Genomic DNA, 56,398 nt, shown 5'->3' with positions numbered 1-56,398 from the left:
GTCCGGGCCGGCCCACCGCTCGACGGCGGAGGCGTAGGCGCCGAGGGTCGCCTCGACGGCGGACGTGATGGTGTTCGTGCCACCCAGCACGACGATCCGGCGCGGCGCGAGGCGGGTGAGCTCGGTCGCGATGGCATCCGGCAGGTTGTCGGTGTCGACGAGGAGCACCGGGCCGGCATTCTTGCCCGCGACGGGCGCCCCGGACAGGGCGTCGGTGAAGACCCGGCCGGAGGCGACATACACCGTGTCCACCCCCGGCTCGTAGGACTCGGCCGAGATCGCCGCAGAAGTGGCGAATCGGTCCGCCCCGGACCAGCGCTCGCTCGGGGCGCCCGCCGCGCTGGCGGCCTGGGCGGCAACCGAATCGGTGATCGTGTTCGGTCCTTCGAGGACAACCACGCGGCCCGGGTTCAGCCGCGACAGCTCGCCTGAGATGTCCGACGGCAGCCCGTCGCGCTTGGTCAGGAGCACCGGGACATCCGTCATCCCTGCGACCGGGGCACCAGACAGGGCGTCGGTGTAGACCTCACCCGAGGCGAGGTATGCCGTGGCCACCCCCGGCGCGAAGGAAGCCTGAGAGATCGAGGCGCTCGCGGCATACCGGTCGGCGCCCGCCCAGCGAGTCGTCTTGGCCAGCCCGGGGTGAGGGCTTCGACTACGGGGGTGCCGTAGAACAGCCAGCCGATGCCGCCGAGTGCGGCGAGGTGGGCGATGATGCGCCCTGCGGTGCGGACGCGCTTCTGCCAGCGCGGGCGCGGCTCCCAGCGGGAGAGGGTGGCGGCGAGGTGGGCTGCCACGAGGATGATGATGGATTCCATGATTGGCTCCGTTTCTCCCGGAAAGGCCCTCCTGCCAGACCGGGCTAGTTGATAGTGCTGTGTCGCTTTGGGTGGCTTCCCGCTACGTCCACACTCTTAGTGTAGCAGGGGTATACCTATAGGGCAAGTAGGGATTCGTTGTGGAATGGTCAACGACGCCAGCCCTCACAGCGCAGTCGACCGTGCGCCCACCCATCCTGTGCGGGGCGCTGCGACACACCCATCCGACGCCAACGCCACCGACCCTCTAAGCCTGACCCAGGCAGCCGCGCGACATGGCAGCGGGCCTAAGCACCACCACCTCGAAGGGTTGTGATCAACCGTGGCACCTCGCCTCGCCGCACTCGCCGCTGGAGCTGCGCTCGCCGTAAGCCTCGGCGGCACCGCACACGCCTCCCCTGCCCCGGCCGCGGACGCCCAGGGCAACCAGGCTGGCCAACTGCTCGTCAGCAAGAAGGGCATCCTGACCGTTCTGCGCGCTGACACAGGCGCCGTGGTCCGCACCTACCCGAAGGCGTACGACGGGCACTGGTCCCCGGACGGGAAGCGGATCGTCTTCTCCGACGCCACCAACTACGACGGCCGGATCGGCGTGATGAACGCTGACGGCTCGGGCGCCACCATGCTCCCCGTGCCGCGGGTCGAGTCGACGCCGGACTGGTCCCCGGACGGGAAGTGGGTCACCTACCGGGCCTGTGTGAACGAGTGGAGCCCGTGGGTGTGCGACATCTACCGGATCAAGGCCACCGCGCCGTTCGGCAAGCCGATCAAGATCACCAACGCCACGGGGGACCCCAGCGGACTCTGCGCGGGCTATGAGGCCGACTACTACGGCGACGCCCAGTGGGCGCCCCGCGGCCCGTTCCTGGCGGTCATGCACGGCTGCTACGACTCGTGGCGGGAGCGGCGCTACCCGGAGGTGATCAACGTCGAGACCGGGAAGGTCGTCGGCCGTGGCCAGTTCGCCGGGCAGGAACCGTCCTGGTCCCCGGACGGGAACTGGATCGCGTGGACCGAGACCTCCCAGCTCGACGGGTTCGGGACGCCGTGCGTGCGGATCTCGACCGCCGACATGAAGGGCAGCTACCGGCTCACCGGGTGCAACACCGGGGACTACCAGACCGGGCGATGGCCGGTGTGGTCCCCGGACGGGTCCCGGGTCGCGTGGCTGCGGGGCTTCCCGACGACCAAGATGGCGATCCTGACCAGCTCGGCCAAGCCGGGATCGCCGCGAACGCTCATCGCTCGCGGCTACATGCCGATCTACGACTGGCGCTGACCCTCCCCCCTTCCCCAGCACCTCCACGCAACACCCCCCTCGAAAGCTTGTGATCAACGGTGGCACCTCGACTCGCTGCCCTCGCGGCTGGCGCGGTTCTCGCGGCAGGCCTCGGTGGCGCGCAGGCTCAGGCCTCCCCCGCGAACCCGGCACCGGCCCGCGCCGACACCGCTCGCCCGCTGCCTTCGCCGCACCGCCGCTGGCCACGGAGCGGCTGGCGGCGCTCGAGGCACCTGCCGTGCCGAGTGCGGGACCGCTGCCGGCGGCGCTGACGGCGGGCGCCGAGGCCGAGGATGGCCCCGCCAAACCGGCGGCGAGCAGGACGGCAAGAGCGGGCATGGTGAGGCGTGAGGGGCGAATCGACCTACGCGGGACGCTAGCGGCCAATCTTGCGGCGAAGGCAAGAGCACCGGCCAATTGGCCGCCTGACTGTTACCAGAGAGGTAACCTACGGTTCCGTAACCTACGCAACCGTAGGTTATAGTCGACCGTATGACAGCCGCCCCCCCGCGCCCGGCTCGCCGCATGACTGCGGGCCTCGCCGAGGGCGTGTGGAAGTTGGCGTCGGCCATTGCCACGCCGGTGCTCCCCGACGACTATCTCGATATGTTCGCCCCGCTGCGCGCGGGAGCGGAGCTGCGCGGACGCATCACGGCGATCCACCGCGAGACCGCGGATGCCGCGACCATCGTCATCACACCGGGCCGCTCGTGGGCCGGGCATGTGCCGGGGCAGTACGTCCGCATCGGCATCGACGTCAATGGCGTGCGCCAGTGGCGGGCCTATTCGCTCACCTCGCTCGCGGGCGCTCCCGATGGCACCATCGCGATCACGCCCAAGGCGATCCCGGATGGCGTCGTCAGCAACCATCTCGTTCACGACGCCCGCCCCGGCACCTTGGTCATGCTGGACCAGGCGATCGGCGACTTCACGCTTCCGACCCCGACGCCGGACAAGATCCTCTTCATCACCGGCGGCTCGGGCATCACCCCGGTCATGGGGATGTTGCGCAATCTGCCGCGCGATGGCGCCGACATCGTGCTCCTGCATTCCGCCCCCCGCGCCGAGGATGTGGTCTTCGCCGCCGAGCTCGCCGAGCGAGCGCGGGGCGGACAGCTCGACTTGCGGGTGCGGCATACGGACACCGACGGGATGCTCGACCTCGCCGACCTGGAGCGGGAGGTCCCGGACTGGCGGGAGCGTCAGGCCTGGGTATGCGGACCGACCGGCCTCCTCGACGCCGCCGAACTCCATTGGGCCGCAAACGATCTCACCGACGCACTGCACGTCGAGCGCTTCCGGCCGACGATCATCGAGCCCGGCGAGGGCGGCGAAATCACGCTCCTGGGTTCGAAGCTGACGATCGATGCCGATGGCGCGACCCCGATTCTCGATGCCGCCGAAGACGCCGGCGTGCTGATGAAGAGCGGCTGCCGGATGGGCATCTGCTTCGGTTGCGTCGTCACGATGCGCCAGGGCGCGGTCCGCGATCTGCGCACCGGCGAGATCACCACCGCCGAACCCGGCGATGAGTTGCCCATTCAAACCTGCATCAACGCCGTCGCAGGCTCCTGCGATCTGGAAGTCTGACCCCGGACGCCACGAGAGGAACTCCCCCATGACTTTGGCACCGGAACGCTCCGCCATTTCCCCGACCGCGCCGCACGTGACGCAGGCGCAACATGTCGCGGCCGAGCAGCACCGGCTCAACACCCGCCTCTCCCTCGAGGGCGGGGCCGAGCGCACGCATCCGCCCAAGAAGTCCGGGCGCCCCAACCCGATGGGGCACCTGACCAATGAGCAGATCGAGGCGATCGGGCGCGAACTCGACGCGATCCGCGCCGAGGTGATGGCGTCCCGGGGGGCGCGCGATGCGGCATACATCCGGCGCGTCATCCGGGTCCAGCGGGGCCTGGAGATCGGCAGCCGCGCGGTCCTGCTTTTCTCCAAGAACAAGTACGCGTGGCTTGCCGGGACGGCTGGGCTGTCGCTGGCGAAGATTCTCGAGAATATGGAGATCGGCCACAACGTTCTGCACGGTCAGTGGGACTGGATGCGCGATCCGAAGATCCACTCCACCTCGTGGGACTGGGATATGGCCTCGCCGGCCAAGCAGTGGCAGCACAGCCACAACCAGTTGCACCACACCTATACCAATGTGCTGGGGCGCGACAACGACCTCGGCTATGGCTTGTTGCGCGTGGACGAGGACCAGCCGTGGGAGTTGTTCCACCTCGGCCAGCCGATCTGGCACCTGATCAATGCGATGTTCTTCGAATATGGCATCGCGGCCTATGACCTGGAATTGCGCGGCAACCTGCAGAACTGGGACGATCTCAGCGAGGAGGAGAAGGCCGTTTTCAAGGCCAACCTCCACGAGATGCTCGGCAAGATCCGCAAGCAGGCGATGAAGGACTATGTCCTGCACCCGCTGGTGTCGGGGCCGAGTTTCCTGCCGACGCTGCTCGCGAATTTCACCGCCAACACGGTGCGCAATATCTGGTCCAATACCGTCATCATCTGCGGGCACTTCCCGGATGGCATCGACACCTTTGAGACCGACTCGATCGAGGGCGAGACCCGCGGCGAGTGGTACCTACGCCAGATGCTCGGCTCGGGCAATATCTCCGGCTCGAAGTTCACGCACATCATGACCGGCAATCTCAGCCACCAGATCGAGCACCACCTTTTCCCGGATATGCCGTCCAACCGCTATTCGGAGATCTCGCCGAGGATCAAGGCGCTGATGGAGCGCAACGATCTGCACTATGTGACCGGCCCGGTCCTGAAGCAGGCCTACCAGGTCTATCGCAAGGTATGCCGGCTGGCCCTGCCCAATGAGGAGCCCGGCCGTTCGCGGTGGTCGGTCGTGCGCGGTGAACTCGGCAAGGTCGTCAAGGGCAAGGGCGGCACCCGGACCAAGCGGCACCTACCCTCAACGGCCGACGCGTAGCTCGGACTATCATCGGCTACCGATCAGTAACCACAAGGGATGCGGGTAGCAGTGGCCGATGACAATGTGAATGCCTCCGTCCTCATCATCGGAGCCGGGCCGGCGGGCTTGGGCACCGCTGGGGCGCTCGCGCAGCGCGGTATTCGCAGCATCATCCTCGAACGCGCGGCGGATGTGGCCGCCTCGTGGCGCGGCCACTACGACCGCTTGCATCTGCATACGACTCGGACCCTGAGCGGCCTGCCCGGCCTGGAGATTCCGGCGGCCTATGGCCGGTGGGTCGCGCGCGATGACCTCGTGCGCTATCTCGAGGGCTATCGTGATCACTTCGGTCTGGATGTGCGGACCGGTGTGGAAGTCGTTGGCGTGGAACGCGCTTCGGCTGCCGTGAGCTCACCCTGGGTAGTGCGGTCGGCTAAGGGCGAGGAGTGGCACGCCCGGCATGTCGTCATCGCGACGGGCTACAACCACACTCCGGTCCTGCCGTCCTGGCCGGGGCAGGAGGACTTCCCGGGCGAAGTGATCCACGCCGCGAGTTATCGCAATCCGAGGCCGTATGCCGGCCGGTCGGTGCTCGTCGTCGGCACGGGCAATACCGGCTGCGAGATCGCCCAGGACCTCGCCGAGGCCGGTGTCGGTCCGGTCTGGCTCGCCGTCCGCACCCCGCCGCACATCCTGCGCCGAGACACCATGGGTATGCCGGCGCAGTGGACCGGCATCGCGGTCCGGCACCTGCCCGCGGCCGTTGTCGACCGGGTCGCCGCTGTCATCGAACGCACCTCGATCCCGGACCTGCGCGCGTATGGCGTGCCTCGGGCCAAGGCGGACCTGCTGACCCGCGTGCGGGTCGGGTCGATCCCGGTTCAGGATGTCGGCATCGTCGCCGCCATCAGGAGCCGCCGCGTCACGCCGGTGCCGGCCGTGCAGCGCATCGAAGGGGCCGTGGTTCATCTGGTCGACGGCAGCGTGGTCGAGCCGGATGCCATCATCATGGCGGCTGGCTATACGCGGGGTCTGGACGGCATCCTTGCCGGGCTGGGCGTCCTCGGCGCGGACGGTCGCCCGATTGTGCATGGAGCCCGAAATCCTTCTGGCGCAACGGGTTTGTGGTTCAACGGCTACACCAACCCGATCTCCGGCATGCTGCGCGAGATCAGCCGAGACGCCACCGCCATCGCGGCCGCCATCGCCCGCGGGTGACCCCCGGGCTTAGGGCAGGATGACCGAGCGGGAGAGCAGGTGCGGGCGGTCGGCGTCGCGGCCGGCCTCGGTGGCGAGCTGCACGGCATACCGGTGCAGGCGCGCCAACTCAGCGAGCGGTTCACCGCCGCCGTGCTCGACGGTGCCGCCGGCGGACTCGACGAGGTCAACGATGTCCGCGGGCACCCGGCGGTTAAGCGTGACGATAGCGAGCAGACCCAGCCAAGGACAAGCAGTTGCGCGCAAAAACTCTCAAAAACTCTCAGGCGGTCGATGGCTAGTTCGCGTGCCCTGCGCGACCCAGACCTCGGCGCGCACCGGGAGTGATGACTCGGCGGCGTTGGCCCCGACGCGGATCCGGGTATGTCGGATGGTCCCCCCGTCGCGCAGCAAGACTTCCCAGCGGGTGCCATCCGGAAGGTGGCTCGGCGCGATGGCGCCGGCTTGGGCCGCGCCGAGGTCGAGGCGGGTGTTGCTGCGCAGATCGTGCACGTGGGCGCTCGTCCCGTCGAGCAACAGGACGGCCGTCCTGCCGGTCGAGCGGGCCAGCCGAGCGGCGTGAATTCCTTCCGCAACAACGGAATTCACGCCATCGCACCAGAGTCTGACGCATCCATCCACATCTGTCGCCAGCAGGTCGAGATGTCGCCCATGCTCCACGAGATCGATGTCCTGCACGGCGTCCCCCACCTGCGCTGGCCCCATGTCGAGAGTGAGTCGGGGGTAGCCCGAACCGGGGTAGGCATGGGCGAGGCGAGCCCGGCCGCCCGTCACGAGCGCCGCGACGAGGGTGCCGTCGACCAGTTCATGCACCGCCGAATGCGCGGTCACGTCCTCGGCGAAGGCGCCCTGATCGACAAAGCCGGTTTCGGGTGCCCAGACCAGCCGCCGCAGGCTGCCACCGTCGGTCAGCGCGAGCACCTCGAGGTAGTCCGGGCCGTGCGAGACCTGGGTGATGGTCGAGGTGACATAGCGGAGCTCGCCACCGAAGCGCAGGGCGCCACTCCATCGGCCAACAGCCGCACCGGAGTGATCATCCTCGTCCTCAGTGTTGAACCACCCGACGAGCAGGCCATAGTCGGCCGCGCAGGCGACGATCTCGAGATTCCCGTTGCGGCCGTAATTGCCTTGGGTCGTCGCGGGGCGGCCGAGGGTGTCGGGCCACGCCTCCGTCAACAGGAGGCGATCCCCCAGGTCTGTCATGTGGCGCTCCTCCTCGGCAGCACACGTCAGGGTCGCTGCGTCCACGGTCGCACACGACCGAGGGTCAAGTGGCTGCCGGGCTCCGCCAAAAGTGCGGACCAGGCCACCTGCGAGATCTCCTCGGGCGTATGCCAGCGCGGGGCCCCCGCCGGCCCGGTCCAGCCAAGAATGCACGTCGTCACCTCGCCGGCGGTCAACCATTCGTCGATGGCGACGCCGGGGGCGGCGTACGCCGAGGTGAGGACGAGGACCCGGCGAGCAGCCTTGCGGCACAAGGCCTCCCACGTGGCGGGGGTGACTGTCGGGGCGTAGGCCACCACGGCATACCCGGGCTCGAGACGGGCGACGAAGGACGCCACCGCACCGCCGTCGTGGCCATCGAAGAGCACGACTTCATCCCACGCGCCCCGGATCGGCGAGCTGCCCCGTGCGATGCCGAGCCGCTTGCGGTCGGCGGGGAGGAGGCTGGAGAGCGGCGCCAGGATTCCGGTCGCGCCGAGGACGACATACGGTGGCTGCACCGGATCGCTCACCCCTGAAGGATCGCCCATGCCGTGGATCGTCGTCACCACACCTGCCTTGGTCGAGCCGGAGCAGGCGGACGCCCTCGCGGTCTCGGTTGCTGCGGCTGCCGCCGACGCGCTGGACCTCTCAACTCGCGACATCATCGTGCTGAAGCAGGCGGCCGTGGCTGCTGCCGGTGCGGGCGCGTATGTGGTCGTGTCCGGCCGCGCTCGGACACCTGATGCCGAAGAGAGCCTGGCCACAGCCGTGAAAACTATTGTGGCGCAGGTGCTTTCGGTGTCACCGGAGCTGGTTGGATTGACCCGCTCCACGACCTGACGCGACGTCAGGCGGTGCCAGTTTCGTCCAACGCCACGGCCGCGCGCCCGGCTTCGAGCCGCGCGATCGGCACGCGGAACGGGCTGCACGAGACATAGTCGAGCCCGACATTGTGGAAGAAGTGGATCGACTCGGGGTCACCGCCGTGCTCACCGCACACGCCGGCGTGGATGGCGGGCTTGGTCCGTCGTCCGCCGTCGACGCCGATCTTGACCAGCTGCCCGACACCGAGCGCGTCGAGGGTCTCGAACGGGCTGATCGTCAGGACGCCATTCTCGAGGTACTCGGCGAAGAAGCCGCTCTCGACGTCATCGCGGGAAAAGCCCCAGGTCGTCTGGGTTAGATCATTGGTGCCGAAGGAGAAGAAGTCGGCTTCCTCGGCGATCCGATAGGACGTCAGGGCCGCCCGAGGCAGCTCGATCATGCAGCCGATCGGAATCGACAGCGCGACCCCGGAGGACTCGGAGACCTCGGCGATGATCTTTTCGGCCATATCGCGGATGATCTGCAGCTCGCGGACCGACCCGATCAGCGGGACCATGATTTCCGGCTTCGGTTTGCGCCCCTGCTCGATCAACGCGACCGTCGCCTCGGCGATCGCCCGGATCTGCAGGGCGAAGAGGCCGGGGATCTTCAGGCCGAGCCGCACGCCCCGCAGGCCGAGCATCGGGTTCGCCTCGTGGGTGCGTTGCACCGCCGCGAGGATCTCCTTGTCATGCTCGTCCGCGCCGCCATCTTGGTCGGCAAGCGCCACCTGGACCGAGAGCTCCGTCAGGTCCGGGAGGAACTCGTGCAGCGGCGGGTCGATCAGTCGAATGGTCGTCGGGAGGCCGTCCATGGCGGAGAGCAACTCCTCGAAGTCGCCCCGCTGGAGGGGGATCAGGGCGTCCAGGGCCGCGTCGCGCTGCTCCGGAGTTTCGGCGAGGATGACGCCCTCGATGAACTTGCGCCGCTCGCCGAGGAACTGGTGTTCGGTGCGGCACAAGCCGATTCCCTGCGCGCCGCGGGCGCGGGCCCGCACGGCATCCTCGGCGGTGTCGGCGTTGGCGCGCACCCGCAGGCGGCGGACGCCATCGGCATACCGCAGCAGCCGGTCGACGGAACGGATCAGGTCGAGGGTCTCGATATCGCCCTCGACCGCTTGCTCGGCGGCGTCGATGCCCTCGCTGATGTAGGTCAGGACGGGGGAGTCGACGACGGGCACTTCGCCGACGAAGACCTCCCCGGTGGCGCCGTCGATGGCGATGACATCGCCCTCCCCGAGCTGAGTGTCGCCCACCTGCACGGTCCGCGCGGAGGTGTCGATCTTCATCGCTTCGGCGCCGACGACGGCGCACATGCCCATGCCGCGCGCGACGACCGCGGCGTGCGAGGTCTTGCCGCCGCGGGCGGTCAGCACGCCGACGGAGGCGATCATGCCGGGCAGGTCCTCAGGGGAGGTTTCTCGCCGGACGAGGATGCACTTCTTGCCGTCCTTCTGACGGGCGATGGCCGAGGCGTTGTCGAAAACGATCTCGCCAACAGCGGCGCCGGGCGAGGCGCCGAGGCCCTTGGTCAGGGCGGTGATCCCGGACTTCGCATCGAAGTGCGGGAAGAGCAGCTGGCTCAGTTGTTGGCCGCTGACGCGTCCGAGGGCCTCGTCCAGGGTGATCAAGCGCTCGTCGACGAGTTGGGTGGCAACGCGGAAAGCCGCTGCGGGAGTGCGCTTTCCGACGCGCGTCTGCAGCATCCAGAGCTTGCCGCGCTCGATCGTGAACTCGATGTCACATAGGTCGCGGTAGTGCGTCTCCAGCCGGCGCATGGCGGCGCGCAGCTCGGCATACGACGTGGGGTCGAGCTCTTCGAGTTTGGTCAGCGGGAAGGTGTTGCGAATCCCCGCGACGACATCCTCGCCTTGCGCGTTGGGGAGGTAATCGCCATAGACCCCGCCATGGCCGGTGCTCGGGTCGCGGGTGAAGCAGACACCGGTGCCGGAGTCCTCGCCGAGGTTGCCGAAGACCATCGCCATGACATTGACCGCGGTGCCGAGGTCGTCGGCGATGCGTTCGCGGCGGCGATAGAGCCGGGCGCGCTCGGTGTTCCAACTGTTGAAGACGGCCTCGATCGCGGCGTCGAGTTGATCGCGGGGGTCCTGGGGGAACTCCTCGCCGGTCTGCTCGAGGATGATCTGCTTGTATGCCGCGACGACCTTCTTGTGGTCATCTGCGGTCAGGTCGGTGTCCTGGGTGGTGCCGGCGTCGGCCTTGATCTCATCGAGCGCCTCGGAGAAGAGGTCGCCCTCGATGCCGAGGACGGTCTTGCCGAACATCTGGATCAGGCGGCGGTAGCTGTCCCACGCGAAGCGCTCATCCTTGGCGAAGGTGGCCAGGCCTTTGACGGACTCGTCGTTCAGGCCGACGTTGAGGACCGTTTCCATCATGCCGGGCATCGAGAACTTGGCCCCAGAGCGGACCGAGAGCAGTAGTGGCTCTTCGTCCGCGCCGAAGTGCCGGCCGATGGTGTCCTCGGTCTTGCGCAGGGCCATCGTGACTTCGACACGCAGGGTCGGCGGCACCTCGCCCGTGCGCAAGTAGGCCTTGCACGCTTCGGTCGAAATCGTGAAGCCGGGAGGCACGGGCAGGCCCATATTCACCATCTCGGCAAGATTCGCCCCCTTGCCGCCCAGCAAGTCCTTCTGGTCCTTGTTGCCCTCACTGAACTGAGTCACATATGTGGCCACGACGCCTCCTCGCGTATCTGCTTCCCATGCTTCCACGCGCGTGAGGGGACTCTTGCCGTAAGGACCGCCCTGCCGGAATGGGCGTGACGAAAGCGACAGCATGGGAACGCTTTCATGTGGTCTGCGTCCACAATGTGGGTGTGCCGACCTCCTGGACTGCCGCGCAAGTGCTGCGCATTGCGAAGGCGAATCCGTCGTGGTTCGACGGGCGGACCGCTGTCGCGGCGCCGACCCGCCTCGGGACGGGGGAGTCGTATGACGCGTGGTTGGTGGAGGCGTCCGACTCGGCCCGGTCTGGCGGCTTGGATGGCTCGCGCGCGGGTGTCCGGGTGGTGCTGCGCGTGGCGCGGCGGCCGCTGGGGGAGTTGCCGGCCGATCCCTTGGAAGAACTCGCGGCTCTGCGGTTGGCCCCGCCCGGCGTCGGTCCGCGGGCGCTCGGTCTGGCGGTGATCTTTGAGGACGGCAGTCCGGCTGAGCAGGACGATGCGTCGCCGCGGTATCCGGTAATGGCTGAGGCCCTTGTTCCGGGGGAGGTGCTGAGCGCCGAGCGTTGGACGGGCGCGATGCGGCGCCGGCTGGCGGGACGGCTGGCCGCACTGCATACGCGCAGCTTCGCGGCACCGGGCTCGGCCCGCGACGCCGAGGCGGGGGCGCTCGCGGCTTCCGGGCGTCTCGACTTCCCCGGCGAGATCGCGGGGATCGTGGACTACTGGAACGGCCGCTTGGTCGGCCCTGCTCGCGATGAGTGGGCGCCACTCATCGACCCGATGATGGCGTATGCCGAGCGGCTCGCGCCCGAATTCATTGCTGTGCAGGAGTTTTCACTCATCCACGGCGACCCGGTGCTGACGAACATCCTTGTGAACGGCGAGGAGCCGCACCTCGTGGACTGGGAGTGGGCGCGCATCGGCGACCCGGCCCGCGATCTGGGCTTCCTCGGCGGGGCCGTCCATGCGCAGCCCTGGTATGCACCATTGGACGATCGGGAGATCACCGACTTCCTGCAGGAGTATGTCGAGGCGGGCGGCCGCGGTGAGGTGGCGCAACTGCGGGTGCGCCGGGATGCCTGGCTCGCTGCCGAGGGCTTCGCCGTGCTGGCATACCTGCTGTGGGTGGAAACCGACCGCGCCGGGGGCCTCAGTCCCGCCAACCGTCGCACCCTCGCCGGCCTGCGCGCCACCCTCCCGGCCTACCTCCGACGCGCCCCGGGGGTCGACTAACCTCTGCTAGCCGAGCTTCCTCGGTTTCGACGCCGTCTCGACCATGGCCGAGGAGGCCAAGGAGCCACGGCGCGATATGCCGCGCGCCATCTTGTTGGTGACCGTCGGCGGCGGCCTGCTCTTCATCTTGCTGTCGTGGGCGGCGCAGGTGCCGCGTCCGTCGACGACCTTCGAGACCGCGGACTCCGGGGCCACCGAGGTGATGACGACGATCGGTGGCAACCGATGGCGCTCTTCTTCACCGCGGCCTATGTCGCCGGCGCCTTCGGGTCGGCCCTGACCTCCAAGGCGTCGGTGACGCGCATCGTGTATGCCATGGGTCCCGATGGCACCTTGCCGCGTCCGCTCGGGGTGCTCGCCGCGCGGTGGCGCACCCCGGTGCTCGCCATCGCCCTGGTCTCACTGATCTCGCTCGCCGGGCTCACGGTGGACCTCGGTCAGCTCTTCTCGGTCGTGAGCTTCGGGGCGCTGACGGCCTTTTCGGTGGTGAATCTGTCTGTCGTCAAGCATTTTTGGCTCGACAAGGCTCCCGACCGGAACGTCCTGATCCATCTCGTGCTGCCGCTCATCGGGTTCGCATTGACCGTATGGCTGTGGACCTCCCTGTCGGGCGATGCGCTCAAGGTCGGCCTCATCTGGCTGGTCGTCGGCATCGCGTGGCTGGGTTTCATCACCCGTGGCTTCCGCAGCCGGCCCCCGCAGGTCACCGTCGACCTGTGAGGACCTGCTCCCATGTATGACGTGACGGAGGCGTCTCTCGCGCGTCTCGCCGGTGCCCTGCGCTCCGGCGAGACGACGAGCGTCGAATTGGTCGAGGCCTATCGCGCGCGGATGGCGGCCTATGACGCCGGCGGTCCCTGCTTGAACGCCGTCGTGCACGACCCGACGGTGCTCGAGCCCTCCACTCCGAGGGCGGGTGCGGCGGCCGCCGACGCGCGAGGGAGACCGGCCAGCGCGGCTGCGCTACCGGCCGTGGTCAGCAGGGTGCGACGCGAGATCGCCATGACCATGTCCTTTCCGTCAGTCGCCGCGAAGGGCGCTGAGAACGACGGGCAGTTCCGGCAGCAGGTCGCGGGCGAGATAGCCGATCCGGCCATAGCGCGCGGCGAGGGTGTCACCGGCCGAGGCATGGACGTGGCTCGCCCAGACGGCCGCGCGGTCCGGCTCGGCGCCCCGGCTGACCAGGCCGACGATGGCGCCCGCGAGGACGTCACCGCTTCCGGAGGTGCCGAGCCCGGTGTCACGGGTCGTGCCACGCCATACCTCCCCCGCGGGGGTGGCGATCCACCCGTGGCAACTCACGACCGCACCGAAGCGCGCGGCGAGCTCGACCGCCGGCGCGCCGACATCTTCGACACCGATCTCGCCGGTCCCGGTGAGCCGGGCAAGCTCCGCCGTATTGCAATTGGTGACCAGCCGGCCGGCGATGCTCCCGCGCACCTCTGGTGCCAGCTCCGGCAGGACGGTGAAGCCGTAGGCGTCCAGGACGATGCGGGCATCGCCGGCGAGCAGCGGGACGACCTCCTCGACGAGGCGCACGGTGCCCTCGGCATCGTCGAGTCCGGGCCCGATGAGCATCGCGTCGGCGCGGTCGAGTTCGCGGCGCAGGGCACCGGCCGCACCGACTCCGGTGATCGAGCCCGTCGCACTCTCCGGCAACGCCTCCACACCCGACTCCGGGACCGCCACCGCGACGGCGGTCGCGACCGACTCCGCGACGGCGAGGGTGAGCCGCCCAGCCCCCATCCGCAGTGCGGCCTGACCGCTCAGCACGGGCGCGCCCGGGGTGCGCCTCGCCCCGCCGACGACCAGCACCTGGCCGCGAGCGGTCTTCGAACCCGTCGGGGTCGGCAGCGGCCACTGCCGCAGCAGGGCCGGCGTGATGGGTCGCGGATTCGCGGCCGTGCCGCCCGAGGTCTCGGGGTGGGCGAGACCGTCGGCGCGTCCGCTCACCGGCCGCCGACCTCGTCAGAGGCTCCCGGTTGATCGGTGACCGCCACGCCAACCTTGGTCAGGTGGGCATCCTCGTTGTATGCCGTGACCGTCCACCCGGTGGCCGAGTCTCGTCGCGCACGATGCGCACGATCGCCGCATTGCGCAGGCCATTGGTGCGCGACCGCTCGAGCACCGCCGCCTCGTCGAGACCCTCGGCGACATAGGTGAAGAGCAGGATGACGACATCATGTGAGGCGACCAGAATACGTTGTGCCTTCTCGGTATTCGCCAGATCCGTCAGCACGGAGCGAACGCGGAAGGCGACATCCGCCCACGACTCGCCGCCCGGTGGGCGGTAATAGAACTTGCCGAGCCAGTCGCGCCGGGCCGCTTCCTCCGGATATTTCGCGCGGATGCCGGCCGCGGTCAGGGCATCGGTGATGCCCATATCCCGATCGCGCAGCCGCTCGTCGACGCGATAGTCGAGGTCTGCGTGGCAGACCTCCATGGCGATCTCGGCGGTCTCGCGGGCCCGGCGGAAGGGGCTGGTCCAGACGATCTGGGGTCGTTCGTCATCGGACAGTTCGCTCAGCCAGCTGCCGAGGGCCGCTGCCTGCTCGCGGCCGGTCGCAGACAGGACGACGTCGGCATCGCGCGCCGGAACCTCGATGCGCTCCAATGAATTTCGCGCGGCCGCCTCGGCCGCGACATTGCCTTCCGACTGGCCGTGACGGACGAGGATCAACTCCTTCGGCGCGGCCGTCTGCGGTGCTGTCGATTGGGTCATCGAAGTCCTTCCTCGTCATCGGCCGGGCCGGGTGCGACCGTCCCGACCGGTCCCACCGTAGCCGTCGGCACCCGCGCGATGAACGGGAGCCGGCACACGCCTGCGGCAGGCTCGGAGAATGCCCGCCCTCTTCCGCCCGCACGGCCCGGCGATCGGGCTACGGTGACGGAGGAAAGGCACCTGGGAGTCCCCGGGCGCCACCGAGGAAAGGAGCCCTCATGGGTTTGGGAGAGAAGTTCGAGGCCGCCAAGGACCAGATCGTCGGTGATGCCAAGGAAAAGTTCGGCGACGCAACCGACGACGGGTCGATGCAGGCCGAAGGCGCCGCGCAGTCCGCGAAGGGCGACCTCCGCGAGGGCTGGGAGAACGCCAAGGACGACATGGGCGACGCCCTCGACGATGCCAAGAACAAGCTGGACTGAGCCCCGAGCGGCTCAGCCCTGAAGCGACGGCGCGGCACGATCCCGGTTGGGACGTGCCGCGCCGTTCGCATGGGGCCCAGCCCTCACCTGTGAGTTCTCACGCCTCGGGTGCCCGGACAGCCGCGACGAGCAGGCGGGCACCCGGGCTCGGGGTCGGCTGGGGTGAGCCCGGTGCCCGCGGGCCGAACCCGGCTCGGCAAACGCTCGGGCGCCGTTCGGCGGGCAGCGCGAGGTGGTGTGAAACGGTGGGGAGATGACGACATACGGACTGCTCATCACTGGCAGCGGACCGGCAGGGGTGAGCGCCGCGGAGGCGTATGCCGACGCCGGCGGACCGGGGCCGGTGGCGTTGCTGACGGCCGACCCGCACGCGCCCTACGAACGGCCGCCGCTGAGCAAGAACGCGCTCACGTCGCCCGGCGACGTCGAGCCGACCCCGATCACCGAGGCGACCTTGCCGGACGGGGTCGACGTGCGGCTCGGGGCGACGGTGACCGCCGTCGATCTGGGGGCACGCACCGTGCAGGTGGGCGGGGAGACGCTCACCTTCGAGCGGCTCGTCGTCGCGACGGGATCCACGCCATTGCCGCTCCCCGGCGCGGAGGAGGACGCCGAGATCCACGCTCTGCGATCGCTCCAGGATGGACGCGACCTCGCCCGCGCAGCCCAGCACGCGCGGACCGCGCTCGTCATCGGGTCGGGCTTCATCGGCTGCGAGGCCGCCGCCTCTCTCGCTCGCAGCGGTCTCGACGTCACTCTCGTGACGCCGGAGGACGCACCGCAGCAAGAACGCCTGGGTTCGTATGCCGCGCAACAGATTTCGAGTTGGCTGGCCGATCTCGGGGTCGACGTGCGCACCGGCGTCGAGGTGACATCCGTCCACGCGCCGCGCACGGTGCACCTGAGCGACGGCCATACGTTGGCGCCGGATCTGGTGCTGGCCGCCCTGGGTATCGCGCCGCAGGGCGATCTCCTCGGTGACGCCGGGGCACTGACATACGAGGGCCGCGTCGTCGCCGACGAACACTTGCAGGCGGCTCCCGGGGTGTGGGTGGCCGGCGATATCGCGCGGGGTCTGCATGCGATCGCCGGACGCGCCCTCGCGGTGGAGCACTGGGGTGACGCGCTGGCCATGGGCGCGGTCGCCGGTCGCAATGCCGCGGTCGGCGACGACGGGGAACAGGAGCGCTGGGAGGAGGTGCCCGGCTTCTGGTCCACCATCGGCGAGCACACGCTGCAATATGCCGCCTGGGGTGACGGCTACGACCGCGAGGAAGTGGTCGGGCGGGTGGGGGGCTTCACGATCTGGTATGCCGACGCCGCCGACACCCTGGTGGGCGTGCTGACCTACAACGCGGACGCGGACTACGAGCGGGGCCGGCGGCTCATCGCGGCCGGGGCCGGCATCGCTGAGGCGATGCGCGGCGACGACATCCCGGAGCTTAGGGGCGGGCGCAAAACTTGCAACTTGTGCTAAGCGCGCTAACTGGTGCTAGCACCACTTAGGACTCCGGCCTGGGCGCGCAACTGGTGCTAGCACCACTTACGGTGCGAGCCCCCAGGTTGCAACCGGTGCTAAGCGCGCTAACTGGTGCTAGCACCACTTAGGACTACGGGCCGGGGGGTGCCGGGCCGGCGGCGGCTACTTGCCGTCCAGGGCGTCGAGCAGGGCCGAGCAGAAGGCCGGGAGGTCGTCGGGGTTGCGGCTGGTGATGAGATTGCCGTCGATGACGACTTCCTGGTCGGTCCACGTGCCGCCGGCGTTGCCGATATCGGTCTTCAGGCTCGGCCACGAGGTCAGCTGCCGCCCGTCGACGGCATCGGCTTCGACGAGGGTCCATGGCGCATGACAGATGGCGGCGACCGGACGGCCGCTGTCGACGAACTCACGGACGAAGGCGACCGCGTCCTTGTCGGTGCGCAGTGCGTCCGGGTTGGCGACGCCGCCGGGCAGGACGAGTGCGGCGTAGTCCCCACCTTGGGCGTCGGCGACGGTCACATCGACCTTCTTGGTGTCGGCCTTGTCGAGGTGGTTGAACATCTGGACGGTGCCACTCTCGGGGCTGATGAGCACGGGCTGGTAGCCCGCCTGCTCCAGGGCCTTCCACGGCTCGGTCAGCTCGACCTGCTCGATGCCTTCGGCCGCGACGAGGAAGGCGACCTTCTCGGAGTTCTGGCTGTCATTGCTGGTGGTCATGGCTCCAACGTATGCCGAGCGGCGACCCTGGCGGGGTCTAAGGCACTGGTCATACGCTGTGGGCATGACGCACGAAAGTGACACTGCGACAGCCGAATACACCGTCGTGCCGCTCGCCGAGGACACCTGGGACGCCTTCGCCGAGCTCGTCGAACGCAACAACGGGGTGTATGGCGGGTGCTGGTGCATCGGCTGGCATCTCGAGCGCAAGACGCACGGTCTGGATCACCGCGCAGAAAAGGAACGCCTCGTGCGAGCCGGCGAGGCGCACGCGGCGATCGTGCTGGACGCCGCAGGTGCACTTCACCCTGCCGCGGCGGGCGCGTGAAGTGCACCTTTCCCGCATGCGGCGAGAAAGTGTGACAGGTGAGACCCGGGGCGGGGTATTCCACCCTTTCGAACCACCTGCCTTAGGCCTTTTCCCGGGCGCGCTCCTGGTTGACTCGAGGGGTCACATCTGCCAACCGTCCGCTTAGGAGTTTCGCGTGGCAACCCAGAAGAAGACCCCCAAGCAGTCGCCCACCGGCCAGAGCGCCGAGGTGCGCGGCGCCGGTGACGAACTGCACCAGCGCGCAGGTGGAGACGTCCCGGCACTGACGACCGCGCAGGGCGCGCCGATCGCCGACGACCAGAACTCCCTGCGGGCCGGCGACCGCGGCCCGACGCTGCTCGAGGATTTCGCCCTGCGCGAGAAGATCTTCCACTTCGACCATGAGCGCATCCCCGAGCGCATCGTCCACGCCCGCGGGTATGGCGCCCACGGCGTCTTCGAGTGCTACGAGCCGCTCACCGATCTGACCAAGGCAAGCGTCTTCGCCGAGGCCGGCAAGCAGACCGAGGTCTTCGTCCGCTTCTCCACCGTCGCGGGCAATCTCGGGTCCTTCGACCTGGCCCGCGATGTCCGCGGGTTCGCGACGAAGTTCTATACGGACGAAGGCAATTGGGACCTCGTCGGCAACAATATCCCCGTCTTCTTCATCCAGGACGCGGTCAAATTCCCCGACCTGGTCCACTCCGTCAAGGAGGAGCCGGACCGCGGCTTCCCGCAGGCGCAGTCGGCGCACGACACCTTCTGGGACTTCGCCTCGCTGATGCCCGAGTCGACCCATATGACGCTCTGGCAGATGTCCGACCGGGCGATCCCTCGCTCCTTCCGGATGATGCAGGGCTTCGGCGTGCACACCTTCCGCTTCGTCAACGCCGCGGGCAAGAGCAGCTTCGTCAAATTCCACTGGACCCCCGTGCTCGGTATGCAGTCAGTCGTCTGGAACGAAGCCGTCAAGATCAATGGCGCCGACCCCGACTTCCACCGTCGCGATCTCTTCGAGTCGATCGAGGCGGGCAGCTTCCCGCAGTGGGAGCTCGGGGTCCAGGTCTTCGACGACGCCTTCGCCGACTCCTTCGAGTTCGACATCCTCGATCCCACCAAGCTCATCCCCGAGGAACTCCTCCCCGTCCGCCCGGTCGGCCTGATGACCCTGAACCGCACGGTGACCAATGTCTTCGCCGAGATCGAGCAGGTCGCGTTCATGACGCAGAACGTCCCGCCGGGCATCGACTTCAGCAACGACCCGCTGCTCCAGGGCCGCAACTTCTCCTATCTGGACACCCAGCTCAGCCGCCTCGGGAGCACGAATTTCACCCAGATCCCGGTCAATGCACCACGCTGCCCGGTCGCGCACTTCCAGCGCGACGGCCATATGCAGATGTCCACCCAGCCGGGGCGGGCGACATACGAGCCCAATTCGTTCACCGGTGTCGACGGCGGCCCGCGCGAGGTGGGCGAGAGCGGTCACGTCCCTGTCGAGGAGGAACTGACCGGCGCCAAACGGCGCATCCGCAGCGAGTCCTTCGCCGACCATTACAGCCAGGCGCGCCAGTTCTGGATCAGCCAGACGCCGGTCGAGCAGGACCACATCGTCGCTGCCTATGTCTTCGAACTCGGCAAGTGCCAGATCGAGGCGATCCGGGCCCGGATGGTCGCGAACCTGCGCAATGTCGACGAGCAGCTCGCGACTCGTGTCGCCGAGGGCCTGGCCCTCGACCTGCCCGACGCCAGCCCGGCCAAGGTTGCGACCATAATGGACATCGAGGCCTCCCCCGCCCTCAGCCTGCTGGGCCGGGCCAAGGAGACCTTCGAGGGTCGTAAGCTCGGCCTCGTCGTCGGCGACGGCGCCGATGCCGCGCTCGTCAAGGCCGTGCAAAAGGCGGTCAAGGATGCCAAGGCGTCCATGGAGATCATCGCGGTCGCCGTGGGTGGTGCCACGCTCGCCGACGGCTCGAAACTCCCTGCGGACCAAGCGATCGCCGGTGCCCCGTCGGTCCTGTATGACGCGGTCGCCGTCATCGGGGGCGAGGACGGCGGCGCGGCCCTGGGCAAGGAGCCCGCGGCGCGTAACTTCCTCAACGACGCCTTCCATCACTACAAGGTGATCGGTCTCGGCAGCGCCGACGCGATGGTCAAGGCCGCCGGCCTCGACCAAAAGATCGAGGGCGACGACGCCGTCCTGCAGCTCGACAAGGCCGCCTCGGTCCAGGCCTTCCTCCAGCGTTGCGCCAAGCCGCGCAAGTGGGATCGCCCGATCGGCGTCTGACCGACGCCTCAGGCCGCGGCCGGCTCACGCCGGTCGCGGCACACCCCCACGACATACCGCCACAATCGTCAGAGGAGCAGATGTGCGCGCATTGACCTGGCAAGGCACCCGGGACGTCCAGGTCCGGGAGGTGCCCGACCCGCGGATCGAGCATCCGACCGACGCCGTCATCAAGGTGACGTCGACCGCGATCTGCGGCTCGGATCTGCACCTCTACGAGCCGCTCGGCCCCTTCCTGGCCAAGGGCGACATCCTCGGTCACGAGACGATGGGCATCGTCGAGGAGGTCGGGAGCGAGGTCACGCATATCGCTCCCGGCGACCGCGTGGTCATCCCCTTCAATATCTCGTGCGGGCACTGCTGGATGTGTACGCGCGGCTACACCGCGCAGTGCGAGACGACCCAGGTGCGTGAGCAGGACAAGGGCGCGGCGCTCTTCGGCTACACCGAGCTCTATGGCTCGGTGCCCGGCGGTCAGGCGGAATATCTCCGTGTACCGCAAGCACATTTCGGCCCCGTCAAGGTCCCGGACGGCTTCGCCGACGAGCGCTTCCTCTATCTGTCCGACATCTTCCCCACGGCCTGGCAGGGCGTGGAGTATGCCGAGGTCGAGGAGGGCGGCACCCTCGCCGTCTTCGGTCTCGGCCCGGTTGGGCAGCTGGCGACGCGGATCGCGAAGCACAAGGGACTGCGCATCATCGGCGTCGACAGTGTCCCCGAGCGTCTCGCCCTCGCCCGTGAGTGGGGCATCGAGGTGCTCGACACCTCCGAGGTCAAGGACATCCCGCTCGCGATCAAGGACCTCACCGAGGGCCGCGGTGCGGACGGCACCCTCGACGCGGTCGGTATGGAAGCGCACGGCAGCCCCATCCTCGGAGCGGCCGTGAAGGGTGCCGGCCTGCTGCCGGATGCCGTCGCCAAGCCGATGATGAAGACGATGGGCGTCGATCGCCTCGGGGCTCTGCGCTCGGCCATCGGCTCGGCTCGCCGGGGCGGGAGCGTGTCGGTCGTCGGGGTATATGGCGGCATGGCCGATCCCATGCCGATGATGGAGATCTTCGACCGGCAATTGTCGCTGCGTTTCGGCCAGTGCAATGTGCGCCGCTGGGTCGACGACATCGTGCCGCTGCTCTCCGAGCAGGATGACATCTTCGGGCTGGAAACCCTTGCAACACATCGCCTTTCGTTGGATGAGGCGCCGCACGGATATGAGATCTTCCAGAAGAAACAGGACGGCTGCATCAAGGTGGTGCTGACACCATGACCGGCGAAGCCGCCGGCATCGCCCTCGTCGCCGGAGCCTCCCGCGGCCTGGGCCTCGTGCTCGGCACCGAGCTCGCCCGGCGCGGCTACACCGTGCACGGCTGCGCGCGCGACGCGGAGGAACTGGAGCGCGCGCGTCCGCTGGTGACCGAGCGGGCCGGCGGTTCGGGACGCTTCGTGCCGGCCGTATGCGATGTCCGCGATCCCGACGCCGTGCAGGCCTGGGTCGAGCAGGTGCTCGCCGACGAGGACCGGATCGACGTGGCCGTGCACGTCGCGGGGATCATCCAGGTCGCACCGCTGGAGTCGACCACCCTCGGGCATTTCCGCGATGCCGTCGACACCATGCTCATGGGTCCGGTGCACCTCGCCTTGGCCGTGCTGCCGTCGATGCGCGAACGGTCATACGGCCGCATCGGGATCGTCAGTTCGGTCGGGGGGCTCGTCGCGGTCCCGCATCTGCTGCCGTATACCGTGGCGAAATTCGGTGCGACCGGCCTCGCCGAGGGGCTCCACGCCGAATTGCAGGGGACCGGCGTCACCGCGACCGCCGTGACCCCTGGCCTGATGCGCACCGGCGGCCATTGGGCGGCTCAGTTCGCCGGGGATGCGACCGAGGACTATGCCTGGTTCGCGCCCGGCGCCTCGTTGCCGGTCCTCTCCATCGACGCCGATCGCGCGGCCCGCCGCATTGCCGACGGGGTCATCGCCGGCAAGCCGACGGTCGAACTGACCCCGCTGACGATGATCGGCCGGCGCGTGCACGGACTCGCACCGGCGACGACGACGCGCGTCATGGGACTTATCGGCCGCGCGCTGCCGGAGGGCCCTGATCGCGGCCCCTCGATGTCCTCCGAACGTCCACAGATCGACGGTGCGACCGCTCGCCGGCGGCTCGCCTCACGTGTCGTCGACACGCTCAGCACGCTCGGCGACCGGGCCGCGCGCCGCAACAACGAGAGCGGCTGAGCAGCATGGAACTCGAGGCGACCATCGTCACGCGGGCCCGTGACCTCGGTCGCGCGCTCGCCGCCGAGGGCGACCTCGCGGACACCTTCGCGTTCGCCGAGGAGTTGTCGCCCTGCGCGCGCGAATTGGGGAGCGACTCCACGGCATATCTGCGCACTCTGATGTCGCTCGGTGCCGGCGACCTCTCCGTCGCGCGCGTGGTCGAGCCACATCTCGATGCCCTGGCCATCTTGAGCCAAGCAGGGATCGCGGCCGATGGGGGCGTATGGGGTGTGTATGCCGCCCACGGCCCGGGGCACCGCCTCGAGGCCGTCGCGGACGGCGGCCGGTGGAGCTTGTCGGGCACCAAGCCCTGGTGCTCCCTGGCCGGCGAGATCGCGCATGCCGTGGTCACGGCGCATACGAGTGCGACGACAACGCGAGCCTTCGCCGTCTCCCTGCGCCATCCCGGTGTCACCCATCCCCGGCAGCCGTGGGTTCCTCGCGGCCTCTCGCGAATCCGTTCGACGACAACCCAATTCGCGCAGGTTCCGGCCGAAGCGGTCGGTGACGACGAATGGTACCTACGGCGTCCCGGCTTCGCGTGGGGTGGCATCGGCGTCGCCGCGGTGTGGCTCGGCGCCGCGCACGCACTCTTGCAGACGCTCGCCGACTCGGCCGACCGGCGCGAGCCGGACCAGATCGCCCTCATGCATCTCGGGCGGGCCGATATCACCGTCCACGCCGCCACCCTGGCCCTGGGCGACGCTGCGCGGGCTATCGACGCCGGCGAGGCCACCGGACGGGCAGGGCCGGTCCTGGCCGATCGCGTCCGCAGCATCTGCGCAGCGACCCTCGAAAAGCTCGTGACGATCACCGGCCACGCCCTCGGCCCGGCACCGCTCACGGCGGACGACGAGCATGCGCGCCGGATCGCCGATGCGACGGTCTATGTCCGGCAGCATCATGCCGAGCGCGATCTCGCCCGCCTCGGCGGTGCGCTTCTCGACAGCCGGGCGTGACGATGAGCAGGCCCTTCCGGCATACGGATCCCGGCACCGACGAACCCACCTGGCTGCTCGACGATCGCTGGGACGCGGTGCCGGCGCGGGAGGCGCGGGAGCTGGTCACGGCATACGACCTGATCGTGCTGCTGGCCCCGCACCCCGACGACGAATGCCTCGGTGCCGGTGGGCTGCTCGCGACGGCGCTCGCCGAGAGGGTCAAGACGACCGTCGTGCTGGCCTCGGACGGCGAGGGGTCGCATCCGCACTCGCAAGTGTCCCCCGCCGAACTCGCGCGGCGCCGCAGCGCGGAGGCGTCACGCGCCGCCGCCGCCTTGGGCGGTCCGCGATCGGTGTCCCTTTCCCTTCCCGATGGCGGCCTCGATGGTCACGTCGAGGCGATGGCGCAGGCGGTCGCCGAAGCGCTGGGCGAAGGCCGCTGCCTGGTGCTGACCACGTGGTCCGCCGACGGCCATCCCGACCACGAGGCAGCTGCCAGGGCGGTGACCCGGGCCGTCGCCGGGCGAGCGATCGCCGACGTCGCCTTCGTGCCCGTATGGCTGTGGCAATGGGGTTGTCCCGACGACCTGCCGTGGGAACACCTGATCCTCGTCGACCTCGAGCCGAATGCCCTGTCCGCCAAGGAGAATGCCATCGCCTGTCATCGCACGCAGGTCGAGCCGCTCGGGCAAGGCGCAGGAGAAGAGACCTTGTTGGCCGAGCACATCGTGGCTCGCTTCTCGCGCGTCGTCGAGACGCTGATCGTCCCCGGCGAGCCCGCGGTCGGCAGGTCCGGTCAACGACGTGACCGGGCGCGGACCTTCGATGCGATGTATGACGATGGGTCCGACCCCTGGGACTTCGGCCGGTGGTACGAACGGCGCAAACGCGCGCTGACGATGGCCGTTCCGGCGCACGAGAGGTATGCCCGTGTCCTCGACATCGGTTGCGCGACAGGGGAGCTCACCGAGCTATTGGCTCAGCGGGCCGACTCCGTCGTGGCCGTTGACGTGAGCGAGCGTGCCATTGCGATCGCGAGGGCCAGGCTCGGCGATCCGGGCGACAGCATCGACTTCCGGGTCGGCGAGTGTCCGGTCGTGATCCGTGAATTGCGTTCCCAGGGAAGGAAATTCGATCTCATCGCTCTCTCGGAGGTCGGATACTTCCTCACCGGCTCCGAGTTGCTGGCCAGCCTCCGCGCGATCCGCGGGCTTCTCCCCGACGGCGGGGAGGTGGTGTCGGTGCACTGGCGGCACCCGACCGACGGCATACCTCTCGACGGCCCACGCGTCGATGCCCAGATGCGGGCCGTGTTCGGCGCCCCACGCGTCGACTATCGCGACGACGACCTGCTGTTGACGGTTCACGGTGGGCAGGTTCGATGAGCGCGCTGACCGCTCTGCTGCCCGCAGCCGACCGCATTGCCCGCGTGGCCGTCGTGGTGCCCGCGCGTAACGAGGAGGAGCTGATCTCCTCGTGTCTCGACGGGCTCCTGACCGCCGGTCGCGAACTCTCGGGGCGTCGACCGGAGATCGACATCGACCTGATCGTGGTGGCCGATCGCTGCACCGATGCCACAGAGCAGCTCGTGCGCGAGCACGGCCTCGTGCCCGTGCGATCCGATCACGGCAACGTGGGAGGAGCGCGCGCACACGGCGTGCTGCGAGCGCTGGCCAGGGCGCGGCGTGCGGGCGTCGTGCCGGCGCAGCTGTGGCTGGCCGGAACGGACGCGGACAGCATCGTGCCACCGCACTGGCTGAGCACTCAGGTCGAGTTCGCCGAGGCGGGGACCGATGCCGTGATCGGCACCGTCGAACCACGCGATGTCGCCGACAGCCTGTTGCTGCGCCGGTGGCACGACCGGCATGACCTGCGCGAAGGACACGGCTATGTCCACGGTGCCAACCTCGGCATGCGCGCGAGCACCTATCTGGCGGCCGCCGGCTTCCCGCACACCCGCCGGGACGAGGACGTCGCCCTGGTCGAGGCGATCCGGCGCAGGACCGACCGGTGGATCGCCACCGACAGCACCCGCGTCTCCTCCTCGGGACGGCTGACCGGACGCTGCGAGGGCGGTTTCGCGGACTATCTCGCGGGCCTGGCCGCAGACGTGACCGGTGGTGCGCCGCCGGTGACCGCACCATGAGACTCGCCGTGCTGGCGACCTCGCGCCACCCACTCCGGCAGCCGTGGCCGGGGGGCCAGGAATCGCAGACCGCCCTCTTGGCACGAGGACTCCGTGAGCGTGGACATCAGGTCGTCCTCTTCGCGGCCGCGGGGTCCGATCCGGATCTCGCCGACGAGCTGCATGCCTATCCGCGGTTGCCGCCACTGTCGGAAGTCAGCGCGCTGGACCCGCACCTGCCGGAGCCGGAGTTCCTTCGCGACCACGCCGCCTTCACCGCCGCCATGACCCAGGTGCTGCGCGACCAGGACATCGACCTGGTCCACAACCAGAGCCTGCATCACCTTCCGCTGTCGATGAGCCCGGCCCTGCGCGTTCCGGTGGTGACGACTCTGCATACGCCGCCGTTCCCGTGGATGGAGTTGGGTGTCGCTCTGGCCGACGATCGGGCGCGCTATGTCTGCGCGAGCCGGGCGGCGGCGCGCGACTGGACCTGCCTGCCTCGGGATCCGGAGATCATCCCCAATGGCGTTGTCGTGCCGCAGGATTCGCCGGGACCGGGCGGTGACGACCTCGTCTGGGTCGGACGCGTCACCCCGGAGAAGGGCCTGGACCTGGCCATCGCCGCGGCCCGGATCGCGGGTCGCCGGCTGCGGATCATCGGCCCTGTGAGCGACGAGGCGTATGCGGATGGGGTCATCCGGCCGCTGCTCGGTGCTGATGCGCAGCTGCTCGGGCATCTCCCGTCCGAGCAGATCGGGCCCGTTCTCGACGACAGTGCCGCCTGCCTGGTGACGCCGCGGTGGGACGAGCCCTTCGGCCTCGTCGCGGCGGAGGCGATGGTGCGCGGGACACCGGTCGTCGCCGTTGCCCGTGGCGGGCTGAGGGAGGTGGTCGGCCCCGGCGGCGGTGTCCTTGTCCCTCCGGGTGACGACGAGTCCGTGGCGACGGGCCTGGCCGCCGCGGTTGCTCAGGCAGCGGCTCTCGACCGGACGCAGGTCGCCCGGTGGGCGCGCCGAGTTCACGATGTCGAGTCGTCGATCACGCGGTATGAGCAGTTCTTCGCCCGGGTCCTGGCGGGTGCCGCGTGAGAGTCGGCATCTATGTCCATCACTCCGGGTCCGGCCACGGCCGTCGTGCGGCGTCCATCGCGCAGGCGGTGCGGGAGCGCGGTGCGGCGGTGAGCGTCGCAGGATCCTCGGGCGTGGTCGATCTGTCCCTGCCGCGCGACGACGAGCCGCCCGCTCAGGGCGACGCTACGGCTCGAGGAGCGCTGCACTGGGCTCCGTTGCGGCACAACGGAATGCGCGAGCGTAGCCAGTTGATCGCCCGGTGGGTCGCCGAGGAACGTCTTGACGTCGTCGTCGTCGATGTGTCGGTCGAGGTGGCCGCGCTCGTGCGGCTGCTCGGCGTGCCTGTCGTCGTCGTCACCCAACCGGGCGACCGCACCGACCGGCCGCACGCACTGGCATACGACCTCGCCGAGGTGATCCTCGCGCCCTGGCCGGACGGCTTCGATGCGGGACCGCACGTTGGCCGCTGGCGGGAGAAGGTCGTCGCCGTCGGGGGTATCAGCGCTTTCACGACGCGTCCACGGGCAGAACGGCCCAGCCCCGCGTGCCCCTACGGCGTGCTTCTCGCCGGCGGCGACGGGTGGCCCGATCCCACACTGCCGCAGCGCATTTCATGCGCCGTTCCCGCGCTCACATGGCACACGCTCGGCGGAGAGCACTGGCTCGACGATCCCGAGGACCTGCTTCGGGGAGCGGACGTGGTGATCAGCCATGCCGGCCAGAACGCCGTCGCCGATCTCGCGGCGGCCGATGCGCCGTCGATCGTCGTCGCCATGCCGCGACCCTTCGACGAGCAACGTTGGATGGTGCGTGGCCTGGCGGCGGGGGGCTGGTGCACCGGCATCGACGATGCCTCTTCCCTAGCCGACGCCGACTGGGCCGCCCTGGTCCGGCGCGCGACGACGATGCCACGTCGGTGGACGGACTGGCATACGGAGGGAGCGGCCGGCCGCGCCGCCGACGTCATCCTGGACGTCGCACATGGCTGAGGTCGTCATCACGCTCGTCCATGGGCGTCATGAGCACCTACTGCGTCAATGGCGGATGCTTCGCACGGTGGCGCCGGAGGTCTCTTATGTGGTGATTGCTATGGGGGACAACGCGATTGCCGGCCTCCTCCGCCTCGACCCGCATGCGCATGTCGTCGAGATCCCGGTGACTCCGGACGGCTTGCCGCTCGCGGCGGCTCGCAATCTCGGAGTGCGCACGGCCCGGCAACTCGGCGGCGAGCCGGAGCTCCTCGTCATCCTCGATGTCGATTGCCTGCCGGGTCCCGGCTTGATCACGCGATATGCCGAGGCCGGCCGTCGGGCTCCGGACGACCTGCTCTGTGGTCCCGTGACCTATTTGCCCCAAGGGCTGCTGCCGGAGACCCCGGAAGCGCTGGCTGCGGCGACCGCGCCGCATCCGGCCCGCCCGGCGCCCGAGGCAGGCGATCTCGAGCGCGACGGCGTGCACGACCTCTTCTGGTCGCTCAGCTTCGCTCTGACACCGGCGACGTGGGACCGGATCGGCGGTTTTTGCGAGGAGTTCACCGGATATGGCGGCGAGGACACCGATTTCGCGTGGCGGGCGAAGGCGGCGGGCGTGGGCCTGGCCTGGGTCGGCGGGGCCGACGCCTATCACCAGTGGCACCCGGTCTCGACCCCGCCGATCGAGCATCTCGACGACATCGTGCGCAATGCCCAGATCGTCCATCGCCGGTGGGGTCGCTGGCCGATGCGCGGGTGGCTGGATGCCTTCGAGGCGTCGGGCCTGATCACCTGGCGGATGGACGCGAGCGGCACACCACGTCCCACGCGGGTGACGTCGGGGCCAGATGATGCGCCGTCAGTCCACCCCTAGAGGTGTGCACGAAAGGGTGCAATTCTCCGAGGCATGTTGCCAGGCGGCCGCTAAGCCCCCGTGAGGTTGGCGGCGAACCTAGCGTTGTCCGAGATGGGCCGGCCGTGGGTCGGTGAATGCTGCCTCGGCCGCCCAGGACCCTGATCACACCCAGAGAGGGATCACGATGTCCGATCCGCTGTCCAATATCCCCACTTCGGGCGACCCGCTCGCCGGCGCCCCGGCGACACCGCCGCCCACGCAGCCCGCGACGCCTCCGGCGAAGTCCACGACGCCCGCGGCACCTGTGCAGCGGACGGCATCCGGCGACTCGACGGCCGCCGCGGCGGCGAATGAGGCCAAGAGCGTCGCGCAGGACGCAGGCGAGAGCGGTAAGGCTGTCGCCGCCACCGCGAAGGACGAGGCACAGCAGGTCGCCACCGAGGCGAAGAATCACGCTCAGGACCTCTTCCACCAGGCGCGCGGCGAGGTGACGGCGCAGGCATCGACGCAGCAGCAGCGCGCCGCCGAACTCCTGCGCGCCTTATCCGGCGAACTCGGCCAGATGGGCCGCTCGGCCGACACGGGCATGGCCGCCGGCTTGGTCAACCAGGCATCGGGTCACGTCGAGCAGATCGCCGGCTGGCTCGAGAACCGAGAGCCGGCGGATCTGCTCGACGACATCAAACGGTATGCCCGTCGCAACCCCGGCACCTTCCTGGCCGGCGCCGCGCTGCTCGGTTTCGTCGGTGGCCGCGTGACCCGCAGCCTCCAGGCCCAGGCGTCGAACGATGGCTCGCCGACCGCATACGGACAGCCGCGCCCCGCCGCGGCCTTGCCGCGCCACGAGGTCCCCACCACCCACGTGCCGAGCGCCGCGCCGGCATACGGCGGCGGGCAGGCGTCGACCACCCCCGCGCCGGCGTCCCCAGCAGCGGGCGTCTCGCCCGGGCCGGCGACCACCAGCGGCACCGCAGCCGACGGCCCGCGACGCACCACGGCACCGACGGGCACGCCGACGACGTCCCCTCGTAGCGAGACCCCGGCGGCGACGACCAATCCGGCCGGCATGGAGCGGCGCGGATGAGTTCGCCGGTCGAACACGGAGCGAGCGCGCTCAACGGGCCTGCGGGGAGCGCCCCGGACCTGCGACGGCCCGCCGCCCCGGGCGAGGTGCGCCCCGCGGAGCAGATCGATGGCGCGCACGACACCTACGACAAGGGCGAGGTCGGCTCGATCGGGGCGATTCTCAGCGCCGTGGCCGGTGACATCTCCACGCTGATGCAGCAGGAGGTGGCGCTGGCCAAGGCCGAGGTTCGCCAGTCCGCGCAGAACGCCGGCAAGGGTGCGGGCATGCTCGCCGGTGCCGGCGTGGCCGGACACCTCGCGCTCATCTTCATGTCGTTGGCTCTGTGGTGGGCCCTCGGCACCTGGATGCATCGCTTCGGGTGGGCGGCGTTCATCGTCGGCCTGCTCTGGGCGGCGATCGCCGGAGCTCTCGCGATGAAGGGTCGCTCCGAACTCAAGAATGTCAATGGCTTGCCGCGCACCGTCGAGACCGCCAAGAAGGTCCCGGATGCGCTGAAGGGAAATGAGGACCACCGATGAGCAATACGGACATGAGCAACGACCCCGACGAGCTGCGCCGTGACATCGAGCGCACCCGCGAGAACCTGAGCCAGAATGTCAACGCCCTCGGCGAGGCCGTCGACCCCGGTGCCGTCGCCAAGCGACAGGTCGAGAAGGTCCAGGACAAGGTCATGGGCGTCGGTCAGGGCCTGAAGGAGAAGGTCATGGGCAGCGACGACGACTATGGCAATGACGGTGTCGCCGCGAAATTCGGCGACGCCGGCGACAAGGTCGGCGAACTCGCCGGTTCGGCCAAGTCCTCGGTCGAGAATGCTCCGGCCGCTGCCAAGCGCAAGGCCCAGGGCAATCCGCTGGCCGCCGGTCTCGTCGCCCTGGGCGCGGGCTGGCTGCTCGGCTCGCTGCTGCCCGCTTCTCAGCGGGAGCAGGAACTGACCGATCGCGCCAAGGACGTCATCGAGGACAAGGGCCAGCCCCTTCTGGACGAGGTCAAGTCGGCGGCCCAGGATGTCGCCGAGAACCTCAAGGCGCCCGCCCAGGAAGCTGCCGCCGCGCTGAAGGACAGCGCTCAGGAGAGCGTCGAGAAGGTCAAGTACGAGGGCCAGGACGCCGCCGCGCAGGTCAAGGCGAGCGCCAAGGACTCCGCCGAGACGGTGCAGCAGCAGGCGAAGTAACCCGCCTCCTGGCTGCACGAAGAACCCCGGCGACCCGCGTCGGTCGCCGGGGTTCTTCGCGTCTCGGACATTGGGCCGGCGGTCTCCGATCAGGCGTATGCCGGCGCCTCACCGAGGGGTATGCCAGCTCCGCAACGCGGGGCCGGGAGCGAGCCGGATGGGGCCGGACACCCCTGGTGGGACGTCGAGACCACCCTGCTGGATCCGGATCTCGCCGGCGTCGTGCATGGCCCGGGCGATCTCACGAACGAGCGGCATCAGCGCGCGCCAGGACTCGCCGCCGGCGATGCGCGCTGCCTCGCTCGGGCACATCGATCCGGTCGGCCGGCCGCGCAGGATCGTGCGAATGGCCGCGGCGAGGCGAGTCGACCGGCCGTCGTCGGTCGGCTCCCACCACGGGTCGCCGCGCTCACCCAGGGCGACCTTGGCGTCCTGAACCCACGGCCGCGCATCGGCGGCATGGGTGCGCACGGCGCGGCGGGCGTGCATCAATCCGGCGACGAGCTCGGCCCCAAGTTTTTCGGGGATTCCGGGATCCGTTGCCCGCCAACGCCGTCCGCCCACGACGATATGGCGGCCGTCCAGCGTGCGTTCCACCGAACGCTCACCGGCGGCCGCCGGTGGGGTCAGCTGACGACCGCGTCGATCATCTTCTTGAGAGCGCCGGGCTGCTCCGGCTTGGTCGGGGCCGTAGGGCGCAGCTCGGCCATCCGCGTGCCGATCTCGCGAAGGTCGGTGCGCGACAAGGCATCGCGGACCTTCGGGAACCACTCGTCCTCCTCCTCCTTCACGTGATGGCGGACGTTCTCCATCAGCACGGTGAACTTGGGGAAATAGCGCTCGTCCGTGTCGTCCATCGCCTCGAGCTCGACGGCGAGCAGGTCGACGACGTGGTGCTCTTCATACGACTCGAGGATGTCGTCCTCGATGTCCGGCACGAGCCGGCGCACCTCGGGATACATGACCTCGTTCTCGAGATAGGTGTGCACGGTGAGCTTGCTCAGCACCTCGGTGACGATCTTGCGCTTGCGCGCCGGGGTCGTGGCCTTCTTCTCGAATTCGGCGAAGAGCTTGGCCACCTCCTTGTGGTCGGCCTTGAGCATGACGATGGCGTCCTGAGACATGGGTTCCTCTCGTGTCGGGTCCCGGGCGGGCCCACATCGGGATGTCGATCGGGGGCCGGGCTCGCTATCCGGAGCCTAGGCTGTCGGCCGGGTCCGGATGCCCTTGGCTTCCACCCTCTTTGGAGTGGTATGCCCGCTAGGCTTCCGGGCGATCATGAGACGCGACAACTGGCCCGGCTTGGTGCTGAGCCTTCTCGCCGCCACGATGGCGCTGATCGTCGCTCGCGTGGCGCCGGCGGTCAGTCCGTTACTCGTCGCGATCGTGCTCGGCATCCTGGCAACCAACATCCGCCCGCTCCCGGATCGGCTATCCCCGGGGCTTGCGGTGGCCTCGAAACGCTTGCTGCGCATGGGAATCGTGCTGCTCGGACTGCAACTCGTCCTCGCCGATATCGCCGCGCTCGGCGTCCGTATGGTCGTGGCCGTCGCCTGATCGTGGCTTTCGGCTTCGCCGGCACTCTGATGGCCGGACGCGCGCTCGGCGTGCCACCGATGCAGCGCCTGCTCGTCGCCGCCGGCTTCTCCATCTGCGGGGCGGCCGCGGTGGCGGCAGTCGACGGGGTGGTCGAAGCGGACGAGGAGGATGTCGCCTCGGCCATCGCGCTCGTCGTCCTCTTCGGCACGGCGATGATCGCTCTCGGCCCGGCGCTGACCGGGCTACTCGACCTCAGCACGCGCCGGCAGGGACTCGTCATCGGGGGTGCGGTCCACGAGGTTGCCCAGGTCGTCGCGGCCGGAGGCATCATCGGCCACGCGGCCCTGGCCGCCGCGGTGACGGTGAAACTCGCCCGCGTGGCCATGCTCGCGCCGATGATCATGGTGATCGGTGCGCGCCGCCGGCATCGGCTTGCAGCCGCAGCGACGACGTCGAATCCGCCGCTCGTGCCGCTCTTCGTCGCCGGCTTCCTCGCCGCTGCCGGTGCGCACCGCCGTTCCGCTCGACGATGGCGTGATCTCGGCCGCGCGGATGCTGCAGACCGTTCTCCTTGCCGCGGCGATGTTCGCCCTCGGCACCGGCGTCAAGGCCTCGGTGCTGCGCAAGCTCGGCGGGCGGCCGCTTGCTCTCGGCGCCCTGTCGACAGCCTGGCTCTTCGTTCTCGCCGTGGGAGCGGTCGCCATCACCACCTGACGTCGGGGCAAGATCTCAATCGAGGTCGAAATCCACTCTCTCCCCGCGCAATTGGCGCAGTCCGTCACGCAGCAGGTGCAGCGCCGCCACGACGACGAGCCCACCGACGAGCAGGGCGAGGGCCGGGTCGAGCCAATGGAAGCGCCCCGTCGCCGCGATGATTCCCGCCGGCGACCGCGACCGCCCCTGCCGCTGTGGCATCGGCGAGGGTGTCGATCAGCACCGAGCGCATGTGCACATCCTCGCGATCGGCATCGCGTCCGAGCACCACCGCGCCGGGCAGCAGCACGACGCACGTCACGACCGCGGCGAGCAGCATGGGCAGTCGAGTCGGCGGCGGTATCGCCGGCGGCGGCCAAGAGGCTCACCGCGCCGCTCACGCGCCCGGCGATCAGCAGGCCACCGATGAGCGCGAGATTCAGCAGCAGCAACACGGCGAGCCGGCGCCGCTGACTCCATCCATTGACGGGACCAGTCTCGCGGTCCCGGGCCGGCCACGGAGCGGGTGGGTCACGGCATACGGGCGGCCGCGGTATGCCGGCCTCCCGGGCGCCGCGGCCGCGCGCGCCCGGGAGGGGGTCTCAACAGCCAGTGGGATCGAACGTCTGGGTCGCGGCGGGCACTGCGCCCGAGCCGTTCCAGGTGTTCCCTGCACTGGTCCAATAGGTGCGCAGATTGGGGGCGACGTAAACCGTCGCGAAGTCGTTGCCGGTGAAGGTGCCGCGGATGCTCGTTCCGAGGCCGATGGCGCGGCCGGTGCCGACGGGGCTCTTCGCGATATTGCAGCGGACAATGACGTCCGTGGTGCTGAGCGCCGGGGTGGGCGAGGTGAGGGATGAATCCTTCATCCGGATCGAAAGGCCCCACTGGCGGTAGTCGGTCGCGAGGTTGTATTCCCAGCGGTTGCCCCAGCCCGACATCTGGTCGTTGTAGCCGATGGCAACGCGGCGAACCACGTTGTGGTGCAACCAATTCCAGCTGGAATCGACATCGGTGTTGATGCCGCGCCCATCGCCCGGGATGTCGTGGACGTAGTTCTCGCTCACCTCGTTGTAGTCCGAGCCGCTGCCCAGGCGAATGCCCTCGTGCATGAAATGGGCGGTGGTGTCGGCGAGATTCCAGACCTCATTGCCGGTGACCTTCCAGCCGGTGCTGAAGGTGATCAGCCAGATGCCCGGTCCGGTGCCGCAGTCGATGTCGTGGATGCGGTTGCCGCTCGCCTCGCCGTATGCGGAGAAGATCGCGTGGATGCCGCGGCCGGTGAACTCGTTGTTGCGGATCTTGATGCCCTCGGCCCACGCGAGACCCGGCTTGTCGGTCTTCGTGCGCAGGAAGGGGACGAGCGCGGTGCGGGCGAGCTCCGGGTCGTTGGTGCCATGACCGGGTGCTTCGCGTCGCGACTGCCAGTCCTCGGCGTTGACATAGTTCGTGATCCAGCTGTAGGCGAATTGCGCCTGGTTCCCGGCGATCCACAGACCGTTGTCGATCGTCAGGCCCTCGAAGATCCAGTGGCTGGCGCCATTGGTCAGCTTGATCGTTCGGTCCTGCGCGGCCGACGTGGCGTCGCAGGAGGCGGCGCTGACGGGGTGGGTGAGGACGACCTTGCCGTCGCCGGCCGCCCGCATGGTGATCGGCTCGGCCTTGGTGCCCGACTTCTGGATCGTGATCGAGGCAGCGGAGGCATAGGTCCCGGCCTTGATCAGGATGGTCGTGCCGGGGACCGCCTTGTCGACCGCCTTCTGAATCGTCAGCAGCGGGGCGGCTTCCGAGCCGTCCGCGGTGTCCGAGCCGTTCGTTGCGACATAGAGCACCTTGTCGGCGGCCGGCACCGTGCTCGAGGTGGTCGCGAAGCCAAGGCGCGAGGGCTCGGAGGTATTGCCCGCCTCGTCGCGCGCGATGACGACCAGGACATAGTCGGTGCCGGGCTGCAGGCCGGAGATGGTGGCCGTCGTGCCGGTGGTGTCGGCGGTCGCCACGGCGGTGCCGGCGACGCGGGCCTCGACGCGGTATCCCGCCACCCCGGTGGCGTCGGTGGATGCCGTCCAGGTCGCGGTGACCGAGGTCGTCCCCGCAGTCGTGCGCAGGTCGGTCGGCGCCGTCGGCGCGGTGGTGTCGGGCAGGGCGGGCGTGGCGAAGGTCGCCGTGGCCGCGGCCGAGATATTGCCGGCGGCGTCGCGCGCCGTCACCGAGACGGTGTATGCCGTGCTCGGGTCGAGGCCGGTCAGCGTCCGGCCGGTGCCGGTGACGTCGGTGGTCGACACGGGCTGCGTCCCCTTGGTCAGGGTCACGCGGTATCCCGTCACGCCCTTGGCGTCCGTGCTCGCGGTCCACGAGAGCGTCGCCGAGGTGGCCGACGTCGCGGTGGCGGTCAGTGCGCCGGGCATCGTCGGGGCGATGGTGTCCGGGGCGGCGGGCGTCGTCAGCGACATCGTCGCGGGCACGGAGGTGTTGCCGGCGGCGTCGCGCGCGGTCACGGACACCGCATACGTCGTCTCGGGATCGAGGCCGGTGACCTCGGCCGTGGTGCCGGTGACGTCGACGGTCTTGGTGGCGCCGCCGCCGGTGAGGGTCACGGTGTATGCCGTGACATCGGCGTCCGGGCTCGCGGTCCAGGCCAGGGTGGCCGTCGTCGGTGTCGTCGTGCCGGTGAGACCGGTGGGCGCGCCCGGCGCGGTGGTGTCCGCCGGCGCCTTGGCGACGAAGCTCGTGAAGGCGGAGACCGAGATATTGCCGGCGGCATCCCGGGCGCGCACGAGGACGGAATAGGACAGCCCCGTCGTCAGCCCGGTGAAGGTCTTGGTGGTGTCGGTGACGGTCTCGCGCGACAGGATGGTCGTGCCGCGCTTGAGCACCACCGTGTAGCCGGTGACGGCGACATCGTCGGTGCTCGGCGACCAGGTGGCGACGGCCGAGGTGGCGTCCGGGGCGACGACCAGCCCGGTGGGCACGGTGGGCGCGGTGGTGTCGGACGGCTTGGTCGTGGTGAAGCTGAAATTCGTTGCGGCAGAGGTGTTCCCGGCGGCATCAACGGCCATGACCGAGCCGGTGTATGCCGTCGAGGGCGCCAGCGAGGTCACCGTCGCCGAGGTCGTCGTGACATCCTGTGCGGTCCCGTCGACGGTGACGCGGTAGTGGTGGACGCCGACATTGTCGGTGCTCGCCTTCCACGTGATGTTCGCGCCCGAGGAGGTGGGGGCGGCGACGGGCGACGCGGGCGCCGTCGGGGCGGCGGTGTCGGCCTTGGTCGTGACCGACAGCTTGGCGGCGATGGAATAGTTGCCGGCCTTGTCGACGGCCTTGACGCTCACGGCGTATGTCGTGAGCGGGCTCAACCCGGCGACGACGGCTTTCGGCGAGGTGACGCGGACGCGCTTGGAGCCGACGGTGACGACATACGCCGCAACACCGACGTTGTCCGTGCTCGCGGTCCACGTCAGGGTGACATTCGCCGTCGCGGTGACGGCTTTGAGGTTCGTCGGGGCCGTCGGTGCCTTGGTGTCGCCGGCGCGCGCGGAACTCGCCGGGCTGCGTCCCGGCACGTCGTCCGCGAGCTGGCGAGCCGACGCCGCGCCCGAGACGGCGAGCACGTGCGCCGCGACGACGGCGGCGGCCAGGGGGAGGCGACCGCGCGCAGGTATACGGGAACGAGCAGGGGACGGCATGGGCATCTCTCGGGGGGCAGAGGAACCGATGGATGGCAGGACGCACGCGGGCCCACCAAGCGGTAACTACTGTGCCATGCCGGGCCAAGCCCGGCAAACCGTCCACCCACCACCAACCCGGGGCTGACCTGCACCGGAGGGGTGAGTCAGTCCTTGACGGCCCCCTCCAGCATGCCGGCGATGACGTGCCGCTGCAGGAAGAGATAGAGCACCACGATCGGGGCGGCGATGATGACCGAGCCGGCGGCGAGGAGGGCGAAGCCCTGGGTGTACTGGCCGCTGAAGAAGCTCAGCCCCAGCGGTGCGGTGCGGATCGCCTCATTGGTCGGCGCCAGGACGAGGGGGATGAGGAATTCGTTCCACGTCCACAGGAAGCTCAAGATGACCAGGGTCAGGATCGCCGGCCGGGCGAGCGGCACGAGGACCTGCCACAGGACGCGCCAGTGGCCGGCGCTGTCGAGGCGGGCGGCCTCGATGAGCGATCGGCTGCTGGTGCGGAAGAAGCTGCGCCCGGTGCGCGCCGCCAGCGCGTCCAGACGGGCTTCCTCTTCAGACGTCAACCGAATCGACAACGGCATTCTTTTCACCTCCTGCGATACACGTTTCGTATCGCAGAGAAGACGACCGCACCGACCGCGGCCTTCTGGGCGGAAGGGGCCAACTGCGTCGGGCGCCGTCGGTGGCTGTTCGACGTGGAGTCTGGGCGTCGGGGGGGGGTCTCGGGGGCGGGCTTTGCGTCCTGCACGCGGGACAAGATGGCCCGTCTGCCGAACTCCTCGAAGTTTCGGAGGGGCGCAGCTGGAGTCATGCTTCGCGCTCCTGCAGAAGAACGTGCTCAACCAGCGCCGCTGGGACACCCGAGAGGAGCTGCGGATCGCCATCGTCACCTGGATCGAGCGGACCTACCACCGCAGACGCCGACAAGAGCGCCTTTCACCAGGCCGTGATCGAGACACTGGGCGTCGAAGTCGTGGTGTGTTTCGGACGCCGGGGTGCGGACTTCGTGCGCCAGCAGTTGGGGGCACACGAGCGGATCGACTCATTCGTGGAGACGAACGACCGCGGATGGACCAGCAGCACCTTTGTCGCTGGATCCGGGATCACAGTTGTCCAGGTCACCCATCCGTCCAGGGCCGACTGGCGCAACCGGAAGGCCGACGTCTCGCCGCTGGTGAGTCGAGCGCTGGCTCCTGGGCAGGACCTGCCACTCCGGTGATGGGAGCATCCGCCGCCACCTGAGCCCAGCACGGGCTCAGGGCTCGTCGTCGCGCGCCTCGGGACAGCCGTCCCGGGGCGCGCGACGCGTCTCCCGCCAACCGGCGCGCGACGCGTCTCCCGCCAACCCCCGAGAACAACCACCGGGTCTGGCTCCTCAGTGGGGATGGGCCCCAGCGTTCGGACCATTCCCGGTCAAGGCTGGGTCCGCGCTTGCACCGGCTGTATGTCGCCGTCGTCGCCTCCGAACTGGATGCCGCCTTCAGGAGTCGGATAAGCGCTGCCGTAGTAGCTGCCGCCCTCACATCCGATGTTGTCCAACTGGCCCAGGGCACCGGTCAGGACATCGAGCGTCGCCCAGAGTTCGACGCAGCCGTCGTCCTCGGTCTTGAACATCACGGTTCGCCCGCTCGCCGTGAAGTCGGTCCGATCGAGCAGCACGGCGAAGCTGCGCCCGGACCCGCCGAACAGGTCCGGCACGGCGGTGATCACACGCACCGATCCGGTCGTGCGGTCCACGACCTTCAGGACCGGCTTCGGATTCGCACAATCGCCGGCGGTTCGACGACGCTGGATGTAGGCGAGATATCGCCCGTCATACGAGAAGGACGGCTGCGCGTTGCCGCACTGCTGCGCGCCGTCGACGGTGATACGGGTCAGGGTTCCGCCGGTCGCTGCAATCGAATAGATGTCGCCCTTGCCGGCGACCACCTTCACGAACGCGATCCGGGTCGGCGACTGCCAGGTCGGCTGGTAGCCGCCCGAGCCGAGGACGGTTCGTCGCGAGCCTCCGGTGGGACCCATCGTCCGTATCGCACCTTGCTTGGTGGAGTAGACGATTCGCTTGCCGTCCGGACTCCAGCGGGGGTGGCGGTTGTCGCCGGAGGTGGTCAGCACCCGATACTGCGTGTCGCCGGCGACGACTCGGCTGGTGAGGATCTGGTTCAGGTCGACGAAGACGCGCAATCCGTCCCCGCCGGGTGCGGTCGCTGCGGCCGGAGATCCGCCGGCGATGGCGAGGGTGGCCCCGATCATCGCGGACAGGCAAGCAACCTGCGTTCGTCTCATGGTGACCTTCCTTGCCTCGGGATTCGCTCGGCCCGGCGGTTCCGCGCCGACGGCGACTCAGGATCGAACGGGCTGGACGTCGAGATCGGAGAGGAAGTTGGTGTCGTAGACGTCCTTGGCGAAGCGACCGTCGGGCAGGGGCGCATTCTCGACGTAAGAGCAATCCCAGTCGCACCACACCTCCTCGGTCGAAAAGGTGAAGGCGCCGGTCTGGACATCAAGCAGCGGCCAGACCTGCGTGGTGTCGGTGTCCTGCACCCGGAACATCACCCGCCGCCCACTGGCGTCGAAGTCGACACGCTCGGGCAGGACCGCGAGATCGCTGCCCGGACCCGGCCACGCGACGGAGGCCACCACGCGGGTCGCGCCGGTGGTTCGGTCGACGACCTTGAGTTGTGCGCTCGCCTCGCGGGTGGGGCAGGCGCCCGCAGTCGTGGGCACGTGGATGTATGCCAGATAGCGGCCGTCGAACGAGAAGGCGGGGTTGCGGTTGCCGCACCCCTTCGCACCGTCCACCGTCACGCGAGTCGCCGCGCCGCCGCCGGCCGGGATCGAGTAGATGTCACCCTTGCCGGTCGCGGGCTTGACGTAGGCGATCCGGGCGTTGGTCTGCCATGCCGGCATGGCGGCTCCGGACGCGACGAGCGTGCGTCTGCCGGTTCCGTTGGCGCTCATGACCGTCACTGTGCCCGGCGCGGTGGCGAAGACCAGGCGGGTGCCGTTCGGCGACCATCGAGGGCCTCGGTTGTCTCCGGAGGTGGTCAGATATCGGTACTGCAGCTGCGCGCCGACATTACGAGCGGTGACGATCTGTTCCCGATGGACGAAGGCGATCACCCCATTGCCTCCCGGCGAGGTGGCGCCGGCCGACGCAGCGCCGGTCCCGATGAGAGCGGCGCCGACGGCGACGAGCACGCCCCCAGCTCGGGCGGAAGGCTGACGGCATCTCAGCAACTCGGTCATCGTTGACCTCCATCCGCGTGGATCGGCCGGCTCCAGTCGTGGGCTACGGCCGGGCTCGGCTCCGGAAGAACCAGAACACTGTATAACCGCCAGGGCCGCGACGCGCAGGTTTCGCCGAAAAAGCGTGATCGCGAATCGCCCGGTCGCCGCTCACGGTGCCGCGGTGTATCCCGTCAGGCAGGCCGTGGTCGGCGAGGCGTCGGATGGCTCGTTCCCGCGCGGCCTTGCTGATCTTCTTCGGACCGCCTGCTTTCCAGTCGGCGCGGAAGGTGTCGCCGAACCAGCCGTCGACGGTGTCGCGGATGAGGTCGTTCCATGCCTCACGGATCGGTTCGGGCAGCAGCTGTGCGATGTCACGCCATGCGTCGATGAGGAGTGCGGCGTCGAGGTGGGCGACGAGGAGTGTCTCGTCGTCGTGGAGGATCAGCCAGGCGTAGGCGGCAACTCGTTGTCTGCGGTTCTCGATCAGCAGGATCTTTCCGCCAGCCCGAACTGGCCGGAAGACCCAGCGTGGGTCGAGTCGCCAGAGCTGATCGGGCACGACGAACGATCGTCCTTCATCGTCGTGTTCGGTGCGGAAGGTGATGCGTGGTGTGAGCGCGAGCTCGAATCCCAGGGCGTGCAGCACGCGGTCGGCCACGGCCAGTGTGGGTGAGCGGACACCGCGTTCGTAGGCCGACAGCGTCGGCTGGGAGGTGCCGGCCAGGCGCGCGGCGGCGTCCTGCGTCAGCCCTCGGGCGACGCGGGCCAAGCCCGAGACGCTCGCCGAGGTGCTTCTCCAACGCCTTGTCAGAAGGTGCCGAAGGCGACCGATTGCGCGACCTGCGGCATGGCGAGCGCCCAGAAGGTGTCTGTGAGGTGCAGCGCCCGCAGGTCGTAGAAGAGCGGGATGACGATGGCCTCGGCGGGCATCCTGATCCCGAGGAGCATGAGATAGAAGACGGGCGTGGCGCCGCGAAAACGCATGGCCCCCAAGGCATATCCGGCAAGGATGGACAGCACCGTGCTGACGCTGACGACGAAGAGCGACACCATCGCCGAATTGCGCAGATAGCTCCCGAAGTGCCCGATCCGCCACGCCTCACGGAGATTCGCGAGGCCGCCGGGAGCCTCGGCATCCGGCTGCAGCGCGCCGGTGACGATGACGACGAAGGGCGCGAGCGCGAACGCGGCGAAGAGGAGCAGGACGACGTAATTCATCGAGCGCTCGGCGGTGGAGACCCTCATGCGGTCCCCGATGCGGGTGATGACGAGGGAGATCGCGAAGATGACGGTGGTGAGGACCACGCCGATCGTGCTCGCGAGCCCGACGTGACCGAGGTCGACGCCTTGGCGGTAGACCTCGTATGACGGCACTGAGACCTCCGGCCCGAACCGTCGGTGTAATGGGAACCTCGACAACTAGCTGGTCGAGTTCGGGAAACACGCCGACCACCGGGTCTGGCGCTCGGCGTGTATCCCGAACTCGACGGTGGTGCGGCGTCGTCACGCCTGCGTGTTGCGAATTGCTAGCATTATGCGACATGAAGACGCTCTATCTGCGAAATGTTCCGGACGAGGTCAGCGCAGCCCTGGAGGACTTGGCCCGGGCCGAGTCCATGTCAGTGAGCGCGCTCGCCGTGCGGGAGTTGGCGGCCGCAGTGGCGTTCCGACGAAATACCGATCTCATCTGGGCCTCTCCCGACGGGGACGTCCGTCTCGACGAGATCGTCGAGACGGTCCGCAGCGGTCGCGACCGTTGATCGTCGTCGACACCTCGGTCGTCGTCGCCGCGCTGACTGGGCACCGGCCATCCCGCGTGGCCATCACCGGTCAGCGGCTCCTTGCACCCGCCCATGTCGACGTCGAGGTCCTGCACGCGCTGCGGGGCCTGGTTCGTCGCGGCACGCTCAACACCGACGATGCGGCAGGTGTCCTGCAGGTGTGGACCGCGCTCGCGATCGACCGCCTCGACCTGGCCCGCTTGAGTTCTCGGATCTGGGAGTTGCGGGACAACCTCACGGCCTATGACGCCGCCTTCATCGCCGCCGCCGAGCTGCACGACGTGCCCCTCGTCACCGCGGACCGCACGCTCGCCAGCGCCCCCGGCCCGCGCTGCCGTATCGAGCTCGTCCCGCGCTGACTCCCGCCGCGAAGGGTCCGCCAGCTTTGATCAACTACCTGGTCGAGTTCGGGAAACACGCCGAGCGCTGGGCCTGACGCTCGGCGTGTTTCCCGAACTCGACAGGGTGGCGGACGCGGTGACTTAGCTCAGGCCGCGAATCTCGCCGTCCACCAAGTCGATCCGCTCGGCATTGGGGTGGCTCGACAGGCCGGGCATGGTGCGCATATCGCCGCAGATCGCATAGACGTACCCGGCCCCGGGGGCGGCGCGGACCTCGCGGACCGGCAGCCGCCAGCCGGTGGGGGCGCCATGCCGCGCCGGGTCGTGCGAGATCGACAAGTGCGTCTTGGCGATGACGACCGGGAGATCGCCGAAGCCGAGCCGCTCGTAGCTCGCCAGCGCCGTGGCAGCGGCAGGAGCGAAGTCGACGCCGTCGGCGCCATACACCTGCGTTGCGACGGCTTCGATCTTGGCCGTCAGGGGCGCGTCCGATTCATAGGTGAACCGGAACCGAGGGGTATGCCGAAGCGCGTCAATCAGCGCGCCGGCCAACTCCTCCGCGCCTGCCCCGCCGTCGGCCACGTGGGTGGAGACGGCGCACTTCACGCCGAGCTGGGCGCACAGATCGCGGATGACTTGGTGCTCGCTGTCGTGGTCGTCGGGGAAGGCGTTGATCGCGACGACCGGCCAGATGCCGAAGCCCTCAATGATCTGAATGTGCTTGCGCAGGTTGGCGATTCCCGCGCGCACGTCATCGGGATTCTCGGCCAATAGTTCCGACGGCAGCGGCTTGCCGGGCGTGATCTTGAAGCGCCCCGAATGCGCCTTGAGCGCGCGCACCGTCACGACGATGACGGCCGCATCGGGCCGCAAGCCAGCGATCCGGCACTTGACATTCATGAAGCGTTCGGCGCCCATATCCGCGCCGAAGCCCGCCTCGGTGAGGACGATGTCCGCGCGCCGCGTGGCGACCAGATCGGCGACGACGGACGACGAACCGGTCGCGATATTGCCGAACGGCCCGCAGTGAATGAGCGCGGGCGTGCCCTCGATGGTCTGCAGCAGATTGGGATTCAAGGCGTCCTTGAGGATCACCGCCATCGCCCCAGCGGCCCCGAGGTCGTCGGCGGTGACCGGGCGACCGTCATATGCATAGCCCACGACGATCCGCCGCAAGCGCTCCTTCAGATCATCGAGCGAGGTCGCGAGCGAGAGCAGCACCATGACCTCGGAGGCGGCGGTGATATCGAAGCCGGTCTGCCGGGTCACGCCGTCGATCCGGGCGCCGAGCCCGACGATGACATTGCGCAGCGATCGGTCGTTGACATCGAGCACGCGTCGCCAGGTGATATTCCTCGGATCGAGGCCGAGCGAATTCCCATGGTGCAGATGGTTATCCACCATCGCGGCCAACAAATTGTGCGCCGCCGTGACGGCGTGGAAATCACCGGTCAAGTGCAAGTTGAGCTTGTCCATCGGGATTACCTGCGAGTAGCCGCCGCCCGCCGCCCCGCCCTTGATGCCGAAAGTCGGACCCATCGACGGCTGCCGCAGCGTGACGGCGACCTGCTTGCCGAGCCGGGCCAAGCCGTCGGCCAGCCCGACTGCCGTGGTCGTCTTGCCCTCCCCGAGCGGGGTCGGCGTAACCGCAGTGACCACGACATACTTCGCCCGCTGCTGCGTGGGCTGCCCCGGAGCGTCCAGCACACCGAGGTCGATCTTCGCGACAGCGCGGCCATACGGCTCGACGAAGTCCTCCGGGATCCCGAGCCGATCCGCGATCTCTTGCAAGGGACGAAGCGGAGCGGCGGTGGCAATCTCGAGGTCGGACGGAATACCCATAAGGGCATCCTGGCCCGGCCTGTCCCGGAGCGCGAGTATGCGGCGCCTTCCCCGTGGGTGGAGTCGAGTCCGATTCAGCCGAGTCGGGTCAGGCCGACGGTGGGCGCTAAGTCACGGGCGACCTCCCGATCGATATGTCCCGCAATGGGATTGAGCACCGCGGCACCCGAGGTGCCGACGGCGCTTCGGAGGATTGCCTCGATCGGCATACCCAGCATCAGGCCGGTCGCCACCGCCGCGACGACCGCATCGCCGGCCCCGACGGGATTGCCGCGCAGTGGGCGCGAGGGGGTGGCGCGCCATTCGCCCTCTGGGCCGGCACAGATCAGGCCCGCGGGTCCATCGGAGACGAGGACCACCAACCCGGGCGAGCGCTCGCGCAGCGCCGAGACACCCGCCAAGCCATCGCAGCCAACGGTCTCGAGCAACTCGTGGCGGTTGGGTTTGATGTGGGTGGCACCGGCGTCGATGGCGGCCAACAAGGCCGGCCCACCGCAGTCGACGATGACGCTGAAGCCCTGGGCGCGCGCTGCGGCGACGCACTCTGCATACCCCGCCTCATCGGCGCCCGGCGGCAGCGAGCCGCTGAGGACGAGCACCGAGCCGGCGCTCGCGGCGGCCAGGACCTCGTCGAGGGAGTCGTGGACGGCTCGCCACTCGGCGGGCGGGATGGCGGCCCCCGCCTCGTTGAGGGCCGTCGCGGTGCCGTCGTCCTCGACGATCGTCACCGTCCGGCGGGTATGCCGGGTGGTCGCCACCGCCGTCAGCCGCGGCCCGCCCGTGGCGAGATCGGCCGCGAACTGCTCGCCGGTCGGCCCGCCGAGCGCGGCGATCAGATGGGCGCGCTCGCCGAGTTGCTGGACCACTCGGGCGACATTCGTCGCCTTGCCGCCGGCCTGTTCGCGCACATGCGGGACGCGCTGGGCCTCGCCGTGGACGAGCGTGCCGATGCGATAGGTGACATCGACGGCGGGGTTCAGGCCCAGGCAAATGGCCTCTTGGATGATCACGGCGTCATCCTTGCCCATCAGGGGCGGGCGACCTCACGAGAGGATGTCCTTGCGGGCGAAAGCGCGGTAGGCGAGAGCGGTCAGGACGATTGTGTACAGCGCCGCCCAGGCCACTCCGCGGGCCATGCTCGTGGGGTCTGGATCACTGGCGAACAGCTCGAGCCAGGCCCGCGAATAGTGGTTCGGCAGGGCGCGCCGCCAGTCGCCCAGCGCGTCGAGGGCGTCGAGGATGGAAGAGACGATGGCCGCCAGGACGGCTGCGCCGACCGCGCCCAGGGGAGTCGCGCCGCTGATCCCGACCCACAGCGCGAGCGCCGCGAAGGGGAGCAGTGAGACCACGACATATGCCGCAGCTAGGGCGATCCGCAGCAGCGCGGCGCCGCCGGAGAGCTCGCCGCCGAGCGGGATCGACAGGGGGGCCCAGCCATAGGCGAGCCCGCCGACGATCAGCGACCAGCCGATGAGCAGGATGATCGCGGCGAGCGATGTCGCGAGCCCGACGAGCAGTTTGACGGTGAGCAATCGAGCTCGAGCGACCGGTGCGGTGAGCAGGTAACGGAGCGTGCCCCAGCCTGCTTCCGAGGGGACTGAGTCGCCGACGAAAAGCGTCATGAGGATCAGGAGCAGAAGCTCGGCGCTGACGAGCAATAGGAAGAGCGCGAAGTTCAGCGCACCGCTGGTCGCGAGGTCGGAGAAGCGCGTGCCGCCGCCGCTCTCGGGATCGCCGAGGGCGAAGGAGGCGGCGACGATCAGCGGCAGGGCCAGGAGTATGCCGAAGGACCAGAGCGTGCGCGGGCGGCGGGCCTGCCGGGCGAACTCGGTGCGGAAAGACAGCGGCCGATTCACCGGGCACGCACCTGTCGGAGCCGCTCGCCGCGGGCTTCGGGATCCTCGTCCGGGCGCGAAGTCAGTCCGGCCGCGCCGGCGATGGTCTCCAGGAAGACCTCCTCGAGGTGCCGGTCGCCCGCCACCCCGAGGTCCGAAACAGCTCCTGCGACAAGGACTTTGCCCGCGTGCATGACAACAACATGGCTGCAGGTCTGCTCGACTTCGGCCAGCAGATGACTGGAGACGACGACGGTTCGGCCGGTGGCGGCATACCGCTGCAGGATCGGTCGGAGCGCGGCGATCTGCGGCGGATCGAGGCCATTGGTGGGTTCGTCGAGGATGAGCAACTCGGGTCGGCCGAGCATGGCCTGCGCGATGCCGAGCCGCTGCTTCATGCCATGCGAATAGGACTTCACCGGCCGATCGAGGGCTCCGCCGAGTGCCGCGACGTCGAGCGCTTCGTCAAAGCCGGCTTCACTCGACGGGCGTCCGGTCGCGGCCCAGTAGGCATGGAGGTTGGCCCGGCCGGTCAGGTGCGGCACGAAGCCGGGTCCCTCGATGAGCGCACCGACGTGCGAGAGGACGGGGTCCCCGGGCTGCACCCGCCGCCCGAGGATCCGCGTCTCGCCGGCGTCGGGATGAATCAGTCCGACCGCCATTCGCAGCGTGGTCGTCTTGCCGGCGCCATTGGGGCCGAGCAGACCGACGACCTGCCCGCGACGAGCCGACCACGTCACGCCGTCGACGGCGTGGTGGCCGTCGCCATAGGTTTTGCGTAGCCCATCCACGCGGATCATTTCGTCCGGATCGTTGGCGGACTCGTCGGTTTCGCGTCGGCTCCGGACGCGGCGGGCCACGAAGGCCCACCCGGCTACCGCGAGGAGCGCGAGCAGGGCAAGCCCGCCGATCCAGCGCGCTTCGCGGTCCAGGAGCGCGGGAGTGGTGAGCGCGGTGCCATCGGTGACGGGGAGGGTGATGTCCGGCTGGGCCAAATGGATGGTGTCGACCCGGGTCTGGTTCGATCCCCGGAAGCCGGAATCCGTGGCCGACAACAGGATTCGCAAAGTAGTGCCCTTGGCGAGTTGATAGCTGGCCGGCGGCAGGTCGACAGTGACCACGGACTCTTGTCCGGGCGTCGCCGCCACGCGAACGGGTGCCACGAGCGGTCGCAACAGGCGGGCACTGTTGCCCTGGACCTGCCACAGCGACGCAAAAAGCGTCACCTCGCGGCCGGTGGATGTCACCGCAACGCGCACGCTCGGGGAGCCGGCGATCGTGATGCTCTGCGTCGTCGGCGAGGTGTCGAAGGCGAGGTGCTGTCCGGGCAGTGCGGCGAGGGAGTATGTCGGCGCGAGCCCCGCCAGTGCATCACCTCCAGGGATCGTGGTGATGGCCGCCGGCACGCCACCCGGGGGGTTGACGATCGTGCCCTCGCGCCCGGTCAGCGGCAGCGTCATGTCGCGGCGGGAGTCTTCGCGGCTCTCGTCGTAAGTCGGCGCTACCGACTGGCCGCGGCGGGGAGCAACGGCATACGCGAAGGTCGGGATGCCTTGGGGGAGAGCGGAACTGCGCCCGGCGCCACGCAGCGTGCCGGCCAACCATCGGTCGACGGACTGCTCGACTTGCGTGCGCTCGGCCGCCGAGGGGCCGGTCTTGCTCGGTGCGGTGTCGTGGCCGCCATTGATCCATCGGACCGCGACTGGCGTGCCCGCTGCGCGGAGCGCGTCGGCCGTAGCCTCGCTCTGATCAATGCCGAAAAGCGTGTCGCCCATGCCCTGGATGAGATAGACGGGCGCTTTGATCTGGCGGAGCGTTGGCCGAGGACTGTTGCGGTGCAAGACTTTTCGCAGTTCTGGCGAAGCGACACCGGACTCGGCAGCCGCCACGAACAACCGACACGTCGTGTTGTCGAAGCGGCCGCACCCGGCCGCGCCCGGGCTCGCGGTCCCCATACTGCCGAGCAGGAAATTCGCGCCCCAGAGCTGCTTATACGGCCCAAGGACCGCACCGGAAGAGGTCGCGGTGAAGGACGGGAAGAAGGCCGACGCGAGGTCGTTCCACGTCGCAGTAGCGACGACCGAATCGACCCGCGGATCGGCCGCCGCACCCATCAACGCGAGCGCCCCGCCATAGCTCGTGCCCACGAGCGCTACCCGCGGATCGTTCCTCCCGTCGAGCAGCACGCGCGGCTGACGCGCGAGCGTGTCGAGGACGCGGGAGGCGTCGGCCACTTCATACGTCGGGTCGATCAGGTGCACCCGACCACCGGATGTCGCGAACCCGCGAGAGGTGTAGGCCAGCACGACATACCCGAGCGCCGCAAGGCGACTCGCGTCGCGGCGCGAGTCGGACTTGCTGCCGCCGAAGCCGTGGGCGAGGACGACGGCGGGGGCCTGTCCCCTGCCATTGGGGAGGTAGAGGTCGGCATCGAGGGTGACCGCCTCGCCGCCCGGCTCAGGGCCGACGTCGATGCGCAGCGCGGTCGCCTGCCGGAGCGCGACGGCCGCCGCCTCGCGCGGAGCACTGACGGTCAGCGCGGCCCAGAGCACGCCGAGCACGAGGAGGGCGGCGAGCATGCCGCGGCCGAGCCGACGCTTCATCGGGCGATTGTGCGCTATCGGCCTGAGGCCTGAACGCGGGGCGGGCGGGCCGGTCTCAGGCGGGCGTCATACCCCGCTTGTGGAAGGGCTTGAAGTCGCCGTAGCCCGGCCAGTAGGGATAGGGGATGACGCGGTGCACGGCGCCCTGGGAGGAAGACTCCTCGTATCCCCAGTAGCTCGTGCGGCCGGCGTCGGCCCACTTGTCGAACATGACGACGTGGGTGGTCGGGCTGAGCAGGGCGTCGCCGCGGCGCAGCTGTGGCTTGGTGATGAAATCGCCGACGCGGCGCAGGCTGTAGGTCGACAGCCCCGGCCGCGCGAGGCCCCAGGCGAAGGAGACGAATCCCGAACAGTCGGTGCGGTATCCGTTGTAGTAAGCGCTCTGGCTGTAGGGCACGTCGGCGTCGACCCACCGCTGGGCGCGCGTGCACGCCATCAGGCCGGTGATGGCCAGAGCGCGCTCGTCGTCAGCCTCCGCGGCGGTCGGCAGGGTCAGGGCGGCGAAGGCGCCGGCGGGCAGCAGCAGGGCGGAACGGCGCGACAGATCGGCGCGAAGCGGTTGTGACATGGGACGTCCTGGGGGAGGTGCGGGGGCCCGGCGGGGGGAGTGGGCCCGAACGAGAGTAACGGGTGATGCTGGTGTTGCCCAGCCCGCCGCGTGCTCACCAGGCGGGAGGCGTATGCCGTGCGAACCCTCCCGAGGCGTCCTCGACCTGGGCGCAGAGCGAGAGCAGAAGCTCGTCGTGCCCCGGCGCAGCGGCGAGCATGATGCCGACGGGGAGGCCAGCTGCGGTCCGGTGCAGGGGGAGGGAGGCGGCCGGCATACCCGTGACATTCCACAGCGACGTCCACGGGGTGAAGGCCTTCTGCGCGGCGAAGTCGGCTGCCGGGTCCGCGTCATGGCGCAGGGCGCCGACGGGTAGCGGCGGCTGCGCGAGGGTCGGGGTGAGGACGGCGTCGTATGCCGTCAGCCCCCGGACGATCGCGGCGCCGATGCGTCGCAACTCCCCGATGGCCAGGCCGAACTGCGGGCCGCTGATCGCATGGCCTCGCCGGGCGAGCCAGCGCGTGAGGGGCTGCACGTCATCCTCCGTGCCGGCGGGGACCGAGAGGGCCGTAAGCACCGACCAGCAGGTCTCGAAGACGGCAACCGCGCTGCGCGGCAACGGATTCGGGATGTCGTCGATGTCGTGGCCGAGGTCTTCGAGCAGGGTCAAGGCACGTTCGTATGCCGTCAGCACCTCCGGATCCACCTCGGCATCCGCGATGGCCGGGGTGGCGAACCGCGCGATGCGCAGGCGCCCGGGCGGGTGCTCGGTGGCGGCGAGGAAGGCGCCGGGCGGGGCGGGCGGTGCCCACGTCGGGTCTCCGGGGAAGGGGCGCGCCATGACATCGAGTAAGGCCGCCGCATCGCGAACCGTCCGCGCGATCGGGCCATTGGTCGCGAGGCCGGTGGGGTCGCCATACATCGGGCCGGCGGAGATGCGCCCCCGGCTCGGCTTGAAACCGACGACCCCGCAGCAGGCCGCGGGTATGCGGATCGACCCGCCCCCGTCGCTGCCTTGGGCCAACGGCGCGAGGCCTGCCGCCACCGCTGCCGCCGAGCCGCCCGAGGATCCGCCGGCCATTCGCGTTGTGTCCCAAGGGGTTACGGCGGGCGGGGCGATGGCCGATTCGGTGTAACACGGGCTGCCGAACTCCGGCGTATTGGTCTTGCCGAGGCTGATCAGGCCGGCGTCCTCGATCGCGGTGACGACATGATCGGACCAGTCGGGGATGTAGTGCTCGAAGCGCTTCGCGCCGAAGGTGGTGCGCACTCCGGCGGTGGCGTTGAGGTCTTTGATCGCGGTCGGGACGCCCCACAACGGGCCGGCGTCGGCGGGTCGCCCGGCGGCCGCCAGCGCGTCCGCGCGGGCGAGCGCCTGCTCCGTCGTGCGGGTGACGAAGGCCCCAACTCGGTCCTCGCGCCCAGCAAAGTGCTCCAGCAACTCGCGCGGCGACACATCGCCCGCCGCCACTGCGGCGCCCTGCTCCAGTGCCGTTAGGTCATGCCACTGCGCCATGCCCGCCACCCTCCCACGCCGGCCGTACGCCGCCGCCTTCCGTCCCGCCGGGGTCGCCGAGTGTGCCGCCGCCGCAGCGGCCCGACGGACTACAGGTATCCCTCTGCACTTCCGTCGCCCAGGCTCAATCACCCCAGTCGGCCGCCAATCCTGTAGCCGGTCGGCCCGCGCACCCTTGGGCGCAAGCGAGCACTCCGCGCGGAGATCGTTGCAGCCACGCTGTCCGACCTTTTGGCAGGCACCATCTCTGCCTCAAAGGCTGCCGCACTGCTGCACATCAGCCCGTCGCACCTGTCACACCGGTCCACCTCAACCCCTCTCTTCAGCGTCAAGATCGGTCGTGCGCGTCGTTACTTTCGGCGGCAGTTCGCGGACGGCCAAGTCCTGCCGGGTCTGGCGACACTCGCCGCCCGACTCACCGGTGCGTACATCCGCTGGACGCAGCGACAGTGATGACGACGCCAGCTGAGGAACTCGGCGGCCGTGCCCCAACGGCATACCTCGCCTCCGGTGGGGGCCCGGACGTCGTGGCCGACCTGCTTGAGGGCCTGGCGTTCTGAGCACAACGAAGAACCCCACGCGCCCCCCGCGACGTGAGGTGCTGGCGAGCGATCTGCGGCCGACGTCGGAACTTCTCTGGCGCATCCACAAAACGAGCGGCCCCCGCCCATCGCGATGGGATGAGTTCCGGTCATACGGTCCGCTGGCCTCGACGCGTTGGGACCCCCACTCGCCGCCCCTTGGCGAACACCCGGAAGCCGTGCTGTATGCCGCGACGGACTTCCGGACGGCCGTCGCCGAAGGTCTTCCAGACGACGCGACGGATTGATCCGTTAAGTGGGAACCCCTGGGTGGCGACCTTCGTCCCGGCCGAGCCGTTGCATTTGCTTCGCCTGTATGACCGCGACGCAACCTGGCTGCTCACGGCGCCTCTCACTCGCTCATGCATGGCCCCCGGAGCACGGGCCGCAATTGGGCGTGCGCCAACCTCGGCACGTATGACGTCGACGGCCTGTGGGTGCAGTCCACGGCCACGAAAACCGGATCCACGCCGGGCTCATCCCCGCGCGGGCGGGACGGTCAAGCCGGGCACGGCCGCCAAGGCCCCGACGTGGGGCTCATCCCCGCGCGGGCGGGGCGGTCGGCGGCGAGGCGTTCGGCGCGCATAGCCGCGAGGGCTCATCCCCGCGCGGGCGGGGCGGTCGGTCGGTGCGATCGAGCGCTGGTCGCAGGCCGGGGCTCATCCCCGCGCGGGCGGGGCGGTCTGGGCGCTTTTGCGCTCACGTCCTCGGTGGTGGGGCTCATCCCCGCGCGGGCGGGGCGGTCTGCATCGCACCGGCATGCAGGGACACAAACTGGGGCTCATCCCCGCGCGGGCGGGGCGGTCAACGACCGGGTGGTCAGACGACGCCCGGAGGGGGGCTCATCCCCGCGCGGGCGGGGCGGTCAGCCACCTGACATGCCAACCGCGATGGACAAAGGGCTCATCCCCGCGCGGGCGGGGCGGTCCTCCTCAGCGGTCAGCGGGCGGGGGTCGCGCAGGGCTCATCCCCGCGCGGGCGGGGCGGTCCGGTCGCGTCAGCGGGAGCCGCGAGAGCCGGAGGGCTCATCCCCGCGCGGGCGGGGCGGTCGTGATCCCTAAGCCTGGCCGCTGGGCCAAGCAGGGCTCATCCCCGCGCGGGCGGGGTGTCGACGGCGCGCGAAAACTGGACAGTTGCGGCGCTTGAAAAGTGAACACCTTCTGAGATTGGAGAGTGATCACTGTGGAGGACTGGGCGTTGATCCGGCGGTTGGCTGCTGATGGGGTGGCCAAGGCTGAGATTGCTAGGAAGTTGGGTATCTCGCGGACGACGGTCTTGAAGGCCATCGCGTCGGAGAGGCCGCCGAAGTACGAGCGGTCACCAAGATCGACGTCGTTCACCCCGTTCGAGGTCAGGGTGCGGGCCCTGTTGGATGAGACCCCGGAGATGCCGGCCACGGTGCTGGCCGAGCGGGTCGGGTGGAGCGGGTCGATCCGCTGGTTTCGTGACAACGTCAACCGGGTCCGGGTCGACCATCGCCCGATCGATCCGGCGGACCGGTTGTCGTGGTCGGCTGGCGACGCGGCGCAATGCGATCTGTGGTTCCCGCCCCGCAAGATCCTCCTCGAAGACGGGACCCGCGCGTTGTTGCCGGTGTTGGTGCTCACGTGCGCGTTCTCGCGGTTCATGCTCGCGGTGATGATCCCGACGAGGAAGACCGAGGACCTTCTGTTGGGCATGTGGCAGCTGCTGACCCAGTTGGGTGCCGTGCCGCGACGACTGTTGTGGGACAACGAATCCGGTATCGGACGCGGGAAGCTGACCGAGCCGGCAGCGGTGTTCGCGGGCTCGTTGGCGACCACGATTAAGCTTCTTGCGCCGCGGGACCCGGAGACCAAGGGCATCGTGGAACGCCGGAACGGTTTCTTCGAGACCTCCTTCATGCCCGGCCGACACTTCGAGTCCCCGGCCGACTTCAATGACCAGTTCACGTCGTGGCTGGGCACGGCGAACGCGCGCACGGTGCGCACGATCAAGGCCCGCCCGGTCGATCTGGTCGAGGTCGACAAGGCAGCCATGCTGCCGTTGCCGCCGGTGGTGTTGCACCTGGGTTGGCGTAACCACCTCCGGCTCGGGCGGGACTACTACGTGCGGGTCGACACCAGCGACTACTCCGTCCACCCTTCAGCGATCGGGGGACGGGTCGATGTCACCGCCGACCTCGAGAAGGTCCGAGTCCGACACGGTGGACGCCTCGTGGCTGAACACGACCGCCGCTGGGCTCGCGGCATGACGGTCACCGACCCCGCCCACGTCCACGCCGCGGCCGTGCTACGGCGGGCCTTCCAAGGCCGAGACCCGATACCCGTCGGCGACCCGGAGTTGGAATTGGTGCGTGACCTGGCCGACTACGACCGAGCCTTCGGCCTCGACGCTGGCGGCCTGTCATGACCGCCAAGACCACCGCCCCCGCCTCGGCGGCCGAGACGATCAAGACCCTCACCCACCTCGCGGTCGCGCTGAAAGCGCCCCGGATCACCGAAGCCGCGGCCCGCCTGGCCGACCACGCCCGCGACACCGGCTGGACCCACGAGGAGTACCTAGCCGCCGTGCTCGAACGCGAGGTCGCCGCCCGCAACGCCTCCGGCGCCCAGCTGCGGATCCGTGCCGCAGGGATGCCCGCGATCAAGACCATCGAGGACTTCGACTTCGAACACCAACCCGCCGCCCGCACCCCGATCCACGCACTCGCGTCCGGGGCCTACCTGACCGAACACCGCAACGTGGTCCTGCTCGGCCCGCCCGGCACTGGCAAGACGCACTTAGCCACCGCTCTCGGCGTCGCCGCTGCCCGGCAAGGCCACCGTGTCCTGTTCGCGACCGCCACCGACTGGGTCGCCCGCCTGAGCGAGGCCCACGCCCGCGGTCGACTCCCTGCCGAACTGGTCCGGCTACGCCGATACGGCCTCGTCATCGTCGACGAGGTCGGCTACCTGCCCTTCGAGCAGGACGCGGCGAACCTGTTCTTCCAGCTCGTCTCCTCCCGCTACGAACACGCCTCCCTGATCCTGACGTCCAACCTGCCCTTCAGCTCCTGGGCCGGGGTCTTCGGAGACCAAGTCGTCGCCGCCGCGATGATCGACCGCATCGTCCACCACGCCGACGTCATCGCCCTCAAAGGCGCCTCCTACCGCCTACGCGGCCGAGGCATCGACACCCTGCCCAGCATCAAAGCCGAACAAGGCTCAATAGACTGACAAAACCGTTCACTTCTCGAACGCCGAAACCGCCCACTTTTCGAGCGCCGTCCACACGGGGCGGTCAGGTGGAGTTTGGCGTTCAGGGTGTACGGATGGGGCTCATCCCCGCGCGGGCGGGGCGGTCGCATGGCCGGTGCAGCCGCCGCGACGCGCGAGGGGCTCATCCCCGCGCGGGCGGGGCGGTCGAGCCGGTCTGCTCCAGCAGGGCGGCGGCCGAGGGCTCATCCCCGCGCGGGCGGGGCGGTCCGATCTTGCCCGCGAACTCGCCAAAGTTGGCGGGGCTCATCCCCGCGCGGGCGGGGCGGTCACGAAAGCCGAGCCGCCTTCACGGACCTTCCTGGGCTCATCCCCGCGCGGGCGGGGCGGTCGAGCGGTTTCTTGTCGATCTTCGTGAGCGCCGGGGCTCATCCCCGCGCGGGCGGGGCGGTCGTCCTCTGGTGCCCGTCCGACAGCAGCCTGCCGGGCTCATCCCCGCGCGGGCGGGGCGGTCTCATGCGCGCCGGGACCCTCACGGCGAGCAAGGGGCTCATCCCCGCGCGGGCGGGGCGGTCAAGCTGGACAGCCCGCCCGTCTTGTGCATCCAGGGCTCATCCCCGCGCGGGCGGGGCGGTCCGGCGTACCTGCGCGCCAACCTCGTCCCCGGCGGGCTCATCCCCGCGCGGGCGGGGCGGTCAACAGCGGACGTCCGGCCGTGTCCTTCGCGCCGGGCTCATCCCCGCGCGGGCGGGGCGGTCCAGCAGGTCCGGTGCTCCTCCTCGACGCGCTCGGGCTCATCCCCGCGCGGGCGGGGCGGTCAGTTGCGTTCTCCCACAAGCCGACTCGCACGAGGGCTCATCCCCGCGCGGGCGGGGCGGTCATAGTTCCGCTGGACGACAAGTGCAAGGTTCCGGGCTCATCCCCGCGCGGGCGGGGCGGTCGGCAGCGGCCCGAAGCGCGGGGACTACTCGGAGGGCTCATCCCCGCGCGGGCGGGGCGGTCCAGGTCCTTGGCGGCGACCTGGATATCGGAGCCGGCTCATCCCCGCGCGGGCGGGGCGGTCCCGGCGGCATACATCGCGCACATCGCGCTCATGGGCTCATCCCCGCGCGGGCGGGGCGGTCCCGGCGGCATACATCGCGCACATCGCGCTCATGGGCTCATCCCCGCGCGGGCGGGGCGGTCTCGAGCGGCTTGACGGTGGGGTGCGCGGTGCCGGGCTCATCCCCGCGCGGGCGGGGCGGTCTGCGCTCAGCCCGACTTCGCGGGGCACTCGCCGGGCTCATCCCCGCGCGGGCGGGGCGGTCACCCCGGACGCGCCGCCGCAAGACGAGACCTTGGGCTCATCCCCGCGCGGGCGGGGCGGTCGACGTCGGCAAGGCGGTGCCGACCGGCGCGAGGGGCTCATCCCCGCGCGGGCGGGGCGGTCCGGTCGGCGTCATCGCTCAGGTGGACCGAGGCGCGTCGGGCTCATCCCCGCGCGGGCGGGGCGGTCTTGATCGTGACGGTGACGCCCGACATCGACGTGGGCTCATCCCCGCGCGGGCGGGGCGGTCGCAGTCCGCTTCGCCGTTCCGAGCAGCGCCCCGGGCTCATCCCCGCGCGGGCGGGGCGGTCTCCGCCCGCTTCGCCGTTCCGAGCAGCGCCCCGGGCTCATCCCCGCGCGGGCGGGGCGGTCTCCGCCCGCTGGATCACCATCGGTCGAGAGCGGGGCTCATCCCCGCGCGGGCGGGGCGGTCAGGTGGTCGCCATGCACAAGGCCGCCACCGACGGGCTCATCCCCGCGCGGGCGGGGCGGTCGGTCACCATCACGCGCCGCATGGACTTGCTCGGGGCTCATCCCCGCGCGGGCGGGGCGGTCCTCTCTAGAGCCCACCGCTTGGCGAAACGGCGGGCTCATCCCCGCGCGGGCGGGGCGGTCTCAACCCAGATCGGCGTTGCGGAAGCATGCGGGGGCTCATCCCCGCGCGGGCGGGGCGGTCGAGGACCTGCTCGATGAGGAGGCGGAAGCACAGGGCTCATCCCCGCGCGGGCGGGGCGGTCAGGAGCGCGCTCATGTCGTCGACATCGTCGCCGGGCTCATCCCCGCGCGGGCGGGGCGGTCGAGCACGGCCGCGACATGACGCCCGGCCCGTGGGGCTCATCCCCGCGCGGGCGGGGCGGTCGTCCTCTGGAGTCCGTCGAACGACAGCCTGCCGGGCTCATCCCCGCGCGGGCGGGGCGGTCGAGACCGACGTCCTGATCGGGAAGCCGATCATGGGCTCATCCCCGCGCGGGCGGGGCGGTCCGCCTCATGACGTGGGTTAGGTCTGGTGACCGGGGGCTCATCCCCGCGCGGGCGGGGCGGTCGTGTTCCTACTCGCCA

General features: G+C 69.7%; 54 protein-coding genes, 2 pseudogenes and 2 CRISPR repeat arrays (1 of these 58 only partly in view). Of the genes and pseudogenes, 32 read left to right on the top strand and 24 right to left on the bottom strand.

Going from position 1 to position 56,398, the window contains the following annotated elements:
- Both ABD225_RS09150 and ABD225_RS09145 read right to left on the bottom strand, forming a co-directional pair.
- A protein-coding gene (locus ABD225_RS09150) for a cell wall-binding repeat-containing protein (protein ID WP_344083895.1) crosses the window boundary here: on the bottom strand, positions 1–582 show its 5' portion. Its footprint begins 279 nt before the window's first position; only the first 582 of its 861 coding nucleotides appear in the window; the start codon lies at positions 580–582; the stop codon falls past the left edge of the window.
- Positions 483–818 carry a hypothetical protein gene (locus ABD225_RS09145; protein WP_344083878.1) on the bottom strand — a complete coding sequence of 112 codons (336 nt, stop codon included), beginning with the start codon at positions 816–818 and terminating at the stop codon, positions 483–485. Before ABD225_RS09145 ends, ABD225_RS09150 begins: the two co-directional genes overlap by 100 nt.
- 322 nt (positions 819–1,140) lie before the next feature.
- Between ABD225_RS09145 and ABD225_RS09140 the strand changes: the two genes are divergently transcribed.
- The 4 genes from ABD225_RS09140 (at position 1,141) to ABD225_RS09125 (ending at position 6,250) form a co-directional block, all read left to right on the top strand.
- Positions 1,141–2,097 (top strand): TolB family protein, encoded by a 957-nt coding sequence (locus ABD225_RS09140; RefSeq protein WP_344083875.1) that lies wholly within the window; start codon positions 1,141–1,143, stop codon positions 2,095–2,097.
- A 492-nt stretch (positions 2,098–2,589) separates the two neighbouring features.
- On the top strand, positions 2,590–3,687 hold the full coding sequence (locus ABD225_RS09135) for a ferredoxin reductase (RefSeq protein ID WP_344083872.1): 1,098 nt from the start codon (positions 2,590–2,592) through the stop codon (positions 3,685–3,687).
- Positions 3,688–3,715: 28 nt separating this feature from the next.
- Positions 3,716–5,050 (top strand): fatty acid desaturase family protein, encoded by a 1,335-nt coding sequence (locus ABD225_RS09130; protein WP_344083868.1) that lies wholly within the window; start codon positions 3,716–3,718, stop codon positions 5,048–5,050.
- 39 nt (positions 5,051–5,089) lie between these two features.
- Positions 5,090–6,250 carry a flavin-containing monooxygenase gene (locus tag ABD225_RS09125; protein ID WP_344083865.1) on the top strand — a complete coding sequence of 387 codons (1,161 nt, stop codon included), beginning with the start codon at positions 5,090–5,092 and terminating at the stop codon, positions 6,248–6,250.
- Between the two features lie 9 nt (positions 6,251–6,259).
- On the opposite strand, the gene ABD225_RS09120 is transcribed toward ABD225_RS09125, so the two are convergent.
- The 3 genes from ABD225_RS09120 to ABD225_RS09110 all read right to left on the bottom strand — a co-directional run bounded on the left by ABD225_RS09120 (position 6,260) and on the right by ABD225_RS09110 (position 8,022).
- A complete protein-coding gene (locus ABD225_RS09120) occupies positions 6,260–6,436 on the bottom strand; it encodes a hypothetical protein (RefSeq protein ID WP_344083863.1) in 177 nt (58 codons plus the stop codon).
- A gap of 66 nt (positions 6,437–6,502) precedes the next feature.
- Positions 6,503–7,453 carry a hypothetical protein gene (locus tag ABD225_RS09115; RefSeq protein ID WP_344083860.1) on the bottom strand — a complete coding sequence of 317 codons (951 nt, stop codon included), beginning with the start codon at positions 7,451–7,453 and terminating at the stop codon, positions 6,503–6,505.
- 26 nt (positions 7,454–7,479) lie between these two features.
- On the bottom strand, positions 7,480–8,022 hold the full coding sequence (locus ABD225_RS09110) for a Rossmann-fold NAD(P)-binding domain-containing protein (protein WP_344083857.1): 543 nt from the start codon (positions 8,020–8,022) through the stop codon (positions 7,480–7,482).
- Here ABD225_RS09110 and ABD225_RS09105 point away from each other — a divergent pair.
- Positions 8,003–8,296, top strand: coding sequence for a hypothetical protein (locus ABD225_RS09105; protein WP_344083854.1), 294 nt, complete (start codon positions 8,003–8,005; stop codon positions 8,294–8,296). The two genes, ABD225_RS09110 and ABD225_RS09105, sit on opposite strands and share 20 nt — an antisense overlap.
- 7 nt (positions 8,297–8,303) lie before the next feature.
- On the opposite strand, the gene ppdK is transcribed toward ABD225_RS09105, so the two are convergent.
- A complete protein-coding gene (ppdK, locus tag ABD225_RS09100; RefSeq protein WP_344083851.1) occupies positions 8,304–11,015 on the bottom strand; it encodes a pyruvate, phosphate dikinase in 2,712 nt (903 codons plus the stop codon).
- Between the two features lie 140 nt (positions 11,016–11,155).
- Here ppdK and ABD225_RS09095 point away from each other — a divergent pair, with 140 nt between their 5' ends.
- From ABD225_RS09095 to ABD225_RS09085, 3 genes are read left to right on the top strand one after another with little or no spacing between them, the layout of a single operon-like run.
- Positions 11,156–12,235: a phosphotransferase family protein gene (locus ABD225_RS09095; protein WP_344083848.1), complete on the top strand. Its 1,080-nt coding sequence runs from the start codon at positions 11,156–11,158 to the stop codon at positions 12,233–12,235.
- Between the two features lie 43 nt (positions 12,236–12,278).
- Positions 12,279–12,515 carry a hypothetical protein gene (locus tag ABD225_RS18705; protein ID WP_425564372.1) on the top strand — a complete coding sequence of 79 codons (237 nt, stop codon included), beginning with the start codon at positions 12,279–12,281 and terminating at the stop codon, positions 12,513–12,515.
- Positions 12,461–12,955, top strand: a complete 495-nt coding sequence (locus ABD225_RS09085) for an amino acid permease (protein WP_344083842.1) — start codon at positions 12,461–12,463, stop codon at positions 12,953–12,955. The genes ABD225_RS18705 and ABD225_RS09085 overlap by 55 nt, the downstream gene beginning before the upstream one ends.
- A gap of 300 nt (positions 12,956–13,255) precedes the next feature.
- Here ABD225_RS09085 and ABD225_RS09080 read toward each other — a convergent pair whose 3' ends face one another.
- Together ABD225_RS09080 and ABD225_RS09075 are read right to left on the bottom strand one after the other, a co-directional pair.
- Positions 13,256–14,188 carry an ADP-dependent NAD(P)H-hydrate dehydratase gene (locus ABD225_RS09080; protein WP_344083839.1) on the bottom strand — a complete coding sequence of 311 codons (933 nt, stop codon included), beginning with the start codon at positions 14,186–14,188 and terminating at the stop codon, positions 13,256–13,258.
- Positions 14,189–14,246: 58 nt separating this feature from the next.
- Complete coding sequence (locus ABD225_RS09075) at positions 14,247–14,957, bottom strand: histidine phosphatase family protein (RefSeq protein WP_344083836.1); 711 nt, start codon at positions 14,955–14,957, stop codon at positions 14,247–14,249.
- A 218-nt stretch (positions 14,958–15,175) separates the two neighbouring features.
- Here ABD225_RS09075 and ABD225_RS09070 point away from each other — a divergent pair, with 218 nt between their 5' ends.
- On the top strand, positions 15,176–15,379 hold the full coding sequence (locus tag ABD225_RS09070) for a CsbD family protein (protein ID WP_344083833.1): 204 nt from the start codon (positions 15,176–15,178) through the stop codon (positions 15,377–15,379).
- Between the two features lie 253 nt (positions 15,380–15,632).
- Positions 15,633–16,856, top strand: coding sequence for an NAD(P)/FAD-dependent oxidoreductase (locus tag ABD225_RS09065; RefSeq protein WP_344083830.1), 1,224 nt, complete (start codon positions 15,633–15,635; stop codon positions 16,854–16,856).
- A 165-nt stretch (positions 16,857–17,021) separates the two neighbouring features.
- Here ABD225_RS09065 and ABD225_RS09060 read toward each other — a convergent pair whose 3' ends face one another.
- Complete coding sequence (locus tag ABD225_RS09060; RefSeq protein ID WP_344083827.1) at positions 17,022–17,576, bottom strand: type 1 glutamine amidotransferase domain-containing protein; 555 nt, start codon at positions 17,574–17,576, stop codon at positions 17,022–17,024.
- Between the two features lie 64 nt (positions 17,577–17,640).
- On the opposite strand from ABD225_RS09060, the gene ABD225_RS09055 reads away from it, so the two are divergent.
- From ABD225_RS09055 to ABD225_RS08995, 13 genes are all read left to right on the top strand, one after another.
- The gene (locus ABD225_RS09055; RefSeq protein ID WP_344083824.1) at positions 17,641–17,904 is read left to right on the top strand and encodes a hypothetical protein; all 264 of its coding nucleotides are present in this window, start codon (positions 17,641–17,643) and stop codon (positions 17,902–17,904) included.
- Between the two features lie 157 nt (positions 17,905–18,061).
- Positions 18,062–20,170: a catalase gene (locus ABD225_RS09050; protein ID WP_344083821.1), complete on the top strand. Its 2,109-nt coding sequence runs from the start codon at positions 18,062–18,064 to the stop codon at positions 20,168–20,170.
- An 82-nt stretch (positions 20,171–20,252) separates the two neighbouring features.
- Entirely contained in the window at positions 20,253–21,434 is a 1,182-nt protein-coding gene (locus ABD225_RS09045) for a zinc-dependent alcohol dehydrogenase (RefSeq protein WP_344083818.1), read from the top strand.
- Complete coding sequence (locus tag ABD225_RS09040) at positions 21,431–22,402, top strand: SDR family NAD(P)-dependent oxidoreductase (RefSeq protein WP_344083815.1); 972 nt, start codon at positions 21,431–21,433, stop codon at positions 22,400–22,402. The genes ABD225_RS09045 and ABD225_RS09040 overlap by 4 nt, the downstream gene beginning before the upstream one ends.
- A 5-nt stretch (positions 22,403–22,407) precedes the next feature.
- Positions 22,408–23,403, top strand: coding sequence for an acyl-CoA dehydrogenase (locus ABD225_RS09035; RefSeq protein ID WP_344083813.1), 996 nt, complete (start codon positions 22,408–22,410; stop codon positions 23,401–23,403).
- 2 nt (positions 23,404–23,405) lie between these two features.
- Positions 23,406–24,770, top strand: a complete 1,365-nt coding sequence (locus ABD225_RS09030; protein ID WP_344083810.1) for a PIG-L family deacetylase — start codon at positions 23,406–23,408, stop codon at positions 24,768–24,770.
- On the top strand, positions 24,767–25,531 hold the full coding sequence (locus ABD225_RS09025) for a glycosyltransferase family 2 protein (RefSeq protein ID WP_344083807.1): 765 nt from the start codon (positions 24,767–24,769) through the stop codon (positions 25,529–25,531). The genes ABD225_RS09030 and ABD225_RS09025 overlap by 4 nt, the downstream gene beginning before the upstream one ends.
- Positions 25,528–26,601 (top strand): glycosyltransferase, encoded by a 1,074-nt coding sequence (locus ABD225_RS09020; RefSeq protein ID WP_344083804.1) that lies wholly within the window; start codon positions 25,528–25,530, stop codon positions 26,599–26,601. Before ABD225_RS09025 ends, ABD225_RS09020 begins: the two co-directional genes overlap by 4 nt.
- Complete coding sequence (locus ABD225_RS09015) at positions 26,598–27,572, top strand: glycosyltransferase (protein ID WP_344083801.1); 975 nt, start codon at positions 26,598–26,600, stop codon at positions 27,570–27,572. Before ABD225_RS09020 ends, ABD225_RS09015 begins: the two co-directional genes overlap by 4 nt.
- Positions 27,565–28,428, top strand: a complete 864-nt coding sequence (locus ABD225_RS09010) for a glycosyltransferase family 2 protein (protein WP_344083798.1) — start codon at positions 27,565–27,567, stop codon at positions 28,426–28,428. Before ABD225_RS09015 ends, ABD225_RS09010 begins: the two co-directional genes overlap by 8 nt.
- A gap of 166 nt (positions 28,429–28,594) precedes the next feature.
- A complete protein-coding gene (locus tag ABD225_RS09005) occupies positions 28,595–29,494 on the top strand; it encodes a hypothetical protein (protein ID WP_344083795.1) in 900 nt (299 codons plus the stop codon).
- A complete protein-coding gene (locus ABD225_RS09000) occupies positions 29,491–30,015 on the top strand; it encodes a phage holin family protein (protein ID WP_344083792.1) in 525 nt (174 codons plus the stop codon). The genes ABD225_RS09005 and ABD225_RS09000 overlap by 4 nt, the downstream gene beginning before the upstream one ends.
- A complete protein-coding gene (locus ABD225_RS08995) occupies positions 30,012–30,668 on the top strand; it encodes a DUF3618 domain-containing protein (RefSeq protein ID WP_344083789.1) in 657 nt (218 codons plus the stop codon). The genes ABD225_RS09000 and ABD225_RS08995 overlap by 4 nt, the downstream gene beginning before the upstream one ends.
- A 108-nt stretch (positions 30,669–30,776) precedes the next feature.
- On the opposite strand, the gene ABD225_RS08990 is transcribed toward ABD225_RS08995, so the two are convergent.
- Both ABD225_RS08990 and ABD225_RS08985 read right to left on the bottom strand, forming a co-directional pair.
- Positions 30,777–31,265, bottom strand: a complete 489-nt coding sequence (locus ABD225_RS08990) for a DUF3253 domain-containing protein (protein WP_344083786.1) — start codon at positions 31,263–31,265, stop codon at positions 30,777–30,779.
- A 29-nt stretch (positions 31,266–31,294) separates the two neighbouring features.
- Positions 31,295–31,792, bottom strand: coding sequence for a hemerythrin domain-containing protein (locus tag ABD225_RS08985; protein WP_344083783.1), 498 nt, complete (start codon positions 31,790–31,792; stop codon positions 31,295–31,297).
- A 154-nt stretch (positions 31,793–31,946) separates the two neighbouring features.
- Here ABD225_RS08985 and ABD225_RS08980 point away from each other — a divergent pair, with 154 nt between their 5' ends.
- The 3 genes and pseudogenes from ABD225_RS08980 (at position 31,947) to ABD225_RS08970 (ending at position 32,921) form a co-directional block, all read left to right on the top strand.
- Positions 31,947–32,225 carry a putative sulfate exporter family transporter gene (locus ABD225_RS08980; RefSeq protein ID WP_344083780.1) on the top strand — a complete coding sequence of 93 codons (279 nt, stop codon included), beginning with the start codon at positions 31,947–31,949 and terminating at the stop codon, positions 32,223–32,225.
- A gap of 29 nt (positions 32,226–32,254) precedes the next feature.
- Positions 32,255–32,653: pseudogene (locus ABD225_RS08975) on the top strand (putative sulfate exporter family transporter); the annotation flags it as partial.
- 58 nt (positions 32,654–32,711) lie between these two features.
- A complete protein-coding gene (locus ABD225_RS08970; protein ID WP_344083904.1) occupies positions 32,712–32,921 on the top strand; it encodes a hypothetical protein in 210 nt (69 codons plus the stop codon).
- A 15-nt stretch (positions 32,922–32,936) separates the two neighbouring features.
- On the opposite strand, the gene ABD225_RS08965 is transcribed toward ABD225_RS08970, so the two are convergent.
- The 3 genes from ABD225_RS08965 to ABD225_RS08955 form a co-directional block, all read right to left on the bottom strand.
- The gene (locus ABD225_RS08965; RefSeq protein WP_344083901.1) at positions 32,937–33,122 is read right to left on the bottom strand and encodes a hypothetical protein; all 186 of its coding nucleotides are present in this window, start codon (positions 33,120–33,122) and stop codon (positions 32,937–32,939) included.
- Between the two features lie 380 nt (positions 33,123–33,502).
- Complete coding sequence (locus ABD225_RS08960) at positions 33,503–36,583, bottom strand: fibronectin type III domain-containing protein (protein ID WP_344083777.1); 3,081 nt, start codon at positions 36,581–36,583, stop codon at positions 33,503–33,505.
- A gap of 146 nt (positions 36,584–36,729) precedes the next feature.
- The gene (locus ABD225_RS08955; RefSeq protein WP_344083774.1) at positions 36,730–37,161 is read right to left on the bottom strand and encodes an ABC transporter permease subunit; all 432 of its coding nucleotides are present in this window, start codon (positions 37,159–37,161) and stop codon (positions 36,730–36,732) included.
- A 214-nt stretch (positions 37,162–37,375) separates the two neighbouring features.
- Here ABD225_RS08955 and ABD225_RS08950 point away from each other — a divergent pair.
- Together ABD225_RS08950 and ABD225_RS08945 are read left to right on the top strand one after the other, a co-directional pair.
- Positions 37,376–37,516: pseudogene (locus ABD225_RS08950) on the top strand (IS3 family transposase); the annotation flags it as partial.
- A 10-nt stretch (positions 37,517–37,526) separates the two neighbouring features.
- On the top strand, positions 37,527–37,799 hold the full coding sequence (locus ABD225_RS08945; protein WP_344083898.1) for a hypothetical protein: 273 nt from the start codon (positions 37,527–37,529) through the stop codon (positions 37,797–37,799).
- 194 nt (positions 37,800–37,993) lie between these two features.
- On the opposite strand, the gene ABD225_RS08940 is transcribed toward ABD225_RS08945, so the two are convergent.
- From ABD225_RS08940 to ABD225_RS08925, 4 genes are read right to left on the bottom strand one after another with little or no spacing between them, the layout of a single operon-like run.
- Positions 37,994–38,866: a TolB family protein gene (locus ABD225_RS08940; protein ID WP_344083771.1), complete on the bottom strand. Its 873-nt coding sequence runs from the start codon at positions 38,864–38,866 to the stop codon at positions 37,994–37,996.
- A gap of 57 nt (positions 38,867–38,923) precedes the next feature.
- Positions 38,924–39,829: a TolB family protein gene (locus tag ABD225_RS08935; protein ID WP_344083768.1), complete on the bottom strand. Its 906-nt coding sequence runs from the start codon at positions 39,827–39,829 to the stop codon at positions 38,924–38,926.
- Positions 39,830–39,872: 43 nt separating this feature from the next.
- A complete protein-coding gene (locus tag ABD225_RS08930) occupies positions 39,873–40,580 on the bottom strand; it encodes a helix-turn-helix domain-containing protein (RefSeq protein ID WP_344083764.1) in 708 nt (235 codons plus the stop codon).
- 38 nt (positions 40,581–40,618) lie between these two features.
- Complete coding sequence (locus ABD225_RS08925) at positions 40,619–41,185, bottom strand: ABC transporter permease family protein (RefSeq protein WP_344083761.1); 567 nt, start codon at positions 41,183–41,185, stop codon at positions 40,619–40,621.
- A 167-nt stretch (positions 41,186–41,352) separates the two neighbouring features.
- On the opposite strand from ABD225_RS08925, the gene ABD225_RS08920 reads away from it, so the two are divergent.
- Positions 41,353–41,571: a hypothetical protein gene (locus tag ABD225_RS08920; RefSeq protein ID WP_344083758.1), complete on the top strand. Its 219-nt coding sequence runs from the start codon at positions 41,353–41,355 to the stop codon at positions 41,569–41,571.
- Positions 41,568–41,951, top strand: coding sequence for a type II toxin-antitoxin system VapC family toxin (locus ABD225_RS08915; protein ID WP_344083755.1), 384 nt, complete (start codon positions 41,568–41,570; stop codon positions 41,949–41,951). Before ABD225_RS08920 ends, ABD225_RS08915 begins: the two co-directional genes overlap by 4 nt.
- A 123-nt stretch (positions 41,952–42,074) precedes the next feature.
- On the opposite strand, the gene ABD225_RS08910 is transcribed toward ABD225_RS08915, so the two are convergent.
- From ABD225_RS08910 to ABD225_RS08885, 6 genes are all read right to left on the bottom strand, one after another.
- Positions 42,075–43,775, bottom strand: coding sequence for a formate--tetrahydrofolate ligase (locus ABD225_RS08910; RefSeq protein ID WP_344083752.1), 1,701 nt, complete (start codon positions 43,773–43,775; stop codon positions 42,075–42,077).
- A gap of 74 nt (positions 43,776–43,849) precedes the next feature.
- On the bottom strand, positions 43,850–44,785 hold the full coding sequence (locus ABD225_RS08905; protein ID WP_344083748.1) for a 1-phosphofructokinase family hexose kinase: 936 nt from the start codon (positions 44,783–44,785) through the stop codon (positions 43,850–43,852).
- 33 nt (positions 44,786–44,818) lie between these two features.
- Positions 44,819–45,631 carry an ABC transporter permease gene (locus ABD225_RS08900; RefSeq protein ID WP_344083745.1) on the bottom strand — a complete coding sequence of 271 codons (813 nt, stop codon included), beginning with the start codon at positions 45,629–45,631 and terminating at the stop codon, positions 44,819–44,821.
- Positions 45,628–48,213, bottom strand: a complete 2,586-nt coding sequence (locus ABD225_RS08895; protein WP_344083742.1) for an alpha/beta fold hydrolase — start codon at positions 48,211–48,213, stop codon at positions 45,628–45,630. Before ABD225_RS08895 ends, ABD225_RS08900 begins: the two co-directional genes overlap by 4 nt.
- A 55-nt stretch (positions 48,214–48,268) precedes the next feature.
- Positions 48,269–48,781 (bottom strand): hypothetical protein, encoded by a 513-nt coding sequence (locus tag ABD225_RS08890; RefSeq protein WP_344083739.1) that lies wholly within the window; start codon positions 48,779–48,781, stop codon positions 48,269–48,271.
- A 94-nt stretch (positions 48,782–48,875) separates the two neighbouring features.
- Positions 48,876–50,276: an amidase gene (locus ABD225_RS08885; RefSeq protein ID WP_344083736.1), complete on the bottom strand. Its 1,401-nt coding sequence runs from the start codon at positions 50,274–50,276 to the stop codon at positions 48,876–48,878.
- Between the two features lie 1,053 nt (positions 50,277–51,329).
- A CRISPR array of direct repeats spans positions 51,330–51,968; the repeat unit is 29 nt; unit sequence GGGCTCATCCCCGCGCGGGCGGGGCGGTC.
- 62 nt (positions 51,969–52,030) lie between these two features.
- On the opposite strand from ABD225_RS08885, the gene istA reads away from it, so the two are divergent.
- Entirely contained in the window at positions 52,031–53,248 is a 1,218-nt protein-coding gene (gene istA / locus ABD225_RS08880; RefSeq protein ID WP_344083733.1) for an IS21 family transposase, read from the top strand.
- On the top strand, positions 53,245–54,054 hold the full coding sequence (istB, locus tag ABD225_RS08875; RefSeq protein ID WP_344083730.1) for an IS21-like element helper ATPase IstB: 810 nt from the start codon (positions 53,245–53,247) through the stop codon (positions 54,052–54,054). The genes istA and istB overlap by 4 nt, the downstream gene beginning before the upstream one ends.
- 98 nt (positions 54,055–54,152) lie before the next feature.
- Positions 54,153–56,382: a CRISPR direct-repeat array (repeat unit 29 nt; unit sequence GGGCTCATCCCCGCGCGGGCGGGGCGGTC).
- Between the last annotated feature and the right edge of the window lie 16 nt (positions 56,383–56,398).

The sequence above is a fragment of the Nostocoides veronense genome (assembly GCF_039531185.1).
Lineage (GTDB): Bacteria > Actinomycetota > Actinomycetes > Actinomycetales > Dermatophilaceae > Nostocoides_A > Nostocoides_A veronense.
The sequence above is the reverse complement of the archived record's forward strand: the minus strand, read 5'-3'. Positions and strand labels throughout refer to the sequence as shown.

Excerpts from the sequence above, each read along its gene's own strand:
- ABD225_RS09145 (WP_344083878.1), bottom strand. The coding sequence starts at position 818 with ATGGAATCCATCATCATCCTCGTGGCAGCCCACCTCGCCGCCACCCTC.
- ABD225_RS09135 (WP_344083872.1), top strand. The coding sequence starts at position 2,590 with ATGACAGCCGCCCCCCCGCGCCCGGCTCGCCGCATGACTGCGGGCCTC.
- ABD225_RS09130 (WP_344083868.1), top strand. The coding sequence starts at position 3,716 with ATGACTTTGGCACCGGAACGCTCCGCCATTTCCCCGACCGCGCCGCAC.
- ABD225_RS09125 (WP_344083865.1), top strand. The coding sequence starts at position 5,090 with ATGCGGGTAGCAGTGGCCGATGACAATGTGAATGCCTCCGTCCTCATC.
- ABD225_RS09115 (WP_344083860.1), bottom strand. The coding sequence starts at position 7,453 with ATGACAGACCTGGGGGATCGCCTCCTGTTGACGGAGGCGTGGCCCGAC.
- ABD225_RS09105 (WP_344083854.1), top strand. The coding sequence starts at position 8,003 with ATGCCGTGGATCGTCGTCACCACACCTGCCTTGGTCGAGCCGGAGCAG.
- ABD225_RS18705 (WP_425564372.1), top strand. The coding sequence starts at position 12,279 with ATGGCCGAGGAGGCCAAGGAGCCACGGCGCGATATGCCGCGCGCCATC.
- ABD225_RS09085 (WP_344083842.1), top strand. The coding sequence starts at position 12,461 with ATGGCGCTCTTCTTCACCGCGGCCTATGTCGCCGGCGCCTTCGGGTCG.
- ABD225_RS09075 (WP_344083836.1), bottom strand. The coding sequence starts at position 14,957 with ATGACCCAATCGACAGCACCGCAGACGGCCGCGCCGAAGGAGTTGATC.
- ABD225_RS09070 (WP_344083833.1), top strand. The coding sequence starts at position 15,176 with ATGGGTTTGGGAGAGAAGTTCGAGGCCGCCAAGGACCAGATCGTCGGT.
- ABD225_RS09065 (WP_344083830.1), top strand. The coding sequence starts at position 15,633 with ATGACGACATACGGACTGCTCATCACTGGCAGCGGACCGGCAGGGGTG.
- ABD225_RS09060 (WP_344083827.1), bottom strand. The coding sequence starts at position 17,576 with ATGACCACCAGCAATGACAGCCAGAACTCCGAGAAGGTCGCCTTCCTC.
- ABD225_RS09055 (WP_344083824.1), top strand. The coding sequence starts at position 17,641 with ATGACGCACGAAAGTGACACTGCGACAGCCGAATACACCGTCGTGCCG.
- ABD225_RS09040 (WP_344083815.1), top strand. The coding sequence starts at position 21,431 with ATGACCGGCGAAGCCGCCGGCATCGCCCTCGTCGCCGGAGCCTCCCGC.
- ABD225_RS09035 (WP_344083813.1), top strand. The coding sequence starts at position 22,408 with ATGGAACTCGAGGCGACCATCGTCACGCGGGCCCGTGACCTCGGTCGC.
- ABD225_RS09030 (WP_344083810.1), top strand. The coding sequence starts at position 23,406 with ATGAGCAGGCCCTTCCGGCATACGGATCCCGGCACCGACGAACCCACC.
- ABD225_RS09025 (WP_344083807.1), top strand. The coding sequence starts at position 24,767 with ATGAGCGCGCTGACCGCTCTGCTGCCCGCAGCCGACCGCATTGCCCGC.
- ABD225_RS09020 (WP_344083804.1), top strand. The coding sequence starts at position 25,528 with ATGAGACTCGCCGTGCTGGCGACCTCGCGCCACCCACTCCGGCAGCCG.
- ABD225_RS09010 (WP_344083798.1), top strand. The coding sequence starts at position 27,565 with ATGGCTGAGGTCGTCATCACGCTCGTCCATGGGCGTCATGAGCACCTA.
- ABD225_RS09005 (WP_344083795.1), top strand. The coding sequence starts at position 28,595 with ATGTCCGATCCGCTGTCCAATATCCCCACTTCGGGCGACCCGCTCGCC.
- ABD225_RS09000 (WP_344083792.1), top strand. The coding sequence starts at position 29,491 with ATGAGTTCGCCGGTCGAACACGGAGCGAGCGCGCTCAACGGGCCTGCG.
- ABD225_RS08995 (WP_344083789.1), top strand. The coding sequence starts at position 30,012 with ATGAGCAATACGGACATGAGCAACGACCCCGACGAGCTGCGCCGTGAC.
- ABD225_RS08985 (WP_344083783.1), bottom strand. The coding sequence starts at position 31,792 with ATGTCTCAGGACGCCATCGTCATGCTCAAGGCCGACCACAAGGAGGTG.
- ABD225_RS08980 (WP_344083780.1), top strand. The coding sequence starts at position 31,947 with ATGAGACGCGACAACTGGCCCGGCTTGGTGCTGAGCCTTCTCGCCGCC.
- ABD225_RS08965 (WP_344083901.1), bottom strand. The coding sequence starts at position 33,122 with ATGCCACAGCGGCAGGGGCGGTCGCGGTCGCCGGCGGGAATCATCGCG.
- ABD225_RS08960 (WP_344083777.1), bottom strand. The coding sequence starts at position 36,583 with ATGCCGTCCCCTGCTCGTTCCCGTATACCTGCGCGCGGTCGCCTCCCC.
- ABD225_RS08955 (WP_344083774.1), bottom strand. The coding sequence starts at position 37,161 with ATGCCGTTGTCGATTCGGTTGACGTCTGAAGAGGAAGCCCGTCTGGAC.
- ABD225_RS08940 (WP_344083771.1), bottom strand. The coding sequence starts at position 38,866 with ATGAGACGAACGCAGGTTGCTTGCCTGTCCGCGATGATCGGGGCCACC.
- ABD225_RS08935 (WP_344083768.1), bottom strand. The coding sequence starts at position 39,829 with ATGACCGAGTTGCTGAGATGCCGTCAGCCTTCCGCCCGAGCTGGGGGC.
- ABD225_RS08920 (WP_344083758.1), top strand. The coding sequence starts at position 41,353 with ATGAAGACGCTCTATCTGCGAAATGTTCCGGACGAGGTCAGCGCAGCC.
- ABD225_RS08910 (WP_344083752.1), bottom strand. The coding sequence starts at position 43,775 with ATGGGTATTCCGTCCGACCTCGAGATTGCCACCGCCGCTCCGCTTCGT.
- ABD225_RS08895 (WP_344083742.1), bottom strand. The coding sequence starts at position 48,213 with ATGAAGCGTCGGCTCGGCCGCGGCATGCTCGCCGCCCTCCTCGTGCTC.
- ABD225_RS08890 (WP_344083739.1), bottom strand. The coding sequence starts at position 48,781 with ATGTCACAACCGCTTCGCGCCGATCTGTCGCGCCGTTCCGCCCTGCTG.
- ABD225_RS08885 (WP_344083736.1), bottom strand. The coding sequence starts at position 50,276 with ATGGCGCAGTGGCATGACCTAACGGCACTGGAGCAGGGCGCCGCAGTG.
- istB (WP_344083730.1), top strand. The coding sequence starts at position 53,245 with ATGACCGCCAAGACCACCGCCCCCGCCTCGGCGGCCGAGACGATCAAG.